This window comes from Xanthomonas floridensis, from assembly GCF_001642575.1.
Lineage (GTDB): Bacteria > Pseudomonadota > Gammaproteobacteria > Xanthomonadales > Xanthomonadaceae > Xanthomonas > Xanthomonas floridensis.
On sequence record NZ_LXNG01000058.1, the window covers coordinates 1 to 57671 of the forward strand.

General features: G+C 65.6%; 38 protein-coding genes, 1 tRNA gene and 2 other RNA genes (1 of these 41 running past the window's edge). 23 read left to right on the forward strand and 18 right to left on the reverse strand.

Annotation, left to right across the window (positions count from 1 at the left end):
* A partial coding sequence (locus A7D17_RS21680) for an integrase core domain-containing protein (protein ID WP_153042019.1) occupies positions 1-239 on the forward strand: 239 nt, incomplete at its 5' end.
* A 1037-nt stretch (positions 240-1276) separates the two neighbouring features.
* Here the strand turns inward: A7D17_RS21680 and A7D17_RS21685 are convergent.
* Positions 1277-2473 carry a sensor histidine kinase gene (locus A7D17_RS21685; RefSeq protein ID WP_064511018.1) on the reverse strand — a complete coding sequence of 399 codons (1197 nt, stop codon included), beginning with the start codon at positions 2471-2473 and terminating at the stop codon, positions 1277-1279.
* Between the two features lie 658 nt (positions 2474-3131).
* Between A7D17_RS21685 and A7D17_RS21690 the strand changes: the two genes are divergently transcribed.
* The 4 genes from A7D17_RS21690 (at position 3132) to A7D17_RS21705 (ending at position 7666) form a co-directional block, all read left to right on the forward strand.
* Entirely contained in the window at positions 3132-3566 is a 435-nt protein-coding gene (locus A7D17_RS21690; protein WP_064511019.1) for a DUF2946 family protein, read from the forward strand.
* Positions 3567-3765: 199 nt separating this feature from the next.
* A non-coding RNA gene (locus A7D17_RS21695) (sX9 sRNA) lies at positions 3766-3841 on the forward strand.
* 61 nt (positions 3842-3902) lie between these two features.
* Entirely contained in the window at positions 3903-5906 is a 2004-nt protein-coding gene (locus tag A7D17_RS21700; protein WP_064511020.1) for a TonB-dependent receptor, read from the forward strand.
* Positions 5906-7666 carry a PepSY-associated TM helix domain-containing protein gene (locus A7D17_RS21705; protein ID WP_064511021.1) on the forward strand — a complete coding sequence of 587 codons (1761 nt, stop codon included), beginning with the start codon at positions 5906-5908 and terminating at the stop codon, positions 7664-7666. The genes A7D17_RS21700 and A7D17_RS21705 overlap by 1 nt, the downstream gene beginning before the upstream one ends.
* A 267-nt stretch (positions 7667-7933) precedes the next feature.
* Here A7D17_RS21705 and A7D17_RS21710 read toward each other — a convergent pair whose 3' ends face one another.
* The 3 genes from A7D17_RS21710 to A7D17_RS21720 form a co-directional block, all read right to left on the reverse strand.
* On the reverse strand, positions 7934-8659 hold the full coding sequence (locus tag A7D17_RS21710; RefSeq protein WP_064511022.1) for a phosphoadenylyl-sulfate reductase: 726 nt from the start codon (positions 8657-8659) through the stop codon (positions 7934-7936).
* Positions 8656-10374, reverse strand: a complete 1719-nt coding sequence (gene cysI / locus A7D17_RS21715; RefSeq protein WP_064511023.1) for an assimilatory sulfite reductase (NADPH) hemoprotein subunit — start codon at positions 10372-10374, stop codon at positions 8656-8658. Before cysI ends, A7D17_RS21710 begins: the two co-directional genes overlap by 4 nt.
* 107 nt (positions 10375-10481) lie before the next feature.
* Positions 10482-12329, reverse strand: coding sequence for an assimilatory sulfite reductase (NADPH) flavoprotein subunit (locus A7D17_RS21720; RefSeq protein ID WP_064511024.1), 1848 nt, complete (start codon positions 12327-12329; stop codon positions 10482-10484).
* Between the two features lie 178 nt (positions 12330-12507).
* Here A7D17_RS21720 and cysD point away from each other — a divergent pair, with 178 nt between their 5' ends.
* The 8 genes from cysD (at position 12508) to A7D17_RS21760 (ending at position 27031) form a co-directional block, all read left to right on the forward strand.
* The gene (gene cysD / locus A7D17_RS21725; protein ID WP_064511025.1) at positions 12508-13416 is read left to right on the forward strand and encodes a sulfate adenylyltransferase subunit CysD; all 909 of its coding nucleotides are present in this window, start codon (positions 12508-12510) and stop codon (positions 13414-13416) included.
* Positions 13417-13433: 17 nt separating this feature from the next.
* On the forward strand, positions 13434-15392 hold the full coding sequence (gene cysN, locus A7D17_RS21730; protein WP_425479656.1) for a sulfate adenylyltransferase subunit CysN: 1959 nt from the start codon (positions 13434-13436) through the stop codon (positions 15390-15392).
* Positions 15393-15648: 256 nt separating this feature from the next.
* Complete coding sequence (locus A7D17_RS21735; RefSeq protein ID WP_064511027.1) at positions 15649-16716, forward strand: efflux RND transporter periplasmic adaptor subunit; 1068 nt, start codon at positions 15649-15651, stop codon at positions 16714-16716.
* A complete protein-coding gene (locus A7D17_RS21740; protein ID WP_064511028.1) occupies positions 16713-19838 on the forward strand; it encodes an efflux RND transporter permease subunit in 3126 nt (1041 codons plus the stop codon). Before A7D17_RS21735 ends, A7D17_RS21740 begins: the two co-directional genes overlap by 4 nt.
* Positions 19839-20081: 243 nt before the next feature.
* Complete coding sequence (locus A7D17_RS21745; RefSeq protein ID WP_064511116.1) at positions 20082-22757, forward strand: M1 family metallopeptidase; 2676 nt, start codon at positions 20082-20084, stop codon at positions 22755-22757.
* Positions 22758-23124: 367 nt separating this feature from the next.
* A complete protein-coding gene (locus A7D17_RS21750; RefSeq protein WP_064511029.1) occupies positions 23125-24618 on the forward strand; it encodes an alanine/glycine:cation symporter family protein in 1494 nt (497 codons plus the stop codon).
* The gene (locus A7D17_RS21755) at positions 24615-25520 is read left to right on the forward strand and encodes a TrmH family RNA methyltransferase (RefSeq protein ID WP_064511030.1); all 906 of its coding nucleotides are present in this window, start codon (positions 24615-24617) and stop codon (positions 25518-25520) included. The genes A7D17_RS21750 and A7D17_RS21755 overlap by 4 nt, the downstream gene beginning before the upstream one ends.
* Complete coding sequence (locus A7D17_RS21760; protein ID WP_082862230.1) at positions 25520-27031, forward strand: carboxylesterase/lipase family protein; 1512 nt, start codon at positions 25520-25522, stop codon at positions 27029-27031. The genes A7D17_RS21755 and A7D17_RS21760 overlap by 1 nt, the downstream gene beginning before the upstream one ends.
* Before the next feature lie 636 nt (positions 27032-27667).
* Here the strand turns inward: A7D17_RS21760 and A7D17_RS21765 are convergent.
* Positions 27668-29011: a neprosin family prolyl endopeptidase gene (locus A7D17_RS21765; protein ID WP_064511117.1), complete on the reverse strand. Its 1344-nt coding sequence runs from the start codon at positions 29009-29011 to the stop codon at positions 27668-27670.
* A gap of 1085 nt (positions 29012-30096) precedes the next feature.
* A complete protein-coding gene (locus A7D17_RS21770) occupies positions 30097-32061 on the reverse strand; it encodes a glycoside hydrolase family 97 protein (RefSeq protein ID WP_064511032.1) in 1965 nt (654 codons plus the stop codon).
* A gap of 217 nt (positions 32062-32278) precedes the next feature.
* On the opposite strand from A7D17_RS21770, the gene A7D17_RS21775 reads away from it, so the two are divergent.
* The 3 genes from A7D17_RS21775 to A7D17_RS21785 all read left to right on the forward strand — a co-directional run bounded on the left by A7D17_RS21775 (position 32279) and on the right by A7D17_RS21785 (position 41209).
* Positions 32279-35749 (forward strand): glycoside hydrolase family 2, encoded by a 3471-nt coding sequence (locus A7D17_RS21775; protein WP_064511033.1) that lies wholly within the window; start codon positions 32279-32281, stop codon positions 35747-35749.
* Between the two features lie 141 nt (positions 35750-35890).
* Positions 35891-38827, forward strand: a complete 2937-nt coding sequence (locus A7D17_RS21780; RefSeq protein WP_064511034.1) for a TonB-dependent receptor — start codon at positions 35891-35893, stop codon at positions 38825-38827.
* A 735-nt stretch (positions 38828-39562) separates the two neighbouring features.
* Entirely contained in the window at positions 39563-41209 is a 1647-nt protein-coding gene (locus A7D17_RS21785; protein WP_064511118.1) for a glycoside hydrolase family 6 protein, read from the forward strand.
* Positions 41210-41533: 324 nt separating this feature from the next.
* On the opposite strand, the gene A7D17_RS21790 is transcribed toward A7D17_RS21785, so the two are convergent.
* The 5 genes from A7D17_RS21790 to A7D17_RS21810 form a co-directional block, all read right to left on the reverse strand.
* Entirely contained in the window at positions 41534-42586 is a 1053-nt protein-coding gene (locus A7D17_RS21790) for a LacI family DNA-binding transcriptional regulator (protein ID WP_064511035.1), read from the reverse strand.
* 51 nt (positions 42587-42637) lie between these two features.
* Positions 42638-44056: a M20/M25/M40 family metallo-hydrolase gene (locus A7D17_RS21795; protein ID WP_064511036.1), complete on the reverse strand. Its 1419-nt coding sequence runs from the start codon at positions 44054-44056 to the stop codon at positions 42638-42640.
* 110 nt (positions 44057-44166) lie between these two features.
* On the reverse strand, positions 44167-44598 hold the full coding sequence (mscL, locus tag A7D17_RS21800; RefSeq protein WP_064511037.1) for a large-conductance mechanosensitive channel protein MscL: 432 nt from the start codon (positions 44596-44598) through the stop codon (positions 44167-44169).
* A gap of 61 nt (positions 44599-44659) precedes the next feature.
* Complete coding sequence (locus A7D17_RS21805; protein ID WP_064511038.1) at positions 44660-45373, reverse strand: fumarylacetoacetate hydrolase family protein; 714 nt, start codon at positions 45371-45373, stop codon at positions 44660-44662.
* 222 nt (positions 45374-45595) lie between these two features.
* Positions 45596-45871 carry a hypothetical protein gene (locus A7D17_RS21810; RefSeq protein ID WP_064511039.1) on the reverse strand — a complete coding sequence of 92 codons (276 nt, stop codon included), beginning with the start codon at positions 45869-45871 and terminating at the stop codon, positions 45596-45598.
* 262 nt (positions 45872-46133) lie between these two features.
* Between A7D17_RS21810 and A7D17_RS21815 the strand changes: the two genes are divergently transcribed.
* The gene (locus tag A7D17_RS21815) at positions 46134-46475 is read left to right on the forward strand and encodes a Rieske (2Fe-2S) protein (RefSeq protein WP_064511040.1); all 342 of its coding nucleotides are present in this window, start codon (positions 46134-46136) and stop codon (positions 46473-46475) included.
* A 158-nt stretch (positions 46476-46633) separates the two neighbouring features.
* On the opposite strand, the gene A7D17_RS21820 is transcribed toward A7D17_RS21815, so the two are convergent.
* The 5 genes from A7D17_RS21820 to thiS form a co-directional block, all read right to left on the reverse strand.
* Positions 46634-48496, reverse strand: a complete 1863-nt coding sequence (locus tag A7D17_RS21820; RefSeq protein WP_029220706.1) for an SLC13 family permease — start codon at positions 48494-48496, stop codon at positions 46634-46636.
* 64 nt (positions 48497-48560) lie between these two features.
* Positions 48561-49346, reverse strand: a complete 786-nt coding sequence (gene trmB, locus A7D17_RS21825) for a tRNA (guanosine(46)-N7)-methyltransferase TrmB (protein WP_064511041.1) — start codon at positions 49344-49346, stop codon at positions 48561-48563.
* A gap of 364 nt (positions 49347-49710) precedes the next feature.
* A complete protein-coding gene (locus A7D17_RS21830; RefSeq protein WP_064511042.1) occupies positions 49711-50505 on the reverse strand; it encodes a thiazole synthase in 795 nt (264 codons plus the stop codon).
* Positions 50506-50566: 61 nt separating this feature from the next.
* Positions 50567-50842 carry a hypothetical protein gene (locus A7D17_RS21835; RefSeq protein ID WP_064511043.1) on the reverse strand — a complete coding sequence of 92 codons (276 nt, stop codon included), beginning with the start codon at positions 50840-50842 and terminating at the stop codon, positions 50567-50569.
* A gap of 23 nt (positions 50843-50865) precedes the next feature.
* Positions 50866-51066, reverse strand: coding sequence for a sulfur carrier protein ThiS (gene thiS, locus A7D17_RS21840; RefSeq protein ID WP_029220702.1), 201 nt, complete (start codon positions 51064-51066; stop codon positions 50866-50868).
* 187 nt (positions 51067-51253) lie between these two features.
* Between thiS and A7D17_RS21845 the strand changes: the two genes are divergently transcribed.
* Positions 51254-53038: an autotransporter domain-containing esterase gene (locus tag A7D17_RS21845; protein WP_064511044.1), complete on the forward strand. Its 1785-nt coding sequence runs from the start codon at positions 51254-51256 to the stop codon at positions 53036-53038.
* A gap of 116 nt (positions 53039-53154) precedes the next feature.
* Positions 53155-53228 (forward strand) — tRNA-Gly (locus A7D17_RS21850).
* 378 nt (positions 53229-53606) lie between these two features.
* On the opposite strand, the gene A7D17_RS21855 is transcribed toward A7D17_RS21850, so the two are convergent.
* On the reverse strand, positions 53607-54011 hold the full coding sequence (locus tag A7D17_RS21855; RefSeq protein WP_064511119.1) for a hypothetical protein: 405 nt from the start codon (positions 54009-54011) through the stop codon (positions 53607-53609).
* 291 nt (positions 54012-54302) lie between these two features.
* On the opposite strand from A7D17_RS21855, the gene A7D17_RS21860 reads away from it, so the two are divergent.
* The 3 genes from A7D17_RS21860 to A7D17_RS21870 all read left to right on the forward strand — a co-directional run bounded on the left by A7D17_RS21860 (position 54303) and on the right by A7D17_RS21870 (position 56970).
* Complete coding sequence (locus A7D17_RS21860; protein ID WP_064511045.1) at positions 54303-55595, forward strand: acetamidase/formamidase family protein; 1293 nt, start codon at positions 54303-54305, stop codon at positions 55593-55595.
* A gap of 416 nt (positions 55596-56011) precedes the next feature.
* The gene (locus A7D17_RS21865; RefSeq protein ID WP_239692268.1) at positions 56012-56290 is read left to right on the forward strand and encodes a hypothetical protein; all 279 of its coding nucleotides are present in this window, start codon (positions 56012-56014) and stop codon (positions 56288-56290) included.
* A 137-nt stretch (positions 56291-56427) separates the two neighbouring features.
* Positions 56428-56970 carry a hypothetical protein gene (locus A7D17_RS21870; protein ID WP_153042020.1) on the forward strand — a complete coding sequence of 181 codons (543 nt, stop codon included), beginning with the start codon at positions 56428-56430 and terminating at the stop codon, positions 56968-56970.
* A gap of 119 nt (positions 56971-57089) precedes the next feature.
* On the opposite strand, the gene A7D17_RS21875 is transcribed toward A7D17_RS21870, so the two are convergent.
* Positions 57090-57163: non-coding RNA, sX9 sRNA (locus A7D17_RS21875), on the reverse strand.
* Positions 57164-57482: 319 nt separating this feature from the next.
* On the opposite strand from A7D17_RS21875, the gene A7D17_RS21880 reads away from it, so the two are divergent.
* A protein-coding gene (locus tag A7D17_RS21880; protein ID WP_064511048.1) for a hypothetical protein crosses the window boundary here: on the forward strand, positions 57483-57671 show its beginning. 204 nt of this gene lie beyond the right edge of the window; only the first 189 of its 393 coding nucleotides appear in the window; its start codon is at positions 57483-57485; the stop codon falls past the right edge of the window.

The following is a 57671-nucleotide window of genomic DNA, read 5'->3' on the forward strand; positions in this document are numbered from 1 at the left end:
ATCTGCGAACCCGACCCTACACGCCGCGCACCAATGGCAAGGCCGAACGGCTGGTGCAGACCAGCCTGCGAGAATGGGCCTATGCGCGCTCCTATACCGACTCCACGCAACGCGCCAACGCCTTCCACAGCTGGCTGCATCACTACAACTGGCATCGGCCCCACGCCAGCCTCGGCTACAAGCCCCCCATCTCCCGAATTCCAATTCCAATGAACAACGTGGTGGGTTTACACAACTAGCTCGGGAATCGGGATTCGGGAATTGGGAATCGGGAATCGGGAATCGGGAATCGGGAATCGTAAGTGCGGGGAATTTGATTTTTTTGCGGCGTGGGCGTGGGCGTGGCGGGCTTTGTTGCTGGTTCCGCTTCCAGCTTCGCCTGCCGACTCCCGACTCCCGATTCCCGATTCCCGATTCCCGATTCCCGATTCCCGTTTCCCGTTTCCCGATTCCATGCTGCATTGCATCGTAAATTCCTGTCAGGAAAGGCGATTTGAATCAATGCACTACAGCGCTCACGCGTTACACAAAAATGCGCGCTGTCAGTGATTCTCCCTACAGGTGTCAGGGGCGCCTGCGCTGGTGTCGTTGGCATGCATCAAGTTGGCCGCGGCGCTGTCGTAAACCCTTATAGCAGCCATGACACGACACTTTCGGACGTCTAGGGGTGGACGACGCAGGACCGGCCAAGCAGACATCGCCTTGCCGGTCTGGTCAGTGGGGTGTCGTCGAGGGGTTGCTAGCGCTGTCGCATCACTGTTGCGCGAGGCTGCGCACAGCGCGGCTGGCGCACCCGGGTCCCTGGGGAGAGACCTGGCGTGTTTGGCGGCGGATCCGGGTCGGGAGCTCGGATCCGCCTTTTTTTTGCGTGAGCACGCGCGCCCGGGTCATGGCAAGGCAGTGCCGTGCCGGGTGCCGGCCCCATGCCATCGGCAGCCGCAGGCTCGCCCACACGCCTGCACAAGTGCAGAGGAGCGGGCACGGCGGCGATGACGCCAACCGGCAGAACGCTTGATGCCGTCAGTGGCCCTGCCAGTAGCCAATGACGACTGGGTGCGTGGTCGTCAGGTGGGCAGCCGCTGCACGGCATTGGCCCATTCCGCGTCCAAAACGGGGTCTCCCAATCGTTCGCACCAGACCGACTGTCGCTCGTGACGTTTGGTCAGCTGCGGCACCTGCGGGATGGGGGCGCAAACCGGCTCACAGGGCCGAGACCGCTATTGATCCCGGATGTTGCTTTCCCGCGCATCACACAGCGCGAATCAATCGCCAGCCCTCAGGCCAGCGGAATCCGCACCGAGAAGCAGGTGCCGCCTTCCGAACGTGGGCGCACGCTGACTTCGCAGCCCAGCGTCTCGGCAGTGCGGTGCACGATCCACAGGCCGATGCCCAGGCCGTCGCTGCGCGGGTCGGCCTGGCGGAAGGCCTGGAACACCTGTTCGGGCTGCTCCAGATTCAGCCCGATGCCACTGTCGATGATTTCCACCACCGCATAGCCGGGGCGGCGGCGCACGCCGACCAGCACGCGCCCGCGCTCGGTGTATTTGACGGCATTGCCGACCAGGTTGCCGATCAGGGTGGTCAACAAGGTGGGGTGGCTGCGCACGCGCAGCGAGGTGGGCACGTGGCGCAGCGCCAGGCACTTGTCGATGGCCGGTTGGCGCCACACGCCCAGCACCGAATGCAGCACGTCTTCCAGCTGCAGCGCCTGCAGGTCCGGCATGGCGGCCTTGCTCGCGGCCGCCAGCGTGGCCAGTTCATCCAGATGGCGCCCGACCTGGCTGATCGCATCGCGCGCGGTCACCAGGGTGGGAATGGAGTCGACGTTGGCATGCCGGCGCATCTTGTCGATGGCGTAGGCCGCGGTACGCAACGGCGTCTTGAGGTCGTGCCCGGCGATGGCCATCAGGCGGCTGCGGTAACGGTCGGATTCTTCGGCGATCAGCAGGGCGCGACGCAATTCCAGCTGCGCCATGGTCTGGCGTGCGAGCGCGCGCAGCGCTTCGACCTGCTCGTCGGTGAGCTGGCGCGGCTTGCGGTCCAGCACGCAGACCGTGCCCAGCGGCAGGCCGTCGGGCGTCTTCAGCAGCGCGCCGGCATAGAAGTAGAGCGGCGCTTCGCCGGTCACCAGCGGATTGCGCGAAAAGCGGACGTCTTGCCGGGTGTCCGGCACCACCAGCACATCGTTGTCGAGCAGCGCATGCGCGCACATCGACTTGAACAGCGGCGTCTCGCGCTCGCCCATGCCGAGTTCGCTCTTGAACCACTGGCGGTCGGCGTCCACCAGGCTGATCAGCGCAATCGGGGTCTGGCAGATGATCGAGGCAAGCCGGGTGATGTCTTCGAACGCCGCCTCGCGCGGCGTATCGAGCACGCCATAGCTGCGCAGCGCCTGAAGGCGGAGTGCTTCGCTCGGGGGTTTGGGGGCGCAGGGAAGTGGCTCAGCCGCTGGATCGGACAGGACGGTGCTCATGCGCGGAAGGTGAATGGGATGAGCCGCAAGCATAGGGCATGACCGTGCGCAGCAGGCGTGTAGCGCGACGCACCGGCCGGGAACTGTGACTGCCGGCCTGGACCGGGCCGCGCTGGTGTCGTGTCGTTGGGCGCCTGGCCGTGCCGGCGGTCAGCTGGCTGCACTGGCGTCGCTCCTTGCCGATGCACCCTGGATTCTCGACCCCGGACCGACGTTGGCAACAGCGTGGGGACGGCGCTGGTGGTGGCTCGGCCGGTGGCATGGACCGTCGTCGGAATGCGTCGAGCGCCGCGGCTTGTCCGTATCGACCGGCCATGAGTGGCGACGCCGCGCTGCCGGTCCCTGTTGCGCCGGGTCTGTGGCAGGCCTGGGGGAGAACTATCGGTCTGTAAGCGAAAAGACCGTTAGCCCTTGTCGATGCCGATTGAAAAACGCGCGTCTGACGACTTCGCACCGGGGTGCCCTCATCGGCCACCGCCCGCGACCGGCGGATCGCTTCGTCGGCCAGTGCGACGGCCCGCCCAGGCAGCACGAGGCGACGGTCGCGCAGGTTGCCAAGGAAGGCACCGCCCCAAGGTCCGTGCGAAGGGTGCGACATCCGGTCGCGGCAGGGGAGCCAGCATCGCGGCGTGCGTGCCGGGCCGCGTACACTGCCGCCATGCTGCGTTCGTTCCGTCGCCATCGCCTGATGCATCTGCTGGTTTGCCTGGCAGTGCTGCTGTTGCTGGTGGCACCGCTGATCAGCCGCTGGAACCAGGCGCCATCGCAGGAGCCGATGTGCATCAGCGGGCCGGCCGATAGTCTGGCCGCTGCGCTGTTGCGTCAGCAGGGGCCGTCGGCGCCGCACGCCTCGCATCATGCCGCGCATGCGTCAGAGACTGGCCAGCATCCAGGCGACCACGATGCCAACCGCCATGGCGAAGCCTGCGACTATTGCGTGCTGGCTGCACGGCTACTGCCCTGGCTGGCGTTGGCGGTGCTGTGCCTGCTCCAGCTGCGGCCAACGACAGTCTCCACACGCATCGGCACGCCGCGCCGGGCAGTGTTGCGCTGGGCAGCGCATGGCGCGCGCGGGCCGCCGCTGTACGCCTGACTCTCGCCCGTCGCGGGCATTCATTTCACCACCGCTGTTGCGCCGCCGATGCCTCGGCCTGTGCGTGCGCGTCTGGATGAATCGCCCGTTTTCTTGAATCAAGCAAGCGCCCGCCGTGTTGCGGCGGCGCGCCGCTTGGAGCTGCTGACACCACGACTGCGCAGCCGACAGGCGGGCGCGGCCGGTGCGCGCAATCGGCATGTACCACGCGTACACGCCGGTTCCGAGCGTGCCGTCCCGCCTACCTGAGCACTGCTCGCGACGTCCTGTCAGCCGCTCTCGGTGCCGTTCCGGAACGGCAAGGGGTTGGTCATGCGTTGGGGGTTGTTGAAAACGTTGTGGTGCGCGCCATCGTTGGCGCTGATGTACGGGCCTGCCTGCGAACTGCAGGCGCAGCAGGCGGCATTGACACTGGGCAGGGTGCAGGTCAGCGAGCAGGCCCAGCGCTTCCCGGGTGCGGCGCGGGTGCTCAGTTCGGTGGATGTGATCGGCGGCGAGCTGCTGCACGATCAGCATGTGGATTACAGCTGGGAGCTGCTGATGCGTGCGCCCGGCGTGCAGGTCACCCAGTTCCGCATGGGCACCGACGCAGGGCGGTTCTCGTTCCGCGGTTTCAATGGCGAGGGGCGGATCAATGCGGTCAAGCTGCTGATCGACGGCATCCCGAGCAACGACAATGCCGGCGGCATGCCGTACCTGGATGCGGTGTTTCCGCAGGACATCAGCGCCATCGAGATCGTGCGCGGCACCAACGATGCGCGGTACGGTTTGAACGCCATCGCCGGCAGTGTGGATGTGCTCACCCGCACCGGCGGCAACGATGGCCGCCTCAGCGTCACCGCCGGCAGCTTCGGCGCGCGCGAGGTGCAACTGGGCAAGGGCTTCGAGCAGGGCGCCTGGAGCCAGAACTATGTGCTGGCCTGGCGCGATTCCGATGGCTATCGCGAGCATGCCGATGCGCGCAAACGCAGCGTCGCCGGCAAGTGGTTCTACACCGACCCGGATGGCGCTTTCCGGGCCGGGCTGACCACGCGCTACTACGACAACCACGCGCTGGAGGCGGGGTATCTGGATGCGGCCAGCGCCCGTGCAGCGCCGCGCAGTTCACCGGCGTATGCGCAGGACGATCGCAGCGAACGCCGCGTGCGGCAGACCGCACTGCATGTGGATGGTGTGCTGGGTGCGGATGCGCAGTGGAGCGCCAAGGCCTATCAGAACGACTACCGCAACCAGCGTTGGGTGCGCTTTTCCGCCGCTGGCCTGCAGCAGGAGCGCGATACCGACGAAACCCATCGCGGCGTGGTGCTGCGTGGCAACTGGCAGCCCGGCTGGGAGGTGATGGACACCAGCCTGGAAGCCGGTCTGGACGCTCAATGGCAGGACAACCGGCAGCAGCGGTATCGCACCGCCGCGCGTGTGCGCGGCGCGCAACTGCGCGATTGGGACTACGACCTGCGCACGCACGGCGTCTATGTGCAGGCGGTGCTCAAACCTACTGCGCGTCTGCAACTGGTGCCTGGCTACCGTATCGATCAGGTCGATGGCCGGCTGCACGATGTGTTGGCCGGCGTGTCTGCGCCGACCTATGACTACGGCAGCATCAGGCAGCCCAAGTTCAGTGCCAGCTATCGCGTGGGCGAGCAGGGCAGCGTCTATGCCAACTGGGGGCGCAGCTTCCAGATCGGTAGCGGCGACGGCGCCTACCGTCGGCAGCCTGCCAATCTCGGGCCATCGATCAACGACGGCTGGGAAGCCGGGTTCAAGTTTGCCCCGTCGGCGATGCTGGATGGGCGGCTGGCGTATTGGGAGCAACGCGCCTCCGGCGAGGTGGCGACCGTGCTGGGCGTCAATGGCGTGCCCGGCATCGGCGATGTGGCCAACGTGGGACGCACGTTGCGGCGTGGCTGGGATGTGCAGTTGAACCTGCAGCCAGCAGAGCACTGGCGCGCATGGATGTCGTATTCACGGCAAAAGGCCAGCATCGCCACGCCCGACCCAAGCGCGCCGGCCACGCGCGGCAAGGAGATCGAGAACGTGCCGCACTGGCTGGCCACCGCCGGGCTGGAGTGGCAGGTCATGCCGGCCGTGCAGCTCAGCATGTGGGGCAATGCGCAGGGCGATTACTTCCTGGAGCGCAGCAACACGCTGGGCCGCACCGGTGGCTATGCCTTGCTCAATCTTGGCGCGCGCTGGAATGTGGATGCGCGTCATGCGCTCAGCGTGCAATTGCGCAATGTCACCGATCGCGCCTATGTGTATGCGTGGTACGACAGCGGCAGCTCCGGCTACTCGCCGGGCGATGGCCGCGCGCTGTCAGTGTCCTGGGATTGGAGTTTCTGATGCAGATACCTCTCAACGCTGGCCGAGCCAGCGCGGCGCCTCCGGACGGGCGTTGGCGGTTCTATCGCGCGGTATGGCGCTGGCATTTCTACGCAGGCCTGTTGGTGCTGCCTTTCATCATCTGGCTGGCGCTGACCGGCGCGGCGTTTCTGTACCAGGAAGCAATCGATCGCAGCGTGCATCACGCACTGAAGGTGGTGCCGGTAGGGCCGGCACGCGCAGCCGCACAGCAACTGGTGGATGCGGCCCAGCGCCATTACCCAGGTCGCCTGTTTCGCTACACCACGCCGAAGCAGGCCGATGCCAGTGCCGAGATCGGGCTGGTGGACGCGCGCGGCGCGCGGCGGGTGGTGTACGTGGACCCGTACCGCACGCGCGTGCTGGGCAGCCTGCCCGAGCATGGCACGCTGGCCTGGACCATCCGCCGGCTGCACAGTCTTGACGTGTTCGGGCCGCTGGCACGTGGGTTGATCGAAATGGCCGCCGGCTGGGCGATCGTGCTAGTGCTCACCGGTGCCTATCTGTGGTGGCCACGTGGGCGACGCGGTGGTGTGATCAGTGTGCGTGGCGCACCGAACCAGCGGCTGTTCTGGCGTGACCTGCATGCGGTGACTGGTGCGGGCGTCGGCGCGGTGCTGCTGTTCCTGGCGCTGACCGGCATGCCGTGGTCGTGGCTCTGGGGCGCGCAGGTCAATCGCTGGGCCAATGGCCACGACTTCGGGTATCCCGCCGGACTGCGCGTGCAACTCCCGATGTCGCAGCAGCGGCTCGCCGACAGCGGCGACACCGCGTGGTCGCTGCGGCAAGCGCGAGTACCGGAGTCTGTGTTGCCTGGGCACGCAGCGCGTGGAGGTCATGACGAGGAGCGCGGTGCGCAGGCGGATGGGCGGCACCCGGGTGCGCTGCATGCGGCCGGGCTCGATTCCAGCACCCGCTCAGCCGGGGGGAATACTGGGTCGGAGGTTTTTCCTGGAGTGCGCGCAGCGCTGGCGCAGCGGGTGGATAAGCTGCCGCACGCAATGCCAGCGGACCACGACGAGCCTTCAGCACATGCGGAACAGGCAGCCCGAATGGAGCGCCCGGAAGATGTCGGGCACGCCGTACAGACGGATCACTGGGAGCACGCAGGGCACGCATCAGACGCCGCCGGTGCGGAACACCTCACGCAACACGCGCACCCGAACAATCCCGAGCATGCCGCACATGGCGGCGCCGGTGGTCTTGCTGCGCCGGGGTACGGCGCGATCGGCCTGGATGCGGCGCTGGTGCGCCTGGACGGGCTGGGCATCGTGCCCGGTTACAGCGTGGCGCCACCGAGTGGCGTGCGCGGGGTGTACACCGCATCGGTGTATCCGGCCGACCTGCAGCGTCAGCGGGTGATCCATCTCGACCAGTACAGCGGCGCGGTGTTGCTGGATATGACGTATCGCGACTACGGGCCGCTGGCCAAGCTGCTGGAGTGGGGCATCAATGTGCACCTGGGCCAGCAATACGGTACGGCCAATCAGCTGATCCTGCTGCTGGCCTGCCTGGCCATCGTGCTGCTGTGCGTGAGCGCGGCGGTGATGTGGTGGAAGCGACGCCCGAGCGGTGGGCTGGGCGTGCCGCCGTTGCCGGCAGATGCGCGCACCTTGCGTGGGATGCTGGTGTTGCTGGCGCTGTGCGGGCTGATGTTTCCGCTGGTCGGCGTCTCGTTCTTGCTGATGTGGGTGTTCGATCGGTATTGGGTCCGGCGGGAGCAGGTGGAAGGTGCAGCCTGATCCCTGAGACAGGTTGCGCCCCAGCGTACGTTCGCAATCCAGCAAAACGTCCGAAAGTCTGCGGGGTCAACACGGTGGTCTGGAGTCACCCTGTGGCAGCAAGCGCGGCTGCCGTGCTGCATCGGCAGATGCTGCGTCATTCGCATGGCTCGCCGCGTTGATCGACAGCGTTGCCAGTCATAGCCGTTTCGCATCTGCGCGGCGCAGCGCTGATGGAGGGGGCGTGCGGTACCGTGCTGAGCGCGCGTTAGCCGCCCGCCACTCCGCTCAAATGTCTTCGTGGATGCCGCATTCGCGCTTCAGCCCGAAAAAGCGCGTGTCTTCCTCGCGCATGCCCGGCTCCCAACGGCGGGTGGTGTGGAAATCACCGATGGAGACATAGCCCTGCTCCCACAGCGGGTGATAGGGCAGGTCGTGGGCCTGCAGGTATTGCCACACGTCGCGATCGGTCCAGTCGGCGATGGGGCTGACCTTGTAGCGGTCGCCGCGCTTCTGCAGGATCGGGGTCTGCGCACGGCCGCCGGACTGGCTGCGGCGCAGGCCGGTGAACCAGGTGCCCACGTTGAGCTCGTCCAGTGCGCGCCGCATCGGCTCGACCTTGCGCAGATTGTTGTACTGATCGATGCCCACCATGCCCTGTTCCCACAGGCGTCCGTGACGGGCCTCCATCCAGGCGCGGCTGACCAGCGGGCGATACACCTTGAGGTTGAGCTTGAGCCGGTCGGTCAAGGCATCGGCAAAGCGGTAGGTTTCCGGGAACAGGTAGCCGGTATCGATCAGGATCACCGGAATGTCCGGGCGCTGCTGGGACAACAGGTGCAGCGTCACCGCAGATTGCGCACCGAAACTGGACGACAGCGCAGCCTCCTGCGGCCCGTGCTGCAACGCCCACGCCACACGCTCGTCGGCGCGCAGGGTCTCCAGCTGCGCGTTGAGCGTGTCCAGATCGTCCAGTGCCGAAGAGGTGTTCGATGCAGCGGGCAGCGCGGTCATGCGAGCAGTTCCAGGTCGAGGTGACGGTGCGTGGGGTAGGGCGGCAACGCGATCAGGCCGCTGCGGTGCAGGAAATCGCCGAAGCCTTCGTCGCCGGCCTGGTCGCGTTCGGCCGCATAGCGGGCCAGCAGCGGCTCGAGTGCAGCGAGGATCTCCACTTCGGTGATGTTTTCGCGATACAAGGTGTTGAGGCGTTGGCCGCGGCGGTCGCCGCCGAGCATCAGGTTGTAGCGGCCGGGCGCCTTGCCCACCAGCGCGATCTCGGCCAGGTAGGGTCGGGAGCAACCGTTCGGGCAGCCGGACAGACGCAGCACGATGGGCGTGTCGGCCAGGCCGTGTCGTTCCAGCAGCGGCTGCAGGGCCGCACTGAACTCCGGCAGATAGCGCTCGGCCTCGGCCATCGCCAGGCCGCAGGTGGGCAGCGCCACGCAGGCCATCGCGCCGCGTGCCAGCGCGGTGGCAGCGTGGTTGCCCGCATCCAGCGCGTACTGCGCGACCAGGGCGTCGATGTGTGCCCGCGCGCTGGCGGGCACACCGGCGATCACCAGATTCTGGTTGGGCGTCATGCGGAACTCGCCCACCTGCAACTGTGCGATCAACTCTGCAATGGCACGCAACCCGCTCAGGTGTGCAGCGGTGTCGGTGTCGGCAATGCGGCCGGCCGGCAGCGACAAGGTCAGGTGCCACCGGCCATCTTCGCCTTCCACCCAGCCATAGCGGTCGCCGTTGTGGTCGAACGCGAAGTGCTTTGCCGGCTGCAGGGCGAACCCGGCGCGGCGCTGGATCTCGGCGACGATGCTATCCAGGCCGTGGTCGTCGATGGTGTACTTGAAACGCGCGCGCTTGCGCACCGCGCGGTTGCCCAGGTCGCGCTGGGTGGTGACCACCGCGGTGGCGATCTCCAGCAACTGCTCGCGGGTCACGAAGCCGATCACATTGGCCACGCGCGGCCAGGTCTCGGTGTCGCCGTGGGTGGCACCCATGCCGCCGCCGATACTGACGTTGTAACCGAGCAGCTCGCCGTCACGCAGGATCGCGATGAAACCCAGATCGTTGGCAAACACGTCCACGTCGTTGAGCGGTGGTGCAGCGAAGCCGATCTTGAACTTGCGCGGCAGATAGCGCTCGCCGTAGATCGGCTCGTCTTCGCTGCCGGAGCCGGACACGCGTTCTTCGTCCAGCCAGATCTCGTAGTACGCACGGGTATTGGGCAACAGGTGCTCGGATACGCGCGCCGCATCGGCATACAGCGTGGCATGCGCCTGCGACAGCAGCGGGTTTGCCGCCACCTGTACATTGCGATTGACATCGCCGCAGGCAGCCAGCGTGTCGATCAAGGTGGCATTGATCGCCTGCATGGTCGCCTTGAGCTCGCGCTTGATCACCCCATGAAACTGGAACGCCTGGCGGGTGGTGATGCGCAGCGAATGATTGGCGTAGCGCGTGGCGATGCCGTCCAGCGCCAGCCACTGGCTAGGCGAAATCACCCCGCCCGGCGTGCGCGTACGGATCATGAACTGGTACGCCGGCTCCAACTTTTGCCGGCGCCGCTCGTCGCGAATATCGCGATCATCCTGCTGGTAGCTGCCGTGGTACTTGATCAGCGTCTGATCGTCCTCGCGCAGCGCCCCGGTCACCGCATCGGCCAGGCTCTGCTGCAGCGATCCGCGCAGACGGCGACTTTCGGATTTGATGTCTTCGACAGAGTGGCTCATGGGAATCGGGAATCGGGAGTCGGGAATGGGGAATCGCAAAGGCGGTGTGATCTATCGAGATTTTTCAGTTGAAGGCTGTTCCGATTCCCGATTCCCGATTCCCGGCCTCAATAGACATCACGTGCATACCGCCCCTCCACCTGCAGCTGGGTGAGATAGGCCGCAGCCGCTTCCGCATCCAGGGCGCCATGGGTGCTGACGATGTCCAGCAGTGCGGCGTGCACGTCCTTGCCCATGCCGATGGCGCCGCACACGTACACGTGCGCACCGCCTTGCAGCCAGGCGTAGACGTCGGCGCCGCGCTCGCGCAGGCGGTGCTGCACATAGACCTTTTCACTGTGGTCGCGCGAGAACGCCAGGTCCAGGGCATGCAGCTCGCCGCGGTGCAGGGCCTGCTGCCATTCGGCCTGGTACAGGAAATCGGTGTTGAAGTGCTGGGCGCCGAAGAACAGCCAGTTGCGGCCGCGGGCGCCGGTTTCGGCGCGTTCCTGAACGAAGCCGCGGAACGGCGCCACGCCGGTGCCCGGGCCGATCATCAGGATGTCGCGGTGGGTGTCAGCCGGCACGCGGAAGCGTTCGTTCGGCTCGATGTAGACCGGTGCGGTTTCGCCTTCGGCAAGCGCAGCGAGAAAGCCGCTGGCCGACCCCAGGTGCGCATGCCCGTGGGCCTGGTAGTTGAGCTCGTCCACGGCCAGATGCACCTCCTCGCCCACACGCTTGCGACTGGAGGCGATCGAGTACAGCCGCGGGGTGAGCGGGCGCAGGCTGGCCAGCAGGCTGGCATGGTCCCAGTCCGCCGGCCAGCGGCGCAGCACGTCGATCACCTGATGATCGGCAAGCAGCGCCGCCAGGCCGGCGGTCTGGGTCGGGGCGAGCAGCGCCTGCAGCTCGTGGGCACCGGCGCGCTCGGCATGTGCGGCAAGAAAGGGCCGCGATAGCTTGGTCAGTTCGCGCCGGCTGCTCAGCCAGTCGCGCAGGGGCAGGGTGTCCTCGCCAACCGTGACGGCGGCATCGCCACCCAGGCGCACCGCCTGCAGCAGCGGCTCCACCAGCGCCGGCGGATTGCGGTGGACGATGCCCAATGCATCGCCCGGCTCGTAGCTCAGGCCGCTGCCGTCCAGCGAGAATTCCAGGTGCCGCACGCGCTTGCCAGGTTGCGCATAGACCCGGAACCCCGGGCCCTTGAAGTCACGCCCGCTGATGACCTGGTTGGCCAGCAGCTCGGCGCCGAACGGATGCTGGTGCGACCAGGCCGGCGCGGCGGGGCTGCTGCGCAATGGCGTGATCGTGGCCGAGTGCGGACCGCTCTTGAGCTGCTCGCGTGCGTGCCTGAGCGCCTGCGTGCGCCAGGGGGTGGCTACGCTGTCGATGTCCAGGTCGGCTTCGCCGCGCGGCTGCACGCGGCTGGCCCCCAGCTCGGCCAGGCGTTCATCGATGCGCCGCGCAATCCCGCAAAAGTCCGCATAGCTGGAGTCGCCCAGGCCCAGCACCGCGTACTTGAGCTCGGGCAGCTTGGGCGCGCGTCGGCCGGTGAGGAATTCCACCAGGCCGATCGCATCGTCCGGCGGGTCGCCTTCTCCCTGGGTGCTGACCACCACGTACAGCAGGCGTTCGCTGGCCAGCTCGCGGGTGGGGTAGGCATCGGCGCGCAGCAGCCGCACGTGCAGGCCCGCGGCCTCGGCGTCGGCGGCCAGGTGTTCGGCCTGCCGGCGCGCGTTGCCGGTCTGGCTGCCGTACAGCACGGTCAGGCGCTGGCTGTCCTGCGCCACTGCCTGCGACTGCCCGCCCGGCAGCACCGCCAGCGCGCGCGGCGGCTGGCCCTGGGCCAGCCCGGCGGTATAGCCGGACAGCCACCACAACGACGCGGCATCCAGACCGTCCACCAACCGTTCCAGCAGCGCCTTGCGCTCGTCGGGCAAGGGGCTGGGCGGTAGCGCGGAGCTGGCGGCAGTCATTCGGGTCCGGGGGCTTGGATGAGACCGACGATGTTAGGGAAACGTTGCAGTCACCAGAAAGGAGCAGCCGTTATCGCGTTATGCCGGCCGCTTATTTCGGGCCGGCATAAGCCCGGCACACACTGCAGCGCCTTGCCCTACCATCGGATGGCCCGCCACCGATGCCGACGACATCCCGATGACCCTGCTGCCGCTGTCCCACCTCGACCGGCTCGAAGCCGAAAGCATCCACATCCTGCGCGAAGTCGCCGCCGAATTCCGGGCGCCGGTGATGCTGTATTCGGTCGGCAAGGACAGCTCGGTCCTGCTGCATCTGCTGCTCAAGGCATTCGCGCCGTCGCCGCCGCCGATTCCGCTGCTGCATGTGGACACGCGCTGGAAGTTCCGCGAGATGATCGCCTTCCGCGATCGCCGCGCCACCGAAACCGGTGTGGACCTGCGCGTGCACATCAACCCCGACGGCATCGCCCAGGACATCGGCCCGATCAGCCATGGTGCCGCGGTGCACACCGACATCATGAAGACCCAGGGGCTCAAGCAGGCGCTGGAGCAGGGCCGCTTCGATGCGGCGATCGGCGGGGCGCGGCGCGACGAGGAGAAGTCGCGCGCCAAGGAGCGGGTGTTCTCGTTTCGCAATGCGCGCCATCGCTGGGACCCGAAGAACCAGCGTCCGGAGCTGTGGAATCTGTACAACGCACGCACCAGCCCCGGCGAAAGCGTGCGCGTGTTCCCGCTGTCCAACTGGACCGAGCTGGATATCTGGCTGTACATCTACCGCGAGAAAATCCCGGTAGTGCCGCTGTATTTCGCTGCACCGCGCCCGGTCGTGGCGCGCGACGGCGCCTGGATCATGGTCGACGACGCACGCCTGCCGCTGCACCCTGGCGAAACCCCGCAGCTGCGCTCGATACGCTTCCGCACGCTGGGCTGCTACCCGCTCACCGGCGCGATCGACTCCACCGCCGACACGCTGGAAGCGGTGATCGCCGAAATGCTGGTCAGCACCAGCTCCGAGCGCCAGGGCCGCATGATCGATCATGCGCCGGGCGCCTCGATGGAACAGAAAAAGCTTGAGGGGTATTTCTGATGGGCAGTGATTCGGGAATGGGGAATGGGGAATCGCAACAGCAGCTGGCTGCGAACGCGACGAGGGAAGAGGGCGCCTTTGCGATTCCCGATTCCCCACTCCCGATTCCCGGCGCGATCAGCGCCTACCTCCAACAGCACGAAGCCAAGCCGCTGCTGCGCTTCATCACCTGCGGCAGCGTGGACGATGGCAAGAGCACATTGATCGGGCGGTTGCTGTACGACAGCAAGCGCTTGTTCGACGATCAATTGGCAGCGCTGGAAAGCGATAGCCGCCGCCATGGCACCCAGGGCGAGGGCATCGATTACGCCTTGCTGATGGACGGGCTGGCGGCCGAGCGCGAGCAGGGCATCACCATCGATGTGGCCTACCGCTATTTCGATACCGACCGGCGCAAGTTCATCGTGGCCGATTGCCCCGGCCATGAGCAGTACACCCGCAACATGGCCACCGGTGCGTCCACCGCCGATGTGGCGGTGGTGCTGGTGGATGCACGCAAGGGGCTGCTGACCCAGACCCGCCGGCACAGCTACATCGTGTCGCTGCTGGGTATCGGCCACGTGGTGCTGGCGGTCAACAAGATGGATCTGGTGGACTACGACGCGCAGGTGTTCGCCGACATCGCCGAGGGCTACCGCGCACTGGCCGCACAGCTGGGCATCGCCGATGTGCACTGCATCCCGTTGTCGGCGCTGGCCGGCGAAAACCTGTCCGCCCCGTCCACCCGCATGCCGTGGTACCAGGGGCCGCATCTGCTGCAGCATCTGGAGAGTGTGCAACTGGCGTCGCCGGAGGACGCCGGCGGCCTGCGTCTGCCGGTGCAATGGGTCAACCGGCCCAATTCGCAGTTTCGCGGCTACGCCGGCACCATCGCGGCCGGGCAGGTACGGGTAGGCGATGCGGTGGTGGTGGTGCCATCCGGGCGGCGCTCGCAGGTAGCCAGCGTGCTCGATGCCAATGGCGCGGTGGACGGCGCACGTGCCGGTCAGGCAGTGACGCTGACCTTGTCCGACGAGATCGATATCAGCCGCGGCGACATCATCGCCGGCATCGATGATCCGCCCGAAGTGGCCGACCAGTTCGCCGCGCATCTGTTGTGGATGGACGATGCCGCGCTGCTGCCGGGGCGCCCGTACTGGCTGAAGATCGGCGCACGCACGGTCACCGCGAGCATCAGCGAGATCAAGCACAAGGTCGATGTGAATACCCAGGAGCGCCTGGCCGCCAAGCGGCTGGAGCTCAATGAGGTGGGCTACTGCAATCTGTCGCTGGACGAACCTATTGCATTCGCGCCGTATGCGCGCGACCGTGTGCTGGGCGGCTTCATCCTGATCGACCGGCAGACCCATGCCACCGTGGCCGCCGGTACGCTGGAATTCGCGCTGCGCCGTGCCGGCAACGTGCACTGGCAGCATCTGGATGTGGACCGCAGTGCGCGGGCACGCATCAAGGGGCAGACGCCGCGCGTGCTGTGGTTCACCGGCCTGTCCGGTGCCGGCAAATCCACCGTGGCCAATCTGGTCGACAAGCGCCTGCATGCGCTGGGCTATCACACCTTCATCCTGGACGGCGACAACGTGCGCCACGGGCTCAACCGCGATCTGGGCTTCACCGACGAAGGTCGCGTGGAAAACATCCGCCGCGTGGCCGAGGTGGCGCGGCTGATGGCCGATGCCGGGCTGATCGTGCTGGTCAGCTTCATCTCGCCGTTCCGCGCCGAGCGCCAACTGGCACGCGAACGCTTCGAGGTGGGCGAGTTCGTCGAGGTGTTCGTCGATGTGCCGCTGGCGGTGGCCGAGGCGCGCGATGTGAAGGGGTTATACCGCAAGGCCCGCGCCGGGCAGATTCCCAATTTCACCGGCATCGACTCGCCCTACGAGCCGCCGGAGACGCCGGAGATCCATCTTCACGCCGACGGTGAGAATGTAGAGGCGCTGGCGCGCCAGGTGCTGGGGTATCTCGGGCTGGAGCGCTGAGCGCGATGCAGGCGGCACAGCGGGCAGTGGCAGGCAGGACAGGCGGCACGCGATCCATGGGCACCCCGGTGCGCCGGGTTTGTGATGCCCGCTTGGGCTCGCTTGCCGCTGCAGGCAGTGCGTTCTGCGTCACGCTCGACAGCGCATCGTGACGCCGGCGACAAGGGTCGTTGGTCATGGTGCAAAGCGCGCCCTTTCCGGCAATTCATGGCGGCGAGGTCGGTAAACTTTCGCCGTACCCCGCCAGGATGTTCTGATGCTTGTTCTGCCCAGCGCGCGTGTCTGCGTTGCGCTTCTGTTGGCCGTATGGCTGTCCGGTTGTTCCCGTCAGGCGAGTGCGCCGGCGGTGGCCAAGCCCATCCCGGTGGTGGTGCAGCCGGTAGCAGTGCAACCCTGGAACTCCACCGTGCAGTCCATCGCCACCGTGCGTGCGCGCGAGTCGGTGGCGCTGACCGCCGCGGTCAGCGATGTGGTCGAGCAGGTCTATTTTGATAGCGGCGATGAGGTCAAGGCCGGGCAGCTGCTGCTGCGCTTGCGTGGCAATTCGCAGCAGGCCGCGCTGACCGCCGCACAGGCCACCTTCGAGGAAACCGACCAGCTGTACCGGCGCCAGTTGAGCCTGGTGGGCCAGCAGCTGGTGGCCAAGTCCACGGTCGATACCCAGCGCGCGTTGCGCGATGCCGCGCAGGCGCGCGTGCAGCAGATGCGTGCGGAAATCACCGACCGCGAGGTGCGCGCGCCATTTTCCGGCGTGCTGGGCATCCGCCAGATCAGCCCGGGCTCGTTGATCACATCCAGCACGGTGATCGCCACGCTGGACGATGTGGCGCGCATGTACGTGGATTTCCAGGTCCCGGAATCGCAATTCGGCCTGGTGCAGCTTGGCAATACCGTCAACGGCACTGCCGCGGCGTATCCGGGGGCGCGTTTCGAAGGCGAGGTGGCGGCGATCGATTCGCGGATCGACGAGACCACGCGTTCGGTCACGGTGCGGGCGGATTTCCCCAACGACGATCGCCGGCTGCGTCCGGGCATGCTGCTGGATGTGCGGCTGTTCCAGCCGGCGCGGCAGGCGGTGGTGATTCCGGAGATCGCGGTGGTGCAGGTGGGGCGCGAGTCCTATGTGTTCCGGGTCAAGCCCGACAGCAGCGTGGAGCGCGCCGACGTGCGCCTGGGCGAGCGACGCGATGGCAAGGTGGAAATCCTCGAAGGCCTCAAGGCCGGTGAGCGCATCGTGGTGGATGGCACCGGCAAGCTGCGGCCCGGCCTGAAGGTCGCCGACCAGCCGGCACCGGCGCGGGCTACCCCGCAGGCTGCACGATGAAACTCTCCGACCTGTCCATTACCCGCCCGGTGATGGCGGTGGTCATGAGCCTGTTGTTGATCGTGCTGGGGGTGATGTCGTTCACCCGGCTCACCTTGCGCGAACTGCCGGCGATCGACCCACCCATCGTTTCGGTGGACGTGGAATACACCGGCGCCTCGGCCGCAGTGGTGGAGAGCCGCATCACCCAGGTGCTGGAGGACGCGCTGGCCGGCATCGAGGGCATCGAGACCATCGAGGCGCGCAGCCGCAATGGTTCTTCGGACATCAGTATTGAATTCGCGCAGTCGCGCGATGTGGAAGCGGCTGCCAACGACGTGCGCGATGCGGTCAGCCGCGTCTCCGACCGCATGCCCGACCAGGCGCGCCCGCCGGAGATTTCCAAGGTCGAGGCCGACGCCGACCCCATCCTGTGGCTCAACATGAGCTCCAGCACGATGGACACGCTGCAGCTGTCCGACTATGCCGAGCGCTATGTGGTGGATCGTTTCTCCAGCCTGGATGGCGTGGCGCAGGTGCGCATCGGCGGACGCCAGCGCTATGCGATGCGCATCTGGCTGGACCGCGACCAACTGGCCGCGCGCGCGCTCACCGTTGCCGACGTGGAAGCCGCGCTGCAGAACGAGAACGTGGAATTGCCGGCCGGCAGCATCGAGTCGGCGCAGCGCGACTTCACCCTGCGGGTGGAGCGCAGTTATCTCAAGCCGGAAGATTTTGCCAAGTTGCCGCTGAGCAAGGGCGACGATGGCTACGTCGTGCGGCTGGGCGACGTGGCCAAGGTGGAACTCACCTCGGCCGAGCGGCGCGCGTATTTCCAGAGCAACGGCGTGCCCAACGTGGGCCTGGGTATCGTGCGCAACTCCACCGCCAATGCGCTGGACGTGGCGCGCGAGGCACGCGCGCAAGCCGAAGAAGTGCAGAAGTCGCTGCCGCAGGGCACCAATATCTTCGTCGCCTTCGACACCACCACCTTCATCGACGCGGCGGTGGAGCGCGTCTACCACACGCTGATCGAGGCGGTGGTGCTGGTGTTGGTGGTGATCTGGGTGTTCCTGGGTAGCGCACGCGCCGCCTTGATTCCGGCGGTGACAGTGCCGGTGTGCCTGATTGCCGCGTTCATCGCGCTGTATGCCTTCGATTTCTCGATCAACCTGCTCACCTTGTTGGCATTGGTGCTGTGTATCGGCCTGGTGGTGGACGATGCCATCGTGGTGGTGGAAAACATCCAGCGCCGCATCGACCTGGGCGAGCCGCCGCTGGTGGCCGCCAAACGCGGCACCGCACAGGTCGCCTTCGCGGTGATTGCGACCACGGCGGTGCTGGTCGCGGTGTTCCTGCCGGTGGGATTTCTGGAAGGCAACACCGGGCGGCTGTTCCGCGAGCTGGCAGTGGCGCTGGCGGCGGCGGTGGCGATCTCGGCCTTCGTGGCGCTGACGCTGACGCCGATGATGTCGTCAAAGTTGCTGCGTTCGCACGCGCAGGCCAAGCCCAATCGCTTCCACCAATGGTTCGATGGGCGCATGCAGGCAGTGTCCGGTGCGTACGGCCGCTCGCTGGAGCGCCACGTGCAACGCACCTGGGTGTTTGCGTTGCTGATGCTGCTGGCACTGGGCGCCAGTGCATGGCTGATGGGCCGCATCCCCTCCGAGCTGGCACCGGCCGAAGACCGCGGCAATTTCCAGATCATGATCGACGGGCCCGAAGGCGCCGGGTTCGATTACACCGTGGGGCAGATGCATCAGGTCGAAGACATCCTGCGCCCCTACGTCGGCCCGGATAAACCCATCGTGCGCGCCAACCCGCGCGTGCCTGGCGGCTTCGGCAGCAGCGAGGAGATGCATACCGGCCGTGTCAGCGTATTTCTGCAGGACTGGGAAAAGCGCACCCGCCCGACCACCGAAGTGGCCGATGAGCTGCAACAAAAACTCAATGTGCTCAGTGGCGTGCGTGCGCGCACGCAGGTCAGCGGTGGGCTGGTGCGTAGCCGCGGCCAGCCGTTCCAGCTGGTGCTGGGCGGGCCGGATTATGCGGAAATCGCGCAATGGCGCGATCGCATTTTGCAGCGCATGGAATCCAATCCCGGCCTGGTCGGCCCCGACTCGGATTACAAGGAAACCCGCCCGCAGATGCGCGTCAATATCGACCGTCTGCGTGCGGCCGACTTGGGTGTGCCGGTCACCGCGATCGGTGGCGCGCTGGAGGCCATGATGGGCTCGCGCCGCGTCACCACCTTCGTCGACAACGGCGAGGAATACGACGTGATGCTGCAGGCCGGGCGCGAAGGCCGCATGTCGCCGGAAGACCTCACCGCCATCCGCGTGCGCTCCATTCGCGGCGAACTGATTCCGCTGTCCAACCTGGTGAGCTTGAGCGAAGTGGCCGAAGCCGGCACCTTGAACCGCTTCAATCGCCTGCGCGCGATCACCATTACGGCTGGCCTGGCGCCGGGCTACCCGCTGGGCGAAGCCATCGCCTGGGCGCAGCAGACCGCGCGCGAAGAGCTGCCCGAATACGCCCAGGTGGATTGGAAGGGCGAATCGCGCGAATACCAGCAATCCGGCAGCGCGGTGCTGCTGACCTTCGGCATGGCCTTGCTGGTGGTGTACCTGGTGCTGGCGGCGCAGTTCGAAAGCTTTGCCCACCCGCTGGTGATCATGCTCACCGTGCCGTTGGCGGTGCTGGGCGCACTGGTCGGCCTGTGGCTCACCGGCGGTACGCTCAATCTCTTCAGCCAGATCGGCATCGTGATGCTGGTGGGCCTGGCGGCCAAGAACGGCATCCTGATCGTGGAATTCGCCAATCAGCTGCGCGACGAAGGCCGCAGCGTGCACGCGGCGATCGTGGAATCGGCATCGGTGCGCCTGCGCCCGATCCTGATGACCTCCATCGCTACCGTGGTCGGCGCGATCCCGTTGGTGGTGGCCGGTGGGCCCGGCTCGGCCAGCCGCGCGACCATCGGCGTGGTGGTGATCTTCGGCGTCTCGCTGTCCACGCTGCTGTCGTTGTACGTGGTGCCGGCGTTCTACAACCTGATCGCCCCGTACACCAAGTCGCCGGAAGCACTGGCCCGTGAATTGGACGCGCTGGAGGCAAGAACCCCATCGGTGGGCGGGCACGCCTAGCGCCTGCCAGCCGGCGCGCGAGCCGGGTGGTTGAAATGTCTGCGAGGTGGCCGCGCGGCATGCCGTAGAGCGTTGACTGCGCTTGTGCGGTGGCGCCGCCGGTCGAGATCGCTGCGTGAAACCGTCGCCCCTGGTCTGACTACCCGTGCCGGAGCGCTGCCTGGTCCACGCAATGACGAAGGTCACATGACAGTCACCGCCGGCTGTGGTGGACTTCGGCGGTTACCCTGACCGGAAATGCCGATGCGCCGTCTTGCCTGCCTGCTTGCTCCTTCCCTTCTTGCGTTGTGCTGCGGCACGGCGCTGGCGCAATCCTCCGGCGAGCCGGTGCCCAATGGCCGTCTGCCGACGTGGGCGGTGCCCGAGCGCTACAGCCTGGCGCTGAAGATCGACCCGGACCAGGCGCAGTTCAGCGGCCGCACCACCATTCGCGTGCAGCTCAAGCAGGCCTCCGACCACGTGTGGTTGCACGGCAAGGAGCTGAAGGTCAGCAAGGCCACGGTCAAGCCCGGCAAGGGCAAGGCGCTGACCGCGCGCTATGTGCAGGCCGATGCGCAGGCCGGTGTGGTGCGCCTGGATTTCGGTCGCACGCTCAAGCCACAGACCATCACCTTGGACATCACCTACAGCGCGCCGCTCAATCAGCAGCTGCAGGGCCTGTATCAGGTGAAGTACCAGGGCAATGCCTATGCGATGACGCAGATGGAACCGATCAGCGCGCGCTACGCATTTCCCGGGTTTGATGAGCCGGCATTCAAGACGCCGTTCGACATCAGCCTGACCGTGCCCAAGGACGACCAGGCGCTGGCCAATACCATCGCCACCTCGACCAAGCCGGCTGGCAAGGGGTGGAAGACAGTGACCTTCGCGCCCACCGTGCCGTTGCCTACCTATCTGGTGGCATATGCGGCTGGTCCGTGGGATGTGGTGGATGTGCCTGCAATGCCGGCCACGCCGCAGCGGCCCGCGGCCACGCCGTTGCGCGGCATCGCCGCCAAGGGGCAGGGGCCGCGCATCACCCCCGCACTCGACCAGACCCCGGCGATCATCGCCGCGCTGGAGGATTACTACGCATTCGGCTATCCGTTCGACAAGCTCGATCTGGTGGCCGCTCCGGATTTCAGCGCCGGCGCGATGGAGAACCCGGGCTTTGTGACCTTCCGCGATTGGCTGCTGTTGCTGGACAAGGACTCGCCGGCAGTGAACGTGCAGCGCTCCTTCAACACCAACGCGCATGAGCTGGCGCACCAATGGACCGGCGATACCGTGACCATGGCGTGGTGGGACGACCTGTGGCTCAACGAGGCCTTCGCCACCTGGATGCAGCAGAAGATCACCATGCAGCTGCATCCGGAGTATCACGCCAACCTGGATCGCATCGGCGGCGCGCAGTATGCGATGAACAACGACAGCCTGGTCAGCGCACGCAAGATCCGCCAGCCGATCACCGGCAATGGCGATATCGAAACCGCCTTCGACGGCATCACCTACCAGAAGGGTGCGGCGGTGCTGGCGATGTTCGAAGCCTTTGTCGGCGAAGAGGTGTTCCGCGAGGGCATGCGGGCCTATATCGCCAAGCACAAGTTCGCCAATGCCACTGCCGACGATCTGGTTGATGCGATCGCCGAAGCAGCCGGCAAGGATGATGCGTTCAAGGCAGCTTTCCGCAGTTTCCTCGACCAGCCGGGCGTGCCGTACCTGCAGACCCAGGTGGCCCGCGCCGGTGGCAAGACCGTGGTCAACCTGCAGCAGCAGCGGTATCTGCCGCTGGGCTCGACCGGATCGACCGCGCAGCAATGGGGCGTGCCGGTGTGCGTGAAGTACGGCAAGGGCAAAAACCAGGTCGGTACTGCCTGCCAGCTGCTGGATAGCGCCAGCGGCAGCATCGTGCTGGAAGGGGCCGGCAAGAACACCTGGGTGTTCCCGAACGCGCGTGGTGCCGGCTACTACCGTTTCAGCCTGCCGAAGAAGCAGCTGGCCGCACTGGGCAAGCAGATCGACCAGCTCGATGACAGCGAGAAGCTCGCCTATGCCGATGCGATCGATGCGGCCTACCGCCATGGCGATGCCGACAGCGATGCGGTGCTGGCAGCGATCAAGCAGCTGGCGCCGTCGACGTCGGCCGATGTGTCCACCGCGCTGGTGGACCGCTTCGTGTGGATCTGGCAGTACCAGGCCAGCACCGAGGCGCAACGCGGCGCATTGCGCAAGGTCGCCGAGCAGGCCTACCTGCCGCGCCTGCGTCAGTTGGGTTACACGCGTCGCAGCGGCGAGTCGGTTGACGAGGTCGCGTTGCGGAGCTCCCTGGCCAGCCTGTTCGGCTTGCGCCTGCGCAATCCCGAAGTGCGCAAGGCCTTGCTCGCCCAGGGCGATGCGGTGCTGGCCGGCGGCAACGGCGCGCTGGATTTTTCTGCAGCCAATCCCGATCTGCTCGGCGACGCACTGGCGGTGACCGTGCAGGAACGTGGTGCAGCCGCGGTGGATGCCTTGATCGCGGCATTGCGCACGCATGCCGACCCGGCGCAGCGCAACGCGATGATCGACGGGCTGGGCACGGTGCAGGATCCGGCGCTGCTCAAGCAGGTGCGGGATTTTGCGCTCACCGATGCAATCAAGGTCGGCGAGATGAAGAGCCTGCTGCGCCGCGGCCATGCCGAGCAGGCATCGCATGCATCGATGTGGCCGTGGTTCACCGCCAACTTCGACCGCATCGTGCAGCGCAGCGGTTCGTTCGATGGTGGCGGCTTGCCGGCATTGGGCGCGAGCGGTGGCTGCAGCAGCGAAGAGGCCGACCGCCTGGAGGCGTTCTTCAAGCCGCGTCTGGCCAGCCTCAGCGGTGCCGATCGCGGCCTGGCCCAGACCGGCGAGAGCATTCGCCTGTGCGCCGCGCTCCAACAGGCACAGACTGCCAAACGCTAAGGCGCCACACAACGCGGCCGCGCGGGACGCGATCGGTGCACGAACCGGCATGTGCCACGCGCACACGCCGGAGCTGGATGCAGCGTTCGCATCCCACGCTCACGCGCGACGTGGATCCGGTCTTGGCCAGGCGGCCGCACACCAGGGGCGTTGCCGCACAGGGGACGCCACTGGCGTGCTGTCCCCGTGCCCACGATGGTGCGCACGGCATGCACAGGCGCAGCCGACACGGCGTGGCATGCCGTGCGCGCGCACGCGCCAGGCACAACGCACCAGGCATAGACGTCGCATCGGGTGACGCTTTCGGCCAGAATCGACCCACTCCCCACGGCGTTGGGGTTCACGATCCAGCACTCGGGGAGATTGCGTGGAAGCACTCATCACTGGCATCAACGGCATCGTCTGGAGCAAGGCGCTGATCTTCATGTGCCTGGGGGCAGGCGTGTACTTCACCCTCCGCACCCGTTTCATGCAGGTACGCGGGTTCGTGGAAATGATCCGTCTCACCGTGGGCGGGCAGAAGTCCGATGCCGGGGTGTCTTCGTTTCAGGCGTTGGCAATGTCGATGGCCGGGCGTATCGGCATCGGCAACATCGCCGGCGTCGCCACCGCGATTGCCTTCGGTGGACCGGGCGCGATCTTCTGGATGTGGGTGATGGGGTTCCTCGGCGCGTCCACCTCGTACGTGGAATCGACGCTGGCGCAGATCTACAAGATCACCGATGCCGATGGCCGCTATCGTGGCGGCCCGGCGTACTACATCGAAAAGGCAATGGGGCTGAAGTGGTACGCGCTCACCTTCGCGGTGGCCACCATCATCGCCACCGGGTTTCTGATGCCGGGCGTACAGGCCAATGCAATCGCCGACAGCGCCATCAACGCCTGCCGCGGCACCAGCCTGTGCGGTGCGATGGACGGGCAGTGGATGGGCCTGCCGATGCGCGATGCAGCCAAGCTGGGCATCGGCATCCTGGTGGCGAGCATGCTGGCGGTGATCATCTTCGGCGGCGTCAAGCGCATCGCCAACTTCGCCGAAATCGTGGTGCCGTTCATGGCGATGGGCTACATCCTGATGGCGCTGGTCATCATGGTGCTCAACGCCGAGCGCGTGCCGGACATGTTCGCCACCATCTTCAGCAGCGCCTTCGGCAGCCATGCCGCATTCGGCGCCTTGCTGGGGCTGGCGGTGGAATGGGGCGTCAAACGCGGCATCTACGCCAACGAAGCCGGGCAGGGCACCGGGCCGCATGCCGCGGCCGCGGCAGAGGTGTCGCATCCGGCCAAGCAGGGCTACGTGCAGGCGTTTGCGATCTACTTCGACACCATGATGGTGTGCACCGCCACCGCGTTCCTGATCCTCACCACCGGCAAGTACAACGTGTACGCGCCCGACGGTGCCAAGCCGGGCCTGTATGCAGGCCTGAGCGGGGTGGAAGAAGGTCCCGGGTATGCACAGGCGGCGGTGGAATCGGTGCTGCCGGGCTGGGGCGCGGGCTTTGTGGCGGTGGCGCTGTTCTTCTTCGCCTTCACCACCATCATGGCCTATTACTACATGGCCGAAACCAACCTCAGCTACGTCAATGGCAACCGCCGCCGCCCGTTCACCGTACTGCTGCTGCGCCTGGGCATCCTGGGCATGGTGATCTTCGGCGCGTTCCATAATGCGCAGCTGGCCTGGGCGCTTGGCGACATCGGCGTGGGTGTCATGGCCTGGCTCAACATCATCGCCATCCTGATCCTGCACAAGCCCGCCATGCTGGCCTTGAAGGATTACGAACGGCAAAAACGCCAGGGGCTGGATCCGGTCTTCGATCCGGTTCGGCTTGGCATCAAGAACGCGGATTTCTGGACACAACGATGAAACAGCATGATGGACGTGGCGCGCGGCCGCCACGCGACAACACCGGCAGCGGCGCGACGCCCCTCAACCCGTGGGGCCGTGCGGCGCCACGCGCCCCGGCGCCGGCTGCGCCTGCGTCACGTACCGCTGCCGCCGCACCGGCCGCTGGCAACGCCAACACCGCGCGCGAGCTGCGCCTGTACGGCATCAACGCGGTCCAGGCCGTGTTCAAGGCGCGTCCGCAGGCGCTGCGCAAGCTCTACCTGACCGAAGCGCGCATCCCGCAGTGCAAGGCCTTGCTGGCCTGGTGCGTGGCCCAGCGCATCGGCTACCGCGTGGTGGAAGAGGCAGACCTGAGCAAGCTCGCCGCCAGTGCGCACCACGAAGGCGTGGTGGCCGACGTACTGCGCGTGCCGCCGCAGCCGTTGCAGGAATGGCTGGCCGCGCTGCCGCCGGGCCCGGTGCTGGCGCTGTGGCTGGACGGTGTAGGCAACCCGCACAACTTCGGCGCGATCCTGCGCTCCTCGGCACACTTCGGCGTGGCCGGCCTGCTGCTGCCGGCCGGTTCCTCGCTGGGGTTGTCCGGCGCGGCGGCCCGCGTCGCCGAAGGGGGCGCCGAAGCGGTGCCGCTGGTGCAGTTGCCGGAGACCGCGCAGGCGTTGACACAGTTGCGACACGCCGGGTTTGCGGTGGCGGCCACGCTCGTTGAGGGCGGCCAGGACGTGTTCGCTGCCAGCCTGCCGCAACGCCTGGTGTACGTGATGGGCGCAGAAAGCGAAGGCATGGACCGCCAGTTCGCCCGCGACTGCGATTTGCAGCTGTCCATCGGCGGCAGCGGCAAGGTCGAGAGTCTCAACGTGGCCTCGGCCACCGCTGTCTTCCAGGCCGCCTGGCGTGCCCGTGTGATCACCGGAGATCTGTGATGCGTGTGTCTGCCTGGCTACTTGCTGCTACCTGCGTTGTCACCGGCAGCGCTGCTGCTGCCACGACGCCCACGCCCGCCGCGCCACCGGAAGTGCGCACCGATCACGGTGCGGTGCGCGGGCAGTGGCAGGACGATGGCAGCGCAGTGTTCCGCAAGATTCCGTTTGCCGCACCGCCGCTCGGCGCGCTGCGCTGGCGGCCACCGCAACCGGCCGCCGCATGGACGCAGGTGCGTGACGCCACCCAGGCAGCCACGCCGTGCGTGCAGCCTGCGCTGGGCTGGAACAACGCCATGGCCCGCCGCGGCAGCGAAGACTGCCTGTATGTGGAAGTGCAGACCCCGCAGCTGCATCCGGCCAGGCCGTTGCCGGTGTTCGTGTGGATCCATGGCGGCGCCAATGTGGCCGGTGGTGCGGACGGGCATCTGCCCACCAACCTGGTTGCGCAGAACATGCTGGTGGTGACGCTGCAGTACCGGCTAGGCGCGCTGGGTTTTCTGTCGCTGCCGGAGCTGCGCGATGGCGAGAACGAGGCGGCCGGTAATTACGCGTTGCTCGATCAGATTGCGGCCTTGCGCTGGGTGCGCGACAACATTGCGCAGTTTGGTGGCGACCCGGCGCGGGTCACTATCGCCGGGCAATCGGCGGGCGGCCAGGACGTGGGATTGCTGATGCTCAGCCCATTGGCGCGCGGGCTGTTTTCGGCCGCGATCGAACAGAGCGGTACCGCCGGGTTCGGCTTGCCGGCACGCAGTCTGGACGACAACCGCGCAGTGGGTGTGAGCATCGCCAAGCGCGCCGGCATCGACGATCCGGCCACGCGCCTGGCGCAGTTGCGTGCGCTGCCGGTAGACCAGCTGCTCAAGGCCGGGCAGGGCGTGGATGTGCCGGCGCTGGACGATGATGGCTATATCTGGCTACAGGCGGTGGTCGATGGACGCGTGCTGCCGCGCGCGCCGGCCGAGCTGTTGGCAAGCGGCGCGCAAGCCAAGGTGCCGTTGTTGATCGGTTACGTGGTGCAGGAACTCACCTATGGCGGCGAGCAGGGAGCGCAGGCGCGCTTGCGCCGCGACTATCCCGATCGTGCCGATGCTGTGCTGCAGGCGCAACGCGCGCATGCCGGGCAGCGTGCGGCGCGGCAGGGCAATGCCGCCATGCAGCTGTCCACCGACCTCACCTTCCGTTGCCCGGCGGTGACTGTGGCCCAGCATCAGGCCGCGCTCGGTGTGCCGGTATGGCATTACGTGTTCGACACTGCCGTGCCGGGTGGGCAGGTGACCCATAGCGCCGAGCTGCCGTTCCTGTTCAAGAATCTGCCCATCGGCCAGCCACCGGTAAGCCTGCAGCGTTACTGGGCCGCGTTTGTGCAGCGTGGCAATCCCAATGCCAAAGGCTTGCCTGCGTGGCCTGCCTTCGCACCGAAACATGCTGCGCTGCAGTTCGATGCGCGGGGTGTGCAACAGATCAAGGATGCCCGCCCGGCCGTGTGCGCAGGCGTGGATTTGCCGTAAGCCACACCTCCTCGCCGAGGCGAGGAGGTGTTTCTGGTAGACCAGCGTGGCCGTCACTGCGGACTGGGGCGGCCATCAAGCCAACTACGCAGTCTGCCGAAGTAAGCGTCGACCCCAGAGAACGTGATAACACTCCCTTCTCCCTTTGGGAGAAGGTGCCCCGACGGGGCGGATGAGGGCGCGCCTCAAGCGTCTGTCAGTGCAAGCAGTGATAAACGCGTCGCCACGCGCCTCCAGAAGTGACGCTAGGACTGCTTTGCCGCGCCCCCTCACCCCCAATCCCGTTTCGCGCCCCAACCCACGCTTGCAACGCGGGCGCTCTGCTGCCCGCGCGCCCGTAGCACGCAAGCACTGCCTTTCCGCCCCGGAGGAAGGGCGGCGCTAACGCTTCCAGACGCTTCCGGACCTCCAGCCACGCAAGGTCCGGGGAGTGCCTGCTTGCTTGCGCATCGACACACGTCCTGCCGGCATGGCGGGAGCCGCGATGCCCCGTGGATGCTGCGCGGCTGCAAACCACCCCTTCCGCCGCGCGCCGGCGTATCGCTAGCCTGGATACGCCTGCACGATGCGCGCGCCACTGCGGTCATCGCAGGCCGCTACGCGCACTGCAGCAGTGCGCGTAGACCTGCGGCTGGCTCAGCGTGCGCAGCCCGGGCCGCCGAAGTAGATGCCGCCGTTGCTCATCTCGGGCGACAGGCTGGTGCGTGAGACGCCTGCACCCAAGGCATACGGATAGGTGTAGCCGGCAATCGCCAGGGTGTAACAGGCGGGCTGCTCCACATTCATCGATGACAGGCGCTGCGCGGGACGGGTAGCCATGTTTGCGTCGCGGTAGAAATGATTGGCCTGGAACGCTGCCTGCCGATAGCCGGCTGAGGCGAACTTCCCACTGCCCATCGGCGCGCTGGGGCGACCGTCCCAGGTGGAGATTTCGCCACCGGCGGAAATGAAGATGTCGGCACTTCCTTCGGCGATGTCGCCCGCATAGAGCTCGGCCTTGTAGTAACCGATCCATTCGCCGTTCAAGCCGAACCACCAGTAGCCCTCGGCATTACGCTGGAATTCCACATGCAGCAGCGCCTGCTTGCCGCCAGCGGTGCTGAAGCCGCCTGCCGGCGCGGCGCCGAGCACATTCGCGCTGCTGGTCTGCACGAAGTCGGCGCAATCCAGGTTATGGCAGCCGGTGGTGAGGTAGCCGTCCTGTGTGGAATAGATAAACAGGATGGGCGTAGTGCCCCAGCCTGCACCGGGCTGGGCCTGCCATCCGGCTTCCAGGGTCTGGATCCGACCTTGCGGCGTGTAGCCGCCCAGCCAGATCTGGCTGATCGATTGCGCATCGTTGGCGCGTACCGCGGGTACCCAGGTATTGAGATCGGCGCCGGCGCCGGTCACCGGCGAGCCGGCGGTGTCCAGATAGATGGTGGAGTAGTAATGCACCACCGAGGCAGCGTCCTGCGCGGCGGTCATGCGGCGTGCGGTCGACGGTTCCGTGACGCGCGGTGTGGTGCCACGCAGGTAGGCCTGGAGGGTTGGGTGGCGAGTCAGTTCGGCCAGGCCAATGCGTTGCAGCGGCACACTGCCGGCATCGCAACGTTGCGCCGCATCCAGTGCGGCACTGGTGCGCACGCCAGGCGCAATGGCCGGTGGCAGGGCAGGCGTGCTTCCATCGCGCAATGCCGGTTGCTGCGCGCGCGGGATGCAGTCGAATACGGTGCCGCCTTGCCGCACGCTGCCCAGCACGGTCAAACCGTTGTAGCGATTGAACAGATAGCGCTGCATCTGAGCGAACGCCGTGGGGTCGGCAACCTTCGCCGCCGCATCGCGGTTGGCATAGCTGGCGTGCGTCTGCATCTGCAGGAACTGCTGAAATTCGGCCGTCACCTGTGGAGACGCAAGTGATACCTCGCCGGCGAGGCGCGCGTGCGCCGCCTGCGCCCTGGCGACGCGCGGCGTGGCCGGTGTCTGCAGCAGCGGTGGCATGAGTTGGTCGATGCGCTGGTCGCTGGCTGGCGACACGGACGCCGGCAACAGGGTCGTTGCATGAGCGGAAGCCGCCACGCAAACGACGAACGCAGCAAGGGCGCCGCGCAGTGGCAGCGATCGATGGAAACGAATGGGCATGCAGAGTGTCCTGGGGGCCGGAGCGAGGCAGCGGGCACGCGGCGAACCGTGCCAGCCGCGCCATCAGGTCGTAGCGGCGCTTGCAACGTTGGTCGAACGCGCACGTCCACGCTGAGGGCGTGCGCATCCTAAATTTTCTATCTCTGAAATATTCAGGAGAACTGCCATTGCGTGACAGCAGGCACATGCCATGCGCAACCGGCTAAGCGGATGCTGTGACGCACCTGATGGCTGGCAAGGCGTGGCGTGGAGGCCGTTGCGCAACAGTGCGCGTGTCCACACGTGGCGGTTTCGAGGTGATCATCTATCCGGTCACGTTACTGCAGGCAGTGGGGCGCGGATGCGAGTGGGGTGGCAGCGTCGGCGTTGCTACTCGCCACCGCGACAATGGCCATGTCCCCGTGTCTGAGATCACAAGTCGCATTGATCGCTGCGCACCGATCACTGCGAGCGCATCGAGTGGCGCGCGCGCGATGGAGACGTGCACCTGCGTCGGCTAGGCCCTGCCCGTGCATGCCGGTGAAAACGCTGACGTGCGCTTCGCTTGTGTGCACGAATCCCTTGCGGCGCTCGGCGTTGCGCCGCCCGTGGGGTCAGCTGGCGCATAGCAATTCTTGCTTGCCTCTCTCCGATGATTGGAGAACATCTCGGCCCGATGCAGGCGGTTTCTTTGCTGCGCATACAATTCGAGACGACTTACGCACGGGCGAATGCTTGCCTTCGTGATGCCAGGCCAGTCGATCGCAGGCAACCCAGGGAACTGTGTGGCAAGACTCAACCAGTGCTTGATGCCACGCAGGCTGAGATGGACCGCCATAGCCATCGGTCAAGCATGATCAGCGCGCACCTCGATCATGCGGATGCTTCGCCACCGATGCGAGCAGGCATCCAAAGAAGAAGGGTGCGAAGCGGCTCAGCCCGGCCGCCGCGCACCCCCCAAACATTCAGTCCTTTTGCAATCGCACCGCTGCACCGCCGTTTGCCGCCAGCGCCAGGTGCAAGGTGTCAGCAGCTGTAAGCCTGCGCGTGTCGATGCGTACTTCGGTGGGCGCTTGCCCATCCGCATAGATCGTGGCGGTCCAGCGGCCCTTGCCGAGGAACGCCAATGGGACTTCCAGGGTGCGTGCCTGTTCGTTGGTCATCGCACCCAGATACCAGTCCTTGCCGCTGCGCCGCGCCAGCACGATGTGCTCGCCGATCGCACCGTCCAGCGCACGCGTCTGGTCCCAGCTTGCCGGCACATCGCGCAGGAATTGCGCGGCCGGTACGTTCTCATACTGCTCCGGGCTGTCGGACACCACCGCAAACGGGCTTTCGTACACCACATACATCGCCAGCTGTTGCGCGCGCGTGGTCATTACCTGCGGAGCGATGTGCTGCATCTTGAATTCGGCCGGGCGCACGTTGCGGAAACCGCCCGGCGTGTAATCCATCGGCCCGAGCAGCATGCGCGTGAATGGCAGCGTGAGGTTGTGGGTGGCGGTGATGCGGGTGGTCCACTTGTTGTACTCGGCGCCCAGGACGCCTTCCTGGGTCAGATAATTGGGATAGGTGCGGGTCAGCCCGGTCGGGTGATAGGCGCCATGCAGGTCCACCAGTAGTTTGTGCTCGGCCGCCTTGCCCAACAGGCGATGGTAGAAGTCCACCATCTGCTGGTCGTCGCGGTCCATGAAGTCGACCTTGATGCCCTTGATGCCGAGCTGCTGGTACCACGCCAGCGCTTCGTCCATGTGCGCATCGAGCGCGCGCCAGTGTGCCCACAGCCATAGCCCCACGTCGCGTTTGCGCGCATACGACACCAGGCCTGGCAGATCCAGGTCCGCCACAGGGCGGCGGATATCGGCATCGGCGTTGTATTGCCCGTCGCCGGTGCTGCCGTAGTACCAGCCATCGTCGATCAGCATGTACTGCAGCTTCAACTGCTGCGCATGGTCGATATAGCGCTGGATGGTGGCGGTATTCATGCCCGGATGCTCCAGCCCGCTGGCCAGACTGCCAGACCACCAGTCCCAGGCCGACTTGCCTGGCCGCACCCAGCGCGCATCGAACGCCGGCGGCGGATTCAATGCGGAAACCAGGTTGGATTCGATCAGGCTCGCCGGGCTATCGCCCAACATGATCACGCGCCAGGGCGTGGCGAAATCGCGGCCCTTCGCATCGACGCTGACCGCCAGCTTGGGGTCGTCCAGGCGCGGCGACAGTCTTGCCGACACACCCAGCCCGCCGTCGGCGCGTCCGGTGAGATACAGACCGGCGTAATCGCGCAGGTTCGCCTCGCCGATCGCCAGTGTGGTGCCCTTGGCATCGGTCTGGCAGACCAGCGGCAACTCGAGCAGATTGTGCGGGCGCAACTTCGACGCCGCGATGGCGTCGTACTCGCCTTCGTGGCTGGTGCCGAAACGGCCCAGGTTCAAGGTCCAGCATGCGTAATCACGCGGAAAGGCGAAGCTGGTGAGCTCATCGCGAATGCGCACATCGCCTGCATCCGGCAATACGTAACGCAGCGCCACGCCATCGTCGTAGGCGCGCAGTTCGACATCCAGGCGTCGCTGTTGCGGGTCGGAGAGCTGCACGCGCAATGCGCGGTAATGGTCGCGCGCCTGCCGGGTTTTGCCGACCGGCAATGCAAAGCGGCTGTCGTGCGTGTCGGTCGTACTGCCTTGCACGGTCATGCCGCGACCGAGCTTGCCGGCCTTGCCAAGATCCAGTCCAAGTGGTGCGTCGTCGAGCACGATCGTGTTGCGGTACAGCACGCGGTAGCTCGGCACGCCGCCCTCGGCCAGGGTGAATTGCAACTGGGTACGTGCATCGGGCGATTGCACGCTCAAGCGCTGCGCAGATGCGGGTACGGCGGCAAAACACAGCAAGGCACACGCCACCGGTAGTGCGGACTGGATCAGGTTTCGCATGGTTCCCTCCTCCTGGGAGCGACAACCCTAACGCAGAACGGTTGTCGTCGATATCGCCTTGGGGTAACGTTACCTCGCACCATGGCCGCTGAAACAGGGGCGGCAGCCACGGGCGGCACGACCGAACGCAACGCGCAACTCGTTTATCGAACGGTTGCCGATTGCATGCTGGTGGTGTGCACCGTTGCTTGGCAATAGAGCTTGGGAGAGGCCTCTAATGCTGATGGTTCGCAGGGCGTTCCGCCGTGGAGCGCTGTGGGTGTTGTGTGGTTGCATGGCGTGGGCTGCAGTGGAGGCCGCGCCCGCCGATGTGCCTTCGCCCGGCCCGTACGATGTCCGCGTATTGGCCGGCGGAATGGGATTGGCGAAGAAGCTTGCCGCCGATGCACCGTTGTTGGCCGCCGACGCAGACTGGAGCGTGTCGGGCTGGGTGCGTCCCTCGCGTGCGACTGCCGGCCCTGCATTGATCGCCGGGATCGGTGAGCCGCAAGCCGCAGGCCGCTATTTCACCATCGACAACGGCAGGCTCGGCTTCGTGCAGGGCGCCGACACCGTGCTGCGCAGCACGCAGGCACTGCGTGCCGGAACCTGGACACAGGTTGCGGCGGTGGCGCAAGGCGGGCAGTTGACGCTGTACGCCAACGGCCGTCGGGTGGCCAGCGGCGCGCTACGCCAGAAGGTGGTCGCACCGGTGCTGATGTTCGGCCCACGCGAACAACCTGCCGCGTATACGCAGCACTTCGGTGGCGAGATTGCCGGTTTCCTCGCCCAAGCCGGCGCACTGGATGCTGCAGCCGTCGCGCAGCTTGCGTCCAGGGCGCCTGACGCGGCCTTGCAGCGTTTCGAAGACGCCTCGCCGGCCTGGCAGGTGCAGGTCAGGCAGATGGCCGGCCAGGTTGCACCGCAGGCGCCGGCCACGCTGCCACGCAGTGCGGCGGCCTTTTCCGCACCAGTGGCCAAGCCGGTGCCACAGACGCCCGCGTTGCAGCCGCTGGATGCAGCGGCGTGGCGGGTGGGTGCGTGGCAGCTGGCTGCCGCACCCGATCTCCCGCAGGCCACCGGCGCCAGCCTGTCGCGCGGCGACGACGCAGGCACTGCTGCGGCCTGGCGCGTGGCCACCGTGCCGGGCACGGTGCTCACCACACTGGTCGATCGCGGCGTGTATCCGGATCCGGATATTGGTCTCAACAACATGGCCATTCCCGAATCGCTGAGCCGGCAGGACTGGTGGTACCGCAGCAGTTTCGATCTGCCGGCTACAGCGCAGGGCAAGCGGCTGGAACTGCTGTTCAACGGCATCAACTATGCCGGTGAGGTCTGGGTCAATGGCACGCAGGTGGGGCGCACGCGCGGTGCCTTCGCACGTGGGCGCTTCGATGTCAGCAAGCAGCTCAAGGCCGGCCGCAATGTCATTGCGGTACGCGTTTCTCCGCCGCCGCATCCGGGTATTGCGCACGAGCAATCGATGACCGCAGGCGTGGGCGAGAACGGCGGCGTGCAGGCGCTGGATGGGCCAACCTTCATCGCCAGCGAAGGCTGGGACTGGATTCCGGCGGTACGCGATCGCAACGCCGGCTTGTGGCAGGACGTGCAGCTACACGCCACCGGGCCGGTGGCGCTTGGAGACACCCAGGTCGTCACAACCCGGCTGGCCCCGGATCACCGGCGTGCCGAGCTTGAAATCAACGTGCCGCTGCGCAACGACAGCGCCACGGCGGTGCAGGGCAGCGTGCAACTGACCATGGGCGATGTACGCATCCAGCGTCAGGTCAACGTGCCGGCCGGTGGTACCACGCTCACGCTCACCGCGGCCGATACGCCGGAACTGGTCATCGCCCATCCCCGTCTGTGGTGGCCTAACGGCTATGGCGAACCGGCGCTCTACACCTTGCAGGTGGGCGTGGATGTGGCCGGTGCCCACTCGGACGTGCAGCAGTTGCGCTTCGGCATTCGTGAAGTCAGCTACGAATTGTCCTTGTTCGACCAGGACGGTGCGCTGCGCCGTGTGCTGGTGGATTTCAACAAGGCCCGGCTGCGTGGCGAACGCATCGTCGATGCGCGTCACAGCGCAATTCGCCCGGTGCCCGGCGGCGATGCGCAGTCGTTCTACCCGGGGGCGCAGGCCTCGCCGGCGGTGACGCCACTGCACGATGACGCGCTGGCGCCTTACCTGGCCATCCGCATCAATGGCGTACGCATTGCCGTGAAGGGTGGCAACTGGGGCATGGACGATTGGCGCAAGCGCGTCTCGCGCGAACGGCTGGAGCCGTATTTCCGCCTGCAACGCGACGCGCATTTCAACGTGGTGCGCAACTGGGTGGGACAGAACACCGAAGCCAGTTTCTTCGAGCTGGCCGACGAATACGGCATGCTGGTGTTCAACGACTTTTGGCAATCCACCCAGAACTACAACATGGAGCCCGCCGATGCGGCGCTGTTCCTGGACAACGCTGCCGAAGTAATCAAACGCTTCCGCAATCACCCCTCCATCGTGCTGTGGTTCGGACGCAACGAAGGCGTTCCGGCACCCATCCTCAACGAAGGCCTGGATAAGCTGGTTGCCGAGCTCGATGGCACGCGCTGGTATACCGGCAGCTCCAATCAGGTCAACCTGCAGGGGAGCGGCCCGTACAACTACCGTGAGCCGGTGGCCTATTTCAATGCCCTGGCACAAGGCTTTTCGGTGGAGGTGGGCACACCATCGTTCTCCACACTGGAGTCGTTCAAGGCTTCGGTTCCGGCAGCGCAGGATCAGTGGCCCATCAGCGACGCCTGGGCGTATCACGACTGGCACCAGTCCGGGAACGGCGACACCGCCAGCTTCATGCGCTCGCTCACCGACAAGCTTGGTGCGCCGACCAGCCTGGACGACTTCGAGCGCAAGGCGCAGCTGCTCAACTACGACACCCACCGCGCCATCTTTGAAGGTTTCAACGCGCAGCTGTGGACCAAGAACAGTGGGCGGCTGTTGTGGATGAGCCATCCGGCATGGCCCAGCAACATGTGGCAGATCTACAGCCACGATTACGACACCCATGCGGCCTATTACGGCGTACGCAACGCGGCGGAAACCCTGCATGTGCAGATGAACCTGCCGGGCCACGAGGTGGTGGTGGTCAACAACGCCAGCACGCCGGTGCGTGGCCTGCGCGTGCGCGCGGAGGTCTATGGCAGTAATGGTGCCCTGCTGCAGCAACGCGAGCAGGCCGTGGATGCGGCGCCTGTTGCGGTCTCGGCGCCGGTGCTGCAGCTGGCGCCGTTGCTCAAGGACACCAACGGCTTGGGATTCGTGCGGCTGCAATTGCTCGACCGCGATGCGCTGGTGCGTTCGCGTAATTTCTACTGGGTGGCCGGGGATGCCTCTGCCATGCGCGGCCTCAATGCGCTGGCCGCGGTGCCGGTGCACCTTGCCACGCGGCTGCAGGATGGTGCCGAACCGGTGTTGCACGCCACCGTGCGCAATCCATCGCAGCAGGTCGCACTCACTACCAAGTTGACCCTGGTGGATGCGCAAGGCCAACGCATCCTGCCGGCGTATTACAGCGACAACTATCTGAGCCTGGTGCCGGGCGAACAGCGCGAGATCGAGATCCGCGGCCCATCGGCGGACATCTTGCGCAATGCCACGCTGCAAGTGCGCGGCTGGAATGTCGAACCATCAAGCGGCGCGGTCAGCGGGTCCCCATAACCGCGCCAGCAAGTTGCCACGCCATGCCATTGCATGGCGTTCTGCAGTGACGCGCGATGTCGCGCGTCAGCCAACATGCAATGCCCCCCGGCATTGCCATTCGAAACGGTCGTGGAGTGTCGTCATCCCTGGGAGGGGACCATGAACAAGCTGCATCGTAGTACCCGTCATACGCCGCTGGCCGCCGCGCTCGCGGCAGCACTCACCCTGGTAACCGCCCAGGCCGCCGCGCAGGACACAGGTAATACCGCCGGTGTCACCGAGTTGGACAAGGTCATGGTCAAGGGCGTGCGCGGCGCGCAGGCCGAGGCCATCGAGAACAAGCGCACCGCTGCGCAGATCATCGATTCGATCTCGGCCGAAGACATCGGCAAGCTGCCCGACGTCACCATCACCGACTCGCTGCAGCGCGTGCCGGGCGTGCAGATCCGGCGGTCGGCCGGCGAGGGCTCGCAGCTCAACATCCGCGGCATGCCGCAGGTGCAGACCACCATGAACGGCGAGTTGTATCTGAGCGCCGGTGGTGGCGACCAGTTCGGCCAGCCGAACATCGGCCGCGCGCAACCGGATTTCGTCGACATCCCGCCGACGCTGTTCAGCGGCGTGGACGTGATCAAGTCGCCTACCGCTGCCGACCTGGATGGCGGCATCAGCGGTACGGTATCGCTCAAGACCCGCCGCCCGTTCGACCTGCCGGAAGGCTGGACCTTCAGTGGCCAGGCCGAAGGCTCCTACGGCGACCGCGTGCAGGAACTCAACGAGTTGTACTCGGGCCTGGCCAGCTTCCGCACCGAGCGCTGGGGCGCCTTGCTGGCCGTGTCGTACTCCGATGCCACGCTGGAGAACAAGCACCCCAGCGTGTATTCCAACGGTGCGCAGAAATCCACTGAGCAGAATGTGGGCTTCGATTTCAACGGCGACGGCCGCATCGGCAGCAATACCGATCCGTCCAACCTGCCGCGCGATTACTTCTACAACTGGGTCGCCACTGAGCTGGACAACCGCAGCACCGACCGCCAGCGCACCGGCGTCAACGGCTCGTTCCAGTTCAACATCAACGACTCCTGGACAGTGCTGGCCGACGCGGCCTACACCAAGCTCGAAGATCACGACACCTCGGTGGCCGCGCAGCTGCATACCGGTTGGGCAACCAATCAGTTGCAGCCGGGATCGGTGGTCGATCCCAACGGCGTGCTCGAATACGGCCAGTTCCGCTATAACCGCTTCCAGGCGCACTCGATGGCTGGTGTCGCCGATTCGGATTCGCTCAACACCAATCTGGAATTGCGCTTCGATGACGGCGGTCCGTTCCGTGCGTCGTTCCGTTGGGTGCATGGTGATGCGCAGCGTACCTACGACGAAGCGCGCGCCGATGCGGTGGTGACACGCGGCGATCAGATCACGCGTGCCGGCGGCGTCACCCAATGGGCGAATGCCAACGGCTTGCCGACAGTGGATGCCTCGGTGGATTTCCGTGGCACCTACCCGGCGGTCAACCTGGGCACCGATGTGTCCAACCCGGACAACTGGCAGCTGATGTCCACCTGGGCACAGGGCAACAAGATCGAAGCGACGATGGATGCGTTCCGTGCCGACGGCACCTTCGAGTTCGATGAGGGCGTGGTGCGCGGCTTCCAGTTCGGTATCCGTTACGGCGAGCGCGAGGTCAAGCTCGATACCTATCGCTACCTGTCGCCGGTCTCGACGACCTGCGCCGACCCGAACCGTTCGTTGTACTACTTCAAGGACCCGCTGATCGTGGATACCTGCAGCGGCGTCTCCGAGGCGCGGCTGCTGCCGTTCAATTCGATTCCCGGTTACTGGGCTTACTTCAACGACTTCGATCCGCTCAAGGTCACCGGCCTGGGCAGCCAGGGCTTGCCGGCGATCAATCCGCAGGTCATGAAAGACCCGGTGGCCTATCTCAACAGCCTGTACCCGGGCAACGTGGCCTACCAGCAGGCGGCAGACTCCTACAAGGTCACCGAGAAGAGCACCGCGGCGTACTTCCTGGCGAACCTGGAAGGCGGCACCGGCAGCGCGCTGCCGTGGACAGCCAATATCGGTGCGCGCATCGTGCAGACCAAGCTGGCGATCGATCAGTATCTGAGTAGCGGCAATGTGTTTATCGGCAATGTCGAATGGAACGGCGTGAGCCCGGCCATCGGCACCAATCGCTTGAACCGTCAGTACACCGACGTGCTGCCCACCGCCAACCTGTCGCTGGATATCACCGATGCGCAGAAACTGCGCTTTGCCTACAACAAGGCGGTGGCCCGTCAGGACCTGCCCGATCTCGGTCGCGGCCTGGTGAGTTTCTATGCGGTCAACGGCACGCCGCCGCGTAACCCGTCGTTGCCATCGGATGCGGTGTTGTTCCTCAATGGCCGCTCCGGTAACCCGGATCTGGATCCCTATCGCGCCACCAACTACAACGCCTCATGGGAATGGTATTTCTCCGATGCGTCGCTGATCAGCGTGGGCGCGTTCCTGATCGACGTGAAGTCGTTCCCCACCACCGTGACCAATATCGAGCTGTTGCCCGATGCCGATGGCGTGGCGCGTCTGGGTGGCCCGGTGGAACGCATCGTCAACGGCGGTGGCGGCAAGATCAAGGGCTTTGAAATTGGCTATCAGCAGGCCTTCGATTTCCTGCCCGGCTGGTTGAGCGGCTTCGGTACCAACATCAACTACACCTTCTCAGACGCCGATACCGACAACACCGATATTGAAGGCAACACGCTTCCGATCGGCGACAACTCCAAGCACCAGGCCAATGCGGTGCTGTGGTATCAAAAGGACAAGCTGCAGGCACGTGTGGCCTACAACTGGCGCAGCAAGCGTTTCAGCCAGGTCAACAGCGGTGCCTGGGGTGACGAGCTGGCGATCTGGAACGACGATGTCGGCTATCTGGACGCCTCCTTCAGCTATGACGTCAATGACCATCTGACGCTGTACGCGCAGGCCACCAACCTCACCGGTGAAAGCGAGCGCCGTTACGCGCAGTGGACCAACCATTACTACGACCAGAACATCTTCGAGCGTCGTTACTACGCTGGTCTGCGTTTGCGCTTCTGACCCGATGTGTCGATGTGCGACACGGCGCACCCCCGCGTCGTGTTGCACATGGTCTTCTGTCGTCCCTCTCCAAGCGGTCATTGCGCGTTCTTCCCGTCGCCGGTGTTTCCCGGCGCTGCAGTACGTCCGACGTTACGTCGGGCACCCTCCCATTCGGCCGCATCGTCGGGAAGCGATGTGGCCGTTTTTTTGTGCGTAATGGCACATCGATTTGTGGCGTAATGCCTGCAGTTGAAATGTCGCCATGGACAGTCGCTGGATCTGTGCCCAACCGCAATATTTGACGATTGCTTATGGCTGATATGCGGCGTAGTTTCCGCATGGCGAACACACCACCCCGTTCGCAGGCACAGCATCCCATGCTGCTCGCTCATTCGCTCCCTGGAGATACTCCGAACATCGCAGAGGCAACCGGCGCAACGATTATCTCGACGCGACCGTGTTGGCCTCCAAGGAATCTGAGGTCTTAGGCGAATCGTCCCAAATTGCAGGCAGGCCAACGGCCTGGTTTCTGTCTGGGCGTCGCTGAATTATTGCCGCGCAACGACTCTTCGGCGGGACGCTGACGGAGCGTCATCGAGTGGCTCCAGACATCTCTGATGGGCGCTCTGAAAGAAAGGAGCAACGCAAGCCAAAAAAGGCAGTGCTGCAATGCGTGTCGATAAACACCATCCAATCATCAAGGTGAATCTCATGAAATCCAGCAAAGGCATCCGTCGTCACTTCAAGCGCACGATGGCGCTATCGCTGTTGGCGGTGAATCCGCTGTTCGTCGCGACGGTCTGCGCGCAGGTCCATGTCGATAATCCCTTTGTGGGCGCCACCGGTTATGTGAATCCGGATTACGCCAAGAAGGTCGATGCATCGATTGCAAAGGTCAAAGGCGTGCCGTTGAAGGCCAAAATGGGCGTGGTCAAGACCTATCCCACCGCGGTGTGGCTGGATCGTATCGCCGCGATCAGTGGCGGTTCGCAGAACGCCGGGCGGCTGGGGTTGCGCGGCCATCTGGATGCCGCATTGGCGCAGAAAAAGGCCAATACGCCGATTACCGCCAGTTTCGTCATCTACGATCTGCCGGGCCGCGATTGCCATGCGTTGGCGTCCAACGGCGAGCTGCCGCTGACGCCGGCAGCGCTGGAGCGCTACAAGAAAGAATATATCGATGTGATTGCCGGGATCTTCGCCGATCCAAAATACAAGGATATTCGCATCGTCAACGTGATCGAGCCGGACAGCCTGCCGAACCTGGTCACCAATTTGAATGACATGCGCTGCGCCCTGGCCAGTTCCACCGGCATTTACGAAGAGGGCATCAAGTATGCCCTTAATAAGCTGCATGCCATCCCCAATACCTACAATTATCTGGATATCGGTCACTCCGGGTGGTTGGGTTGGGACAGCAATCGTGGCCCATCGATTTCGCTGTATACCCGGGTCGTGCAGGGCACCACTTCCGGGTTGGCGAGCGTGGACGGATTTGTCACCAATACCGCCAATACCACGCCGTTGAACGAGCCGAATCTTCCCAATCCCGAGTTGAGCATCAACGGGCAGCCGATCAAGTCGTCGAAATACTACGAATGGAATCCGTATTTTGACGAAACCGACTTTACTCAGGCGCTGTATAACGGCTTTGTCAGCGCAGGTTGGCCGAGCACCATCGGGTTTATCGTCGATACGGGCCGCAATGGCTGGGGCGGACCCAATCGTCCGGTCGGTGCGTCCGGCAGCGATATCAATACTTATGTGAACTCCGGTCGTATCGATCGCCGCTTCCATCGCGGCAACTGGTGCAATCAGAAGGGCGCGGGGATCGGCGAATTGCCGACCGCGGCGCCGGGCCCGCATCTGGATGCCTATGCCTGGGTCAAGCCGCCGGGCGAATCCGATGGCTCCAGCACCCTCATTCCGAACAATGAGGGCAAGGGCTTTGATCGCATGTGCGATCCCACCTACACCACGGCCGATGGCGTGTTGACCGGAGCGTTCCCGGGCGCGCCAATTTCCGGTGCCTGGTTCCACAACCAGTTCGTCGAGCTGGTGAACAACGCGTACCCGGCGATCGCAACGGCCAGTGCCGCTTCTGTCGCGTCGACGACGCCACGCGTGGCACCGGGCGCCACCCGTGGCCTCACCGCGATGGGCGGCGATGCCCGGGTCCGCCTCAGCTGGTCGCCGGTGGCAGGGGCAACCAGCTACACCGTGCAACGGCGCGCCGGCAGCACGGGGGCCTTCGTGACCGTCGATGCCAATGTGGCCTCTGCGTCCTACCTCGATCAGTCGGTCACCAATGGGGCCAGCTACGACTACGTGGTGAGCGCAAACGGCGTGGCAGGAACGAGCGCACCATCGGCAGTCGTGCGCGCGCGGCCAGGCAAGTGATGAGCTCGCAGGGCACCAGTACGGTGGTGCCCTGCGGCGGTGGCGGCTGGGCTGGCTGCGTGTCGGCCCGGTCGTTACCGTGTCGTTGATGCCCCCCTAGGTCATGGCGGCCACCCGGCCGCCATGGATGCGATGCAAGCGTGCATGCACCAGCGTTGGGTTCCTTGACGGCGTGTTCTGCCTGCCCAGCGCTCATCCCTGCAGCGGGATCTCAACGCGATGCCACACGCGCCTGTCTGTCGACATGCAGCGCGCTGACCTGGCGCACGCATTGCACGACCGAAGATCGATCTTCGCCGGCGGCACCAGGCCCCGGAATCGCCATTACCCAGCAGACGGCCCCGCCGTCGAACCGCGCTTGACCACGGTGTACTTCATCACCTGATGCACGCCGGCGGCCGCATCGCCCTTGCGCCGTTGCCGAATGGCATCGGCAAGCAGCGACACCGCCGCACGGCCCATCGCAGTGACCGGCTGATGCACGGTGGTGAGTTCAGGCCAGATGGTGGTCGCGACCGGCGTGTCGTCGAACCCAGCCACCGACACATCCTCCGGCACCCGCAGGCCGAGACCATGGGCAACGGCCACCGCGGCAGCGGCCATGTCGTCGTTGCTGCAAAAGATGGCGGTTGGCGGCTGCGGCTGGGCGAGCAGGCTGCGTGCGGCCAGCAGGCCGGAGTGATAGGTGAACAGTCCATCGGCGATCAGGTCGTCGGCAAGCGCTAGCCCGGCGGCCTGCAGGCTGTCGGCATAGCCGTTGGCACGCAGCGCGCTTGGGGTGTGCTTCGGATCGCCCTTGATCAGCGCAATACGCCGATGACCGAGTTCGATCAGGTGATCGACGATGGCGCGCGCGGCCTGGTAATCATCGATGCGCACCGAACTGATTTGCGCCATCGGCGCGCCGCTGGCCACGGCCACGACAGGAATGCCGCGCGCATCCAGCTCGGCAATGGTCTGGCGCGAGTCGCATAACGGCGGCGGCAGGATGACGCCATCCACGCCTGCCGCCAGCAGACGTTCGGTGGCGGCGCGCTGGCTGCGGATGGCACCGCATTTTTCCACCAGCACCTGGCTACCATTGAGGCTGCTCTGTTCGAGCAGCCCCAGCATGAATTGATTGAGATAGGCGGCGCTGGGGTTGCTGTACAGCACGCCGATCCGTAGCAGGCCGCTGGTACGTAATGAGCGGCCGGCCAGATTGGGCCGGTAGCCCAAGGCCTGTACCGATGCCTCCACCCGTGCCCGCATGTCCTGGCCGACATGCGGGTGCCGGTTGATGACGCGCGATGCGGTCATCGGCGATACACCGGCGTGTTTGGCGACGTCCAGCAAGGTCGCCGCATTGTTCGCACTGCGTTGCCGCTTGGCCACCATCGTGTGTGCTCGTCCTGGAGTAGAAGCGCAAGCGTGCGACGCGGTACCAGCTTACTCGTTCGGCGGCTGCACGGCGCTGGCGCGGCTGCCGAAATCGCCATCGGCTTCGGCCGCCAGATACGCAAACACGGTGTAGGCGGCCACGTTTTGCGCAAGCGCCTTCGGGTCGATCTTGTCCAGCGTGTCGTCGGCGGTGTGGTGCAGGTCGAAGTAGTCAGTGCCATCCTGCGCCAGCCACGCCCAGGCACCGCCCTTGGCGGAAATCGGCCCGACATCTGGGCCGGGGCCGCCCTTGCTCGGCTCATACGCGATGCCCAGCGGCGCAAGCACGTCGGCGATCTGCTTGGTCGCTGCCCGCGAGTCCTCTGGCGCAGCCGCGCCGGTGTTGAACGCGTAGATGCGCCCGGCGCCGAAATCGCTCTCCGCGCCGATCTGATGCAGCGCCATGTCCTTGGCATCCTTGCCGTGCGCGGCGGCATACGCCTTGCCGCCGTACAAGCCCTGTTCTTCGTTGGCGAAGGCCACCACGCGGATGCTGCGCTTGGGTGCCTGCTTGAGTTGCCCGATCAGGTGGCCTGCCGCCATGGTGATCGCCACACCGGCGCCGTCGTCGATCGCGCCGGTGCCCAGATCCCACGAGTCCAGGTGCCCGCCGATCACCACCACTTCCTTGGGCTTGCTGCGCCCGGTGATCTCGCCAATCACGTTGTAGGAGGTCGCCGTGCCGTCCCAGCCGCAATCCAGCGCCAGACGGATGCGCGTGGCACCCAGGGCAGCAAGGCGGGCCAGCTGGTTGGCATCGGGCACCGACAACGCCGCCGCCGGCACCGGGGTCAGCCCCTCATCGAACCGGGTGATGCCGGTATGCGGCACGCGATGCGAATCGGTGCCGGCCGAGCGCATCACGAATCCGATCGCGCCCTTGCGGATCGCTTCCGACGGGCCCTTGCTGCGCACCGCGCCGCTGTTGCCGTAATCCTTGCCGTCGCGCGCCTTGACCATCTGGTAGTCGACGAAGGCGATCTTGCCGGCCAGCGATCCGGCAGGTGCGGCCTGCAACGCGGCGAGATTCTCGAAGCGCACCACCTCGCCTTCGACGCTGCCGCCCGGGCTGCCGCCCAGTGCGGTGATGGTCAGCGGTTGCGCATGCGCGCCAAGCACGGCGGCGCGCTCGCTGCGGCGTTCCCACTTGGGAAAGGTCACCGGCTCGGTCCACACCTTGTCGAAACCCAATGACTGGAACTTGGCCTTTGCCCAGGCCACGGCACGCGGATCGGCTTCCCCGCCGGCAATGCGCGGGCCCACTTCGGTGGTCAGCGATTCAACCACCGCAAAACCGGTGCTGTCGGCCAGCGCCTGCTCGCGCAGCTGCGCGGCGGTGCGCAGCGCGCTGTCCGGGATGGTGGTCGGTGCGGCACAGGCGGACGCGCAGGCGAGCAGGGCGGAGATGGCAACAGCGAGGCGACGCATGCAGGGCGGCTCCAAACGACAAGGGGGACCCCGAGCTTATCAGCGCAAGGTCCCCCGTCCGCGTGCGAAAGGTCATCCTTCCGCGCGAAGCGCGCAACGGATGTGCCCGGTCAGGGCGTGGTCGGCGGCTTGAGTGTGTCGTTCTTGAGCGAGTCGCGGATCTCGCGCAGCAACAGCACTTCTTCGCTCGGGCCCTTCGGTGCATCCGGCTTGCGATGGGTGACGCGGTTGATCAACTTGACCACCAGGAAGATGGCGAAGGCGATGATCACGAACTGCACGACGGTGTTGATGAAGTCGCCATAGCCGATCGCCACGGCCGGAACTTCCTTGCCGGTGGCATCGACGCCGGCCGGCTTGAGCACCCACGCCAGCCGCGAAAAATCCACGTTGCCGATGGCCCAGCCGATGGGCGGCATGATGATCTTTTCGACCAGCGCGGTGACGATTTTGCCGAATGCCGCGCCGATGACCACACCGACCGCAAGATCGATGACGTTGCCACGCATCGCGAATTGCTTGAACTCGCTGACCATTCCCATTGTGCTCTCCAGATGCGGTTGCGGACCCACTGCCGCTACGCCGAGCGTAGCCCGGCGAATGTCAGCCGGCGATGATGCCGTGGCGTTCGGCCACGTTTTCCAGGCGCGCACTGAACTGATCGCCCGGCAGCAACGGCCCGACGCCGGCCGGCGTGCCCATGAAGATCAGGTCGCCCGCGCGCAGTGCATACAGCTTGGACAGCTCATGCAGGATTTCCGGCACGTTCCAGATCATCTGATCCAGCAGCGATTGCTGACGCACCTGTCCGTTGACTTCCAGCGACAGGTTCAACGCCTCCAGCGCGCCCACTTCGCCGGCGTGCACCAGCTCGCTGATCGGAGCGGAATGATCGAAACCCTTGGCGATATCCCACGGCAGCCCCTTGGCCTTGGCGGCGGCCTGCAGGTCGCGACGGGTCAGGTCCAGGCCCACGCCGTAGCCATAGATCAGGCCGTCGGCTTGCTCCACCGGCAACTCACCGGCCGGCGCATCGCTGCCCAACGCCACCACCAGCTCTACTTCGTGATGCAGCTCGTTGGTACCGGGCGGGTAGGGGATGTGGTCACCATGACCGACCACGATGGCGTCGGCAGGCTTCATGAAGAAGGTCGGCTGCCCGCGGTCGGCCTTGGAAGCCGGCGCGCTGGCGCCCATCTCGCGCGCATGGTCGGCGAAGTTGCGGCCGACACAATAGATGCGGTGCACCGGAAACGTACCGCCGCCAACCACCGGAATGCGCGGAACGTCGGTGGCGGGAATCACATCGTGGGTCATGCACGCATCCTCGAACAGGGGACGCGTGAGTCTAGCTGCTACGCCGTGTCCGACGGAACCTTCACTGCTGAAACGCCAGAGGCGCATCGGCCGGCGTCGCGCCGCCGGGCGGTCAGGCAGGCGCCCAAGCGCAGATCGGCATGTGCGACCACATGCCGATGGGTGATGTGCAGGGGTGGAGCCAGGCGAAACGCGCCGCCAGGACGCAGCGGCAGGGCGTGCTCAGTGCGACATCGGCAGCGCGGGCTTGCGCACCACGCGGTACTCGGCCTCGACCACCCGCGTCTGCGGCGACGGACGTCGGTTCGACTTGCTCAACAGCTTCCAGGCGATGCCGCCCAGGATCATCGCTGCGCCAACGAACACGCTGAAGAAGATCAGCACCGCCAGGATGGCCAGGCCTGCGAGGCCCGCTGCAACGCGCACCAACGGATGGCGCGGCTTGCGTGGCGCAAACAGGTGATGGAGGTTGCCGAATTGGAAGATGCGTGCAGGCATGGCGGTGGGCTGCCGGGCAGGAAACAAGCGCGAAGTATCGTTGCGGTTTCATGTCATTGAGTGAAAAGTTCGTTAATTCGAGCGCTGTTTTGTTAAGTGCATCACGCTGCGTGTGCTAACCGGAGTCTGCCGTAGCGTCTGGATGACTGGTGATGCCGGGTGATCTTGCGCATGGCGCCGGCAGCGACGCGGCGTTGCGTTGCGCACAGAGACGATGCCGGCACATGCCACAATCGGCGACCGTTCTTCGCAAGCGTTGCCCATGTCACCGTCCTCACCGACCGCGCTCGCCACCCTGGCGCAGATTCCCGATGCCGGATTTCTGGAAGTGGAAGCGCTTTGGGAAGACGGCCCGGAGTCGCTGGTGCTGTATCGCGACGGTGCGCAGGTACGCGCATGGTTGAACGTTTGCCCGCATGCCGGACGCAGGCTGGATTGGGCGCCGGGCCAGTTCCTCAAGACCAAGGAGGGCCATCTGGTCTGCGCTGCGCACGGCGCCGCCTTCGAACTGGCCGCAGGCGAATGCATCAGTGGCCCGTGTCGCGGTCAATCGCTCGTGGCAGTGCCGGTACGCGTCGACGGTGAGCACGTGGTGCTCGGATAAAGGTCGATGACGCCTTGGCGCCGCAACCCGATGGCCGGTGCAGCCGGTGCCTGAGGTGTGGAGAGCGACGGCGCAGTCGCAGGCACGTTGGCCTGTGCAAGTGACCTCAGACGGTGACAGCACGTGCCGGTGTAGTGCCAGCCCGCACCCACCCATCTTCAGCGCGCAGCCCACCAGAACATCAGGTTGATCACCGACACCATCACCACGATGTAGATCAGCGACAGCGGCGCGCCCACGCGCCACAGTTCGCGCGGTTGATAGTTGGCCGGGCCGGCGACCATCGAGATCACCGGGTTGGAAGCGGTCATCAGGTTATTGGAGGCCGACAACGCCACGATCAGCGCGAATGCGGTGGGATTGCCGTTGGCCGCCAGCGCCAGGTTGACCGCAATCGGCACCATCACGATGGTCGCGCCGACATGGCTGATCACCAGCGAAAACGCCGTGGTCAACAGTGCCAGGCTGATTTCCAGCGCCCACACCGGGACGCCTTCGGGCAGGCGGTCGATGGTGTGGCCTGCGACCCAGGCCGCGGTGCCGCTGCTGTCCATTGCCCAGCCCAGCGGAATCAGCCCGGCCATCATGAAGATGGTCTTCCAGTTGATCGAGGCGTAGGCCTCGTCCATGCGCAGCACGCCGCTGACCAGCATGCAGGCCACGCCGGTCATCAGCGTCAGCGCCACCGGCAGGCGCGAGGTCAGCGCAATCAGGATGGTGAAGGCGAAGATCGCCATCGCAATCTTGAACTTGTGCGGGCGCTGCTCGCCTTTCGGGAAATCGGTGACCGGCACGAAATCGCGGCTTTCCGCTGCCTGCGCCAGATCCTGCCAGATGCTGTGAAACACCAGCATATCGCCGGCGCGCAAGGGCACGCTGCGCACGTCCTCGCGGATCACCTGCTTGTCGCGGTTGATGGCAAGCAGGCTGATGCCGGCCTGCTTGCGCAGCCGCAGCTCGCCGGCGCTCTTGCCGATCAACCGCGAGTTGGGCGGGATCACCGCTTCGGAAATGCCTGCAAGGCTGGGGTTGAACAGGTCGCCCAGGTTGCGCAACCGCGAGGACATGCGCAGGAAATGGTTCTGCGCAAAGTCGGCAACCTCCTGGCGCTGGCCCATCGCACCCAGCACGCTGCCGACCCAGATGCGCATGTCCGCCGGCGGCGCAAGCCGGGTGTCGTTGCCGGTTTTCAGCGCCAGCAGCAGCGGGGCGTCGTGAATGGCTTCGGCTTCGCCCAGGGTCATGCCGACCAGCGGGCTTTCGGCGGTGACGGTGAGCTCGAACACATCGCCATCGATGCCATAGGTCTTGGCGAAATAGCTTTCGGTGCGCGAGGGGGTGACCCCTTCGTTGATCAGGCGCTCTTCTTCGATCAGCTTGCGGTCGCCGTAGAAGCGGAAGTACAGCAGTGCGGCGATCAGCAGGGCCACGCCGATCGGCAGCGGCGCGAACATCGTCAACGGCTCGATGCTGGCCATGCCCGAGGGCAGGTTGTTGTTGGCCGACACCAGCAGGTCGTTGAGCAGGATCAACGGCGAATTGCCCACCATGGTGAGCGCACCGCCCATCACGATGGCCGCGGCGATCGGCAACAACATGCGCTGCAGGGTGAGCCCGGTGCGTGCAGCAAGGCGCGAGGCGACCGGCAGGTACAAGGCCATCACCGAGGGGTTCTGCATGAACGATGAGTTCAAGCCGGAGATGGCCAGCGTCATCATCATCAGGCGCTGCTCGCTGCCGTGCGACCGCCGCAACAGCCAGCTGGCCAACCGGTTCAACGCACCGGTGCGCTCCAGCCCCGCGCCAAGGATGGTGGTGGCGATGATGCTCATCACCGCATTACCGGAAAACCCGCCGAACAGTTCTTCCGGCGCCACCAGCCCGGTCACGCCCAGCACGACCAGCACGATCAAGGCCACCACGTCGGCGCGAATGCGCTCGAACAGGAACATCGCCATCGTGAAACCGACCAGCCCGAGGACGAGCTTCATGTCGTTGGTCAGCGTCAGCGCGGTGTCCATTGGGGGCCGGGAATGGGGAGTCGGGAATGGGGAATTGGCAGAGCGAAAATGCGGACGCTGTGGGTTATCCGGGTGACGCGGGCAATTGCCCTGGCGATTCCCCATTCCCGATTCCCGATTCCCGGTCGTAGAGCAGATCCCACACCCCGTGCCCAAGCTTCTGGCCGCGGGTTTCGAAATGGGTCTGCGGGCGCCAGGCGGGGCGTTCGACGTGGCCGCGCGGGCCGGCGCGGTTGACCAGACCGTTGCTGGCGTCGAGCACGTCCCACATCTGTTCGGCGTAGTCGGCCCAGTCGGTGGCGGCATGCAGGCGGCCACCATCGCGCAGCTTGCGCACCAATAACTGCGCAAACGCCGGCTGGATCAGGCGACGCTTGTTGTGGCGCTTCTTGTGCCACGGATCGGGAAAGTAGATGCGTACTTCATCCAGCGCACCATCGGCGATCTCGTGCTCCAGCACTTCCACCGCGTCGTGGTGGTAGAGGCGCACATGCGTGCTGCCGTCTTCCTCCAGCGCGTTGAGCAGGCGTCCCACGCCGGGCGCATGTACCTCGATGCCGATGTAGTCGCGGCTGGGATCGTGCTGGGCGGCAAAGCGCAAGGCGGCACCATTGCCGAAACCGATCTCCAGCACCTTGGGCGCGTCGCGCCCGAATGCGGCATCCAGATCGCGCGGCGCTCCGGTGTAGTCCAGCCCGAACCGCGGCCACAGGTCGTCGAAGGCGCGCTGCTGCGCGGGGGTGAAACGGCCCTGGCGCAACACGAAGCTGCGCACTTGGCGGCGTCCCTCTTCGATGGTGAAGGGTTTGGGCGGCATCTTGGCGCCGTCGCTGGTAAACGGGTCGGTCATGAAAGGTCGGTCACGTCAGCAAACACATGCTCCGCACGTGCGCGACAACCACATCGCGCCCCACGCAGGAGCTGAAAAAAGCCCCTCTCCCACCGGGAGAAGGGTTGGGGTGAGGGTACGGGCGAAGCGATGCCGGATCCGACAAGGTCGGTCACGTCAGCAGACACGCGCGCCGCGTGTGCGCGACAACCACATCGCACCCCACGCAGGAGCTGAAAAAAGCCCCTCTCCCACCGGGAGAGGGGGTGGGGTGAGGGTATGGGCGAAGTGGTACCGGATCCGATCACGCCCATTGTGGAGCGGCCACCGCCTGGCGGTTGCGTAATGCACACGGTCGAACACACAGCGCCAGCAGACCACCCACTCATCCAATCACGCCATCCACCGGGCTCGATGCCGAGGCATAGCGCTTGCGCGGGATCCGCCCGGCCAGGAACGCCTCGCGACCGGCTTCGATCGCCTTGCGCATCGCGCTGGCCATCAGGATCGGATGGCGCGCGCCGGCAATGGCGGTGTTCATCAACACGCCGTCGCAGCCCAGCTCCATCGCAATCGCCGCATCAGAGGCAGTGCCCACACCGGCATCGACGATGATCGGCACCTTGGCGTTTTCGATGATTTCCAGCAGGTTGTACTTGTTCTGGATGCCTAGGCCCGAACCGATCGGCGCGGCCAGCGGCATCACCGCCACGCAGCCGATCTCTTCCAGCCGCTTGGCCAGGATCGGGTCGTCGGAGGTATAGACCATCACCTCGAAACCATCGGCCACCAGCTGCTCGGCAGCCTTGAGGGTCTGCACCACGTCCGGATACAGTGTGCGCGCGTCACCCAGCACTTCCAGCTTGGTGAGGTTGTGGCCATCCAGCAGCTCGCGCGCCAGCCGGCAGGTGCGCACCGCATCGTCGGCGGTGTAGCAGCCGGCGGTGTTGGGCAGCAGCGTGTAGCGCTCCGGCGGCAGCACATCGAGCAGGTTGGGCGCGTTGGGGTCCTGGCCGATGTTCACGCGGCGGATTGCCACGGTCACGATCTCGGCGGCGGCGGCCTCGGTGGCCAGGCGGGTTTCGTCCAGGTCCTTGAACTTGCCGGTGCCGGTCAGCAGGCGCGAACGGTAGCGTTTGCCGGCAATCAGCAACGCATCGGAGGGGGCGTGAGTGGTCATGGCGCGATTATCACCCATCACGCGCGGGTGCGTTGGCTGCCGCGCGAGTGCGTGGTCAGGCTCAATCGTCACCGAAGGTCCTGGAACACACGACTTCGACGTACTTGCCGCAGCGCCCCGCCGTTGCTGCCCAGACGTTGGTGAGCCCCTCCAATGGGATAAAAAGCACCAGGTCCGCGGCGCTGACATCCGGCGCCAACGCCCCGAAGGCGCCCTCACGAATCAACGGGTACGTGTTGTCGAAAAACTGCTTCACGCCTGCGTGTGCGTCCGGCGCGGTGAGCTGGGTTGAGAACCAGTCGAGCGCGTAGCGGACAGTGAGTGTGAAAAGTGGCACCGGTCGCGAGCCTGACCTGGCGGTCAACCTCCGCCCAAGGCGTGCACGATCTCCACCACGTCGCCCTCGTGCAGTGCGTGCTCGGCATGCCGCCCGCGCGACACGATTTCGCCGTTGACTTCCACCGCCACGCGGCGGTGTGCCAGGCCTTCCTGGTCCAGCAATGCGGCCAACGGCAGGTTGTCGGGCAGCGTACGCAGGCTGCCGTTGAGTTGAATGTTCATGTCATCATTGTCGCATCGCGTGCCGTCCGGGCGCGCGTTTTTGCGTTATGCGGCACTGCAGCGTGAGCACGGACGGCGGGGATGAAACCATTGCCATTCGCCGGCGTACGTATGCAGGCCGGTCCGGTCCCATCCACTTCAAGCAGGCACTCCCATGGCTTCAACACTTCGCCCGATCCGCTCCCTGATGGCGGTCGCCATCGCTATTGCGGCCACCCCGGCCATGGCCGAGTCGGCTTTCGACCGGACCGTGTTTTTCGGTGACAGCCTCACCGACAGCGGTTACTACAACCCGCTGCTGCCGGCCGCTTCGCGCGCTGTCACCGGCAAGTTCACCACCAACCCGGGCTGGGTGTGGGCCGAGTATGTCGGCGACCACTTCGGCACCAACGCTGCCCCGAACGGCAACGGACAGACCGGCGACAACTACGCCGCCGGCGGCGCGCGCATCCAGGCCAGTTCGGTCAGCGCGCTGGGCGCGGCACCGTCGGTGACCAGCCAGATCAACACCTACCTCACCGCCAACGGCGGCCGCGCCGACCCGAATGCGCTCTACACCGTGTGGGGCGGCGCCAACGACCTGCTCGCCGCGGCTACCGTGCCGGCCCAGGCGCAGGCCATCATCGGCAGCGCAGTCACCGCCCAGGTCGGTGCCGTGGCCACCCTGCAGAACGCCGGCGCACGGTACGTGATGGTGCCGACCATTCCGGACGTGGGCATCACTCCGCGCTTCCGTGCTGGCGGTGCCGCCGCAATGGCCCAGGGCACCGGCGCTGCCACCGCCTACAACACCGCATTGTTCAACGGCCTGCAGTCGGCCGGCCTGCGGGTGATCCCGGTCGATACCTTCCACATGCTGCAGGAAATCGTCGCCACCCCCGGCACCTACGGTTTTAGCAACGTCACCAGCACCGCCTGCAACCCGGCCGTGCCGCTGCCGGCCTGCAACCCGACCAGCCTGGTCGCCGCCAATGCGCAGAACACCTATGTGTTTGCCGACGGCATCCACCCGACCACCGCTGTGCACCAGATCCTGGGCCAGTACGCGATCTCGTTGCTGGAGGCGCCGCGTCTGCAGCAGGTGCTGACCCATTCCGCGCAGGCCGGCGGCCGCGCGCGCGCCGACCAGGTGGCCTGGCATCTGGACGGCAAGCCGGACGCCGATGGCCTGCGCTGGTGGGGGAGCGTGCGTGGCGACATGCAGCGCTACGACCATGCCGACCTGTACGACGGCATGGCGCCGGCCGGCTTGTTCGGTGTGGATTGGACTGCAGGCGACATGGTGTTCGGTGGCTTTGCCGGTTTCGGCCGCATGGACGCCGATTTCGGTAACCGCAACGGCAGCTTCAAGCAGGACGACACCACGCTGGGCGGCTTCTTCGGCTGGTACACCGGCCCGGTGTGGGTCAACGCCCAGGTCAGCTACAGCTGGCTGAGCTACGACGTGGACCGCGAAGTGCAGCTCGGGCCGGCCACCCGCGTGCACAGCGGCTCGCCGGACGGCAGCAACCTCACCGCCGCGCTCAACGCCGGGTATTCGCTGGGCGAAGGCAACGTCAAGTACGGCCCGGTGGCCGGCCTGACCTGGCAGAAGATCAAGCTCGACGGCTACACCGAAAGCAACGAGAGCTCCACCGCGCTGGGCTACGCCAATCAGGATATCGACTCGCTGGTCGGGCGCGTCGGCTTCCAGGTGCGTCTGGACGGCGCCATGGTCAAGCCGTACCTGCAGGCGACCTACGACCACGAGTTCAAGGACGGTGGCGAAGCCAGCGCCTGGCTGCAGTCGATGCCGGAAGTGGGCATGTACACCGTCCCGGGCCAGAACTTCGACCGCAACTACGCCACCGTGGTGCTCGGCGCACGTACCGGCCTGTGGGGCCTGCAGAGCAACATCGGCCTGAGCACCACCACGGCCCAGCGCAGCGCCCGCGATGCCACCTTGTTCGTGAACTTCAGCGGCAGCTTCTGATCCACGCGCTGCCGATCACGCAGCACACGTCACACACGAGGGCCGGGCAACCGGCCCTCGTCGCGTCTGCACATTGCGCCCGACACCCGCACCCGCCTAAACTCTGCCAACGCCACGCGGGCGTAGCTCAATGGTAGAGCTGTAGCTTCCCAAGCTACTGACGAGGGTTCGATTCCCTTCGCCCGCTCCAGAGCTTCTACTCAGCCCGTAACTACTTGATTGAGTTGTATATTCAGGCCGATTGATGATTTCGGGCGATGCCCTTCGAGGTCTCAATCGAGGTATCAATCTTGCCCAAGGCTCTGATGATGTCGCGCTCGGCCGGCCGGTATGCGCGCTTCTTTGGTCATACTGATCTTCGAGCCCGGATTGGCTAGTGCCATCTCGCCCGGGCTTTCGGAACCCTCGCGGGCATAAGCTCCCAAGCAGATGACAACCAGACGAATAGTCGTGCTTCCAGGCTCGATTATTGGCGTTTGAACGGACGTGGCTTGGCACGGGCTCACCCGTACTGATAACCAAGGCAAAAAACGAAGAATTCAGGGCGCCGAGAGTTGCACGCGCCTGTCTACCGGCCACCCTGAAATTTGAAGGTGAAACGAGCAGCAGACGCCTGGATGGCTTTTCCATCAAAAGGCGCAGGTGTCGCCTCCACCAGCGCCAACATGCCATCGGCGACGGGGACCGGAGTCCCCAACGTGAGGTCGACTTGCTTCGACCAACCGCCGCCAAACACGGTCGCCCTGACAATCATCCGTCCAGCGTGGATGCATTGAACGTTGGCCGGGCAACGGCTGTCCTCGATGACACGGTCGGGGCGCACCCTGGGGCCGTCTAGGGCTGCAATCTCTCCCAGTCGCACAGGCCCTTCAACCGGGCGGCTCGTGCCGGTGCCGGACGCCATGCACCCTGCAAGTGGGAGGGCAAGCAGAGGTGCAAGCGTCAACGCGCACAGGGGGCGACTACGTTTCATGGCGATGTTCCTGCTCGCGTGGCTTGGGGACGCAGACGCCTGCCCTTGGTCGTCGTCCGCGGGGCAGGACAATGGAACTCCAATGGCGCGCTGCCTGGAAGTGGGCGGAGGCAGCGTATGCATGGAGTGCTTGATCCTATCGTCCGCCAGGCGTGCTTGACCTGGCAAATTGGGTGTTGAACTCGTGATCTGGCCGCTTCGCAAGGTGCCGACGTGCAGCGACGTGTCGTTCTCCTGTGCCGGGCACGGTGTCCGCTAGTATCGCGATGTCTCATTCACTGAAAACACCTCATGCCGATCCCCCGTCTTGTCGCCGCGTTTCTTGCCATATCGACCGCTGCAATGGTGGGCACGACGCATGCCGAAACGTGGATCGTCCGAACCGATCTATGGGGAAATCCTGCCTTTTCGACCCTCTCGATCGAGCGCACGGGACATCGGATCAACGGCGACCTGGACGGCGACACGATCGACGGCAGCGCTAGCGGCGATCAATTGACGCTGACTGCGACCGATCGCCAGCAGCGCACGTCGCGCTACGTCCTGCGCCTCAAGGGCAAGGAGCTGACCGGCACGACCGAGGGGCCGGATACCAACGATCCCGCCGCACGCGCCACCCATGCGGTGACGGGCTGGCGTGTGCCCGATCGCGCTGGCGGACCGCGTACGGTGGAGTTCAGCCCGACCGACTATTCCAACACATGGAATGCCGATCGCAGACCGGTGCTGGTGGTCTGGCCGGGGGATACGATCCACACGACGACAGTCGATTCCGGTGGAGTCGACGCGCAGGGAAAAACCAGGGCGCTGTTCGGCAATCCGCAGACCGGCCCGTTCTTCGTCGCAGGCGCCCAGCCTGGCGATACGCTGGCAGTACATATCCGTCGCCTGAAGCTCAACCGCGATTGGGCCGACAGCCTCGACACGATCGTTGGGCGTGCTCTCGGTACAGCGCTGGTGCCGGACGCCGCCGCCCTTGGTAAGCCGATCAAGTGGCGGCTCGACCGCGAGACAGGGCGTGCACGTCCTGAAAACGCGACCGGCTCGCTCGCCGGCTACTCGGTGCCGGTAAAGCCGATGCTCGGCGGCATGGCGGTCGCGCCGGGCTTCGGGCTGCCTGCAATGTCGACCGGGGACACCGGACGCTTCGGAGGGAATATGGACTTCAACGAAGTGGTGGAAGGCAACACCGTCTACCTGCCGGTGCAGCAACCCGGCGCGCTGCTTTATTTCGGCGACGCCCATGCGCTTCAGGGTGACGGCGAGACGACGCAATATGCGCTGGAAACGTCGATGGACGTGACCGTCACTGTCGATCTTGTCAAGGGACGCAGCGTGTCGATGCCACGGGTCGAGTCGCCGACCCAGATCATGGTGCTGGGTCAGGCCGGGTCGCTCGACGAGGCGCTGAAGTCCGCTAGCACCGGCATGGTCCAGTGGCTCCAGCAGGATTACGGGCTGACGCTTTCGCAGAGCGCGCAGGTGCTGGGCACGGCGATGCACTACAGCATCCCCAACCTCGCCGGCCGCAGCGTGGGAGTGGCGGCCAAGATCGACAAGGCCCTGTTGCCGGCCAGACCATGAGTCGATGGGGCAGGGTGAAGTGCTGTCTCCACCGAGCACACTCAGAGGAGATGGCAGCATCGCGTTGCTGCTTGTGCTGCGCGCTGGGCGTCTTGGGGCCTTGCGGAGCAAGTGATCTTGTTCGGCTCACGCCCGATGATGCGTGCGTTCGGTAGGATCCCTTCGGGCCTTCGCAATTACTGGCGCAGCGCAGCGACTTGGGAGCGTGAGATGGACAAGCCGCTCTGCGGCGTCATCATCCTGTCCTTCGCCGGAGTGCTTGTTTGCGCGGCAGCCTCAAGCGCTGGCTCGCTATAGCGACTCACCTTGCGCAGTTTTGATCGCAGGTGAGAGGGCATCTAAGCGTGTTTGTATCTTCATCGGATGCGATAGCGGGTCAAACGGCAATCGCCGTCTGGTTTGTCATGTTTTCCCTGGTGGCATCGCTGCTGTTTCGGCGTGCCGCGTGGCGTACGTCGATGGTCGTCAAACAGTGCGCGATGGCGAGTGTGGCCGTTGGGCTGCCGCTGGCAGCGTGCTTGCCTTCCTCGGCGTACGTGCTGAAGTTCGTGGTGATGCTTGCGTTGTCGCTGTGCACGGTTGTGGTGGGCATCGTGCGCGGGCCGCGGCGATGGATGTGGTTTGGTCTGGTTGCGGCAGCACTGGCCTACGGCGTTGTTGCGTTCCAGTACGTGCTGATGGAGATCGCCAGATAGGTGCGTGGCGCAATTGCGATGTGCTGCCGTGGAAGCGTTGGCGACAGGGGCGCCGTACGACGCCGGTTTCGTTGCGGTTCGGGATCGCCGGTCTAGCGTTCGCAACGCACGGATGTCCGTGTAGTCCAGGTGCTGTCATGTCTGTCATTCGCTATCGGTTGCCGTCGATCATCGTTGCGCTGGGTGCCATCGTTGGTGCGGGGCCTGTGTTCGCGGCCTGCCAGCCCGGGCCGTTTGCCGTCTCGCTGCCTGCACAGCGGCTCGACGAGCGTTTGCAGCAGCTGGCCCACGTCACCGGGTGCGCGGTGGAAGTGGATCCATCGCTTCTGCAGGGCAAACGCGCCGCTGCATTGACGGGATCCCTTAGCGCCGATCAGGCCTTCATTCAATCGGTGCGTGGCAGCGGCCTCGAAGCCGGGCCGGCCGATGACCATTGGCGCGTCAATCAGGCGCAGCAACGGTATTTTGCCGAGCGCGTGGAGACCTTGCGCAGTGCGATTGCGGATGCGCGCAAGAGCAAGTCGATGACGCCCATACGCGCGAAAAAACTGACCGCCTACCTGTCGAAGATTGCTGCGGACGTCCCCAGGCTTGTGCGCGAGCAAGGCTTTCTCAGTGCAGCAGAGCGGGCGTCTTACGGGCGCATGTTGAAGGATGTGGAGCAGTCGTTGGTGCGCTGATGCGTTGCAACGACGACGCGGGATGTCGCGGGTTCCGCAAGGCCGATTCGCCGCATTGCATGTGCAGGCGCGGTCTCGGACATCACGATGGCAGATCCAGGCCGATGTCACTCCAGAGCGGCTAACAGACACAGCGAGCAGCCGTCAGGTGGGTGTGGACGGTGTGATCACAACCTGAGTATAGGAGCGGTATTGCCGCGCCGAGCACCGGCCGCGCCCGCGCTCGCGTGCCAGCCTGGCGGTGAGCCAAGCAGTGTTGCTGCCGCTCTTCAGCGGCAATCAGGTCGGCGCATCCTGCCGCTCTTCGACCTGTGTCGCAGGCTTGCCGATGCGATCAATCCAAGCTTGTCTCTATCGCTGCGATGAGTGTTGCCAATGACATCGATTGCAGGCGCTTAATCGCTGTAAGAAGTAGCCCGCAGCTTCGGCTTTTTCTTCTTCAGGGTCAGGAACTTCCTGATTGAGAACGCTTCGCATGTCTACCATAGTGACTGCATCATTGAGCGGACACCATGACAACTACTCACTCCCAGCTGATCGGTGCGTTGATGAAAGGCATGCGCCGCGCCGAGTCTGCGCGCGCGGCCTCCATTGCCTACCGCGCCGGGCCGGCGGATCAGACGAGTACGTGTGGCACGTCGGACGATGCCGGTAAGGTGCTTGAGATGTTCAAGCTCGACGCCGATCAGATTCGCCAGATT

Excerpts from the sequence above, each read along its gene's own strand:
- A7D17_RS21745 (WP_064511116.1), top strand. The coding sequence starts at position 20,082 with ATGCGCCGTCTTGCCTGCCTGCTTGCTCCTTCCCTTCTTGCGTTGTGC.
- cysD (WP_064511025.1), top strand. The coding sequence starts at position 12,508 with ATGACCCTGCTGCCGCTGTCCCACCTCGACCGGCTCGAAGCCGAAAGC.
- A7D17_RS21775 (WP_064511033.1), top strand. The coding sequence starts at position 32,279 with ATGCTGATGGTTCGCAGGGCGTTCCGCCGTGGAGCGCTGTGGGTGTTG.
- A7D17_RS21810 (WP_064511039.1), bottom strand. The coding sequence starts at position 45,871 with ATGCCTGCACGCATCTTCCAATTCGGCAACCTCCATCACCTGTTTGCG.
- A7D17_RS21830 (WP_064511042.1), bottom strand. The coding sequence starts at position 50,505 with ATGACCACTCACGCCCCCTCCGATGCGTTGCTGATTGCCGGCAAACGC.
- trmB (WP_064511041.1), bottom strand. The coding sequence starts at position 49,346 with ATGACCGACCCGTTTACCAGCGACGGCGCCAAGATGCCGCCCAAACCC.
- A7D17_RS21765 (WP_064511117.1), bottom strand. The coding sequence starts at position 29,011 with ATGCCACCGCTGCTGCAGACACCGGCCACGCCGCGCGTCGCCAGGGCG.
- A7D17_RS21815 (WP_064511040.1), top strand. The coding sequence starts at position 46,134 with ATGTCACCGTCCTCACCGACCGCGCTCGCCACCCTGGCGCAGATTCCC.
- cysN (WP_425479656.1), top strand. The coding sequence starts at position 13,434 with ATGGGGAATGGGGAATCGCAACAGCAGCTGGCTGCGAACGCGACGAGG.
- A7D17_RS21870 (WP_153042020.1), top strand. The coding sequence starts at position 56,428 with ATGTCTGTCATTCGCTATCGGTTGCCGTCGATCATCGTTGCGCTGGGT.
- A7D17_RS21760 (WP_082862230.1), top strand. The coding sequence starts at position 25,520 with ATGCGTGTGTCTGCCTGGCTACTTGCTGCTACCTGCGTTGTCACCGGC.
- A7D17_RS21755 (WP_064511030.1), top strand. The coding sequence starts at position 24,615 with ATGAAACAGCATGATGGACGTGGCGCGCGGCCGCCACGCGACAACACC.
- cysI (WP_064511023.1), bottom strand. The coding sequence starts at position 10,374 with ATGAGCCACTCTGTCGAAGACATCAAATCCGAAAGTCGCCGTCTGCGC.
- A7D17_RS21735 (WP_064511027.1), top strand. The coding sequence starts at position 15,649 with ATGCTTGTTCTGCCCAGCGCGCGTGTCTGCGTTGCGCTTCTGTTGGCC.
- A7D17_RS21795 (WP_064511036.1), bottom strand. The coding sequence starts at position 44,056 with ATGCGTCGCCTCGCTGTTGCCATCTCCGCCCTGCTCGCCTGCGCGTCC.
- A7D17_RS21820 (WP_029220706.1), bottom strand. The coding sequence starts at position 48,496 with ATGGACACCGCGCTGACGCTGACCAACGACATGAAGCTCGTCCTCGGG.
- A7D17_RS21720 (WP_064511024.1), bottom strand. The coding sequence starts at position 12,329 with ATGACTGCCGCCAGCTCCGCGCTACCGCCCAGCCCCTTGCCCGACGAG.
- A7D17_RS21780 (WP_064511034.1), top strand. The coding sequence starts at position 35,891 with ATGAACAAGCTGCATCGTAGTACCCGTCATACGCCGCTGGCCGCCGCG.
- thiS (WP_029220702.1), bottom strand. The coding sequence starts at position 51,066 with ATGAACATTCAACTCAACGGCAGCCTGCGTACGCTGCCCGACAACCTG.
- A7D17_RS21860 (WP_064511045.1), top strand. The coding sequence starts at position 54,303 with ATGCCGATCCCCCGTCTTGTCGCCGCGTTTCTTGCCATATCGACCGCT.
- A7D17_RS21845 (WP_064511044.1), top strand. The coding sequence starts at position 51,254 with ATGGCGGTCGCCATCGCTATTGCGGCCACCCCGGCCATGGCCGAGTCG.
- A7D17_RS21685 (WP_064511018.1), bottom strand. The coding sequence starts at position 2,473 with ATGAGCACCGTCCTGTCCGATCCAGCGGCTGAGCCACTTCCCTGCGCC.
- A7D17_RS21770 (WP_064511032.1), bottom strand. The coding sequence starts at position 32,061 with ATGCGAAACCTGATCCAGTCCGCACTACCGGTGGCGTGTGCCTTGCTG.
- A7D17_RS21740 (WP_064511028.1), top strand. The coding sequence starts at position 16,713 with ATGAAACTCTCCGACCTGTCCATTACCCGCCCGGTGATGGCGGTGGTC.
- A7D17_RS21855 (WP_064511119.1), bottom strand. The coding sequence starts at position 54,011 with ATGAAACGTAGTCGCCCCCTGTGCGCGTTGACGCTTGCACCTCTGCTT.
- A7D17_RS21785 (WP_064511118.1), top strand. The coding sequence starts at position 39,563 with ATGGCGCTATCGCTGTTGGCGGTGAATCCGCTGTTCGTCGCGACGGTC.
- A7D17_RS21690 (WP_064511019.1), top strand. The coding sequence starts at position 3,132 with ATGCTGCGTTCGTTCCGTCGCCATCGCCTGATGCATCTGCTGGTTTGC.
- A7D17_RS21705 (WP_064511021.1), top strand. The coding sequence starts at position 5,906 with ATGCAGATACCTCTCAACGCTGGCCGAGCCAGCGCGGCGCCTCCGGAC.
- A7D17_RS21710 (WP_064511022.1), bottom strand. The coding sequence starts at position 8,659 with ATGACCGCGCTGCCCGCTGCATCGAACACCTCTTCGGCACTGGACGAT.
- A7D17_RS21790 (WP_064511035.1), bottom strand. The coding sequence starts at position 42,586 with ATGGTGGCCAAGCGGCAACGCAGTGCGAACAATGCGGCGACCTTGCTG.
- A7D17_RS21805 (WP_064511038.1), bottom strand. The coding sequence starts at position 45,373 with ATGACCCACGATGTGATTCCCGCCACCGACGTTCCGCGCATTCCGGTG.
- mscL (WP_064511037.1), bottom strand. The coding sequence starts at position 44,598 with ATGGGAATGGTCAGCGAGTTCAAGCAATTCGCGATGCGTGGCAACGTC.